At 71.7% G+C, this 51,387-nt stretch carries 49 protein-coding genes; 26 read left to right on the top strand and 23 right to left on the bottom strand.

Annotated features, from left to right (window positions below; all coding sequences use genetic code 11):
* The first annotated feature begins 346 nt into the window (after positions 1-346).
* The 3 genes from ACFV9H_RS29305 to ACFV9H_RS29315 are packed head-to-tail and all read left to right on the top strand — an operon-like array spanning position 347 to position 4,254.
* Positions 347-1,627: an amino acid deaminase gene (locus ACFV9H_RS29305; protein ID WP_385403952.1), complete on the top strand. Its 1,281-nt coding sequence runs from the start codon at positions 347-349 to the stop codon at positions 1,625-1,627.
* A complete protein-coding gene (locus ACFV9H_RS29310; RefSeq protein WP_385403955.1) occupies positions 1,628-3,229 on the top strand; it encodes an amidohydrolase family protein in 1,602 nt (533 codons plus the stop codon).
* A 17-nt stretch (positions 3,230-3,246) separates the two neighbouring features.
* Positions 3,247-4,254: a YdcF family protein gene (locus ACFV9H_RS29315; RefSeq protein WP_385403957.1), complete on the top strand. Its 1,008-nt coding sequence runs from the start codon at positions 3,247-3,249 to the stop codon at positions 4,252-4,254.
* 124 nt (positions 4,255-4,378) lie between these two features.
* Here ACFV9H_RS29315 and ACFV9H_RS29320 read toward each other — a convergent pair whose 3' ends face one another.
* On the bottom strand, positions 4,379-4,564 hold the full coding sequence (locus ACFV9H_RS29320) for a hypothetical protein (RefSeq protein WP_365171726.1): 186 nt from the start codon (positions 4,562-4,564) through the stop codon (positions 4,379-4,381).
* 157 nt (positions 4,565-4,721) lie between these two features.
* Between ACFV9H_RS29320 and ACFV9H_RS29325 the strand changes: the two genes are divergently transcribed.
* Together ACFV9H_RS29325 and ACFV9H_RS29330 are read left to right on the top strand one after the other, a co-directional pair.
* Positions 4,722-5,165: a nitroreductase/quinone reductase family protein gene (locus tag ACFV9H_RS29325; RefSeq protein WP_385403960.1), complete on the top strand. Its 444-nt coding sequence runs from the start codon at positions 4,722-4,724 to the stop codon at positions 5,163-5,165.
* A 121-nt stretch (positions 5,166-5,286) separates the two neighbouring features.
* On the top strand, positions 5,287-5,688 hold the full coding sequence (locus ACFV9H_RS29330) for a DUF6083 domain-containing protein (protein WP_385403962.1): 402 nt from the start codon (positions 5,287-5,289) through the stop codon (positions 5,686-5,688).
* Here the strand turns inward: ACFV9H_RS29330 and ACFV9H_RS29335 are convergent.
* On the bottom strand, positions 5,672-6,628 hold the full coding sequence (locus tag ACFV9H_RS29335) for a GlxA family transcriptional regulator (protein ID WP_385403965.1): 957 nt from the start codon (positions 6,626-6,628) through the stop codon (positions 5,672-5,674). The two genes, ACFV9H_RS29330 and ACFV9H_RS29335, sit on opposite strands and share 17 nt — an antisense overlap.
* A gap of 91 nt (positions 6,629-6,719) precedes the next feature.
* Between ACFV9H_RS29335 and ACFV9H_RS29340 the strand changes: the two genes are divergently transcribed.
* Positions 6,720-7,373: an MBL fold metallo-hydrolase gene (locus ACFV9H_RS29340; RefSeq protein WP_385403967.1), complete on the top strand. Its 654-nt coding sequence runs from the start codon at positions 6,720-6,722 to the stop codon at positions 7,371-7,373.
* A 34-nt stretch (positions 7,374-7,407) separates the two neighbouring features.
* Here the strand turns inward: ACFV9H_RS29340 and ACFV9H_RS29345 are convergent, their stop codons facing one another.
* On the bottom strand, positions 7,408-7,884 hold the full coding sequence (locus ACFV9H_RS29345; RefSeq protein ID WP_385403969.1) for a macro domain-containing protein: 477 nt from the start codon (positions 7,882-7,884) through the stop codon (positions 7,408-7,410).
* A gap of 47 nt (positions 7,885-7,931) precedes the next feature.
* Positions 7,932-8,534: an alpha/beta hydrolase gene (locus tag ACFV9H_RS29350; protein ID WP_385403972.1), complete on the bottom strand. Its 603-nt coding sequence runs from the start codon at positions 8,532-8,534 to the stop codon at positions 7,932-7,934.
* A gap of 137 nt (positions 8,535-8,671) precedes the next feature.
* Here ACFV9H_RS29350 and ACFV9H_RS29355 point away from each other — a divergent pair, with 137 nt between their 5' ends.
* A complete protein-coding gene (locus tag ACFV9H_RS29355) occupies positions 8,672-9,271 on the top strand; it encodes a TetR/AcrR family transcriptional regulator (RefSeq protein WP_385403975.1) in 600 nt (199 codons plus the stop codon).
* Positions 9,268-9,822, top strand: coding sequence for a dihydrofolate reductase family protein (locus ACFV9H_RS29360; protein ID WP_385403977.1), 555 nt, complete (start codon positions 9,268-9,270; stop codon positions 9,820-9,822). The genes ACFV9H_RS29355 and ACFV9H_RS29360 overlap by 4 nt, the downstream gene beginning before the upstream one ends.
* An 8-nt stretch (positions 9,823-9,830) precedes the next feature.
* Here the strand turns inward: ACFV9H_RS29360 and ACFV9H_RS29365 are convergent, their stop codons facing one another.
* Together ACFV9H_RS29365 and ACFV9H_RS29370 are read right to left on the bottom strand one after the other, a co-directional pair.
* A complete protein-coding gene (locus ACFV9H_RS29365; protein WP_385403979.1) occupies positions 9,831-10,043 on the bottom strand; it encodes a hypothetical protein in 213 nt (70 codons plus the stop codon).
* A gap of 34 nt (positions 10,044-10,077) precedes the next feature.
* Complete coding sequence (locus tag ACFV9H_RS29370) at positions 10,078-10,224, bottom strand: hypothetical protein (RefSeq protein WP_385403981.1); 147 nt, start codon at positions 10,222-10,224, stop codon at positions 10,078-10,080.
* A 291-nt stretch (positions 10,225-10,515) separates the two neighbouring features.
* On the opposite strand from ACFV9H_RS29370, the gene ACFV9H_RS29375 reads away from it, so the two are divergent.
* Positions 10,516-11,727: a pyridoxal phosphate-dependent aminotransferase gene (locus tag ACFV9H_RS29375; RefSeq protein WP_385403984.1), complete on the top strand. Its 1,212-nt coding sequence runs from the start codon at positions 10,516-10,518 to the stop codon at positions 11,725-11,727.
* A gap of 113 nt (positions 11,728-11,840) precedes the next feature.
* Complete coding sequence (locus ACFV9H_RS29380; RefSeq protein ID WP_385403986.1) at positions 11,841-12,242, top strand: hypothetical protein; 402 nt, start codon at positions 11,841-11,843, stop codon at positions 12,240-12,242.
* A gap of 78 nt (positions 12,243-12,320) precedes the next feature.
* Here the strand turns inward: ACFV9H_RS29380 and ACFV9H_RS29385 are convergent, their stop codons facing one another.
* Both ACFV9H_RS29385 and ACFV9H_RS29390 read right to left on the bottom strand, forming a co-directional pair.
* Complete coding sequence (locus tag ACFV9H_RS29385; RefSeq protein WP_385403989.1) at positions 12,321-13,415, bottom strand: MerR family transcriptional regulator; 1,095 nt, start codon at positions 13,413-13,415, stop codon at positions 12,321-12,323.
* Between the two features lie 139 nt (positions 13,416-13,554).
* On the bottom strand, positions 13,555-13,977 hold the full coding sequence (locus ACFV9H_RS29390) for a hypothetical protein (RefSeq protein ID WP_385403991.1): 423 nt from the start codon (positions 13,975-13,977) through the stop codon (positions 13,555-13,557).
* A 143-nt stretch (positions 13,978-14,120) separates the two neighbouring features.
* Here ACFV9H_RS29390 and ACFV9H_RS29395 point away from each other — a divergent pair, with 143 nt between their 5' ends.
* From ACFV9H_RS29395 to ACFV9H_RS29410, 4 genes are read left to right on the top strand one after another with little or no spacing between them, the layout of a single operon-like run.
* Positions 14,121-15,197 carry a hypothetical protein gene (locus tag ACFV9H_RS29395; RefSeq protein WP_385403994.1) on the top strand — a complete coding sequence of 359 codons (1,077 nt, stop codon included), beginning with the start codon at positions 14,121-14,123 and terminating at the stop codon, positions 15,195-15,197.
* Between the two features lie 14 nt (positions 15,198-15,211).
* Positions 15,212-16,399 carry a toxic anion resistance protein gene (locus ACFV9H_RS29400; RefSeq protein WP_385403997.1) on the top strand — a complete coding sequence of 396 codons (1,188 nt, stop codon included), beginning with the start codon at positions 15,212-15,214 and terminating at the stop codon, positions 16,397-16,399.
* A gap of 59 nt (positions 16,400-16,458) precedes the next feature.
* Entirely contained in the window at positions 16,459-18,012 is a 1,554-nt protein-coding gene (locus tag ACFV9H_RS29405; RefSeq protein ID WP_385404062.1) for a substrate-binding domain-containing protein, read from the top strand.
* Positions 17,999-18,613, top strand: a complete 615-nt coding sequence (locus ACFV9H_RS29410) for a hypothetical protein (protein WP_385403999.1) — start codon at positions 17,999-18,001, stop codon at positions 18,611-18,613. The genes ACFV9H_RS29405 and ACFV9H_RS29410 overlap by 14 nt, the downstream gene beginning before the upstream one ends.
* A gap of 113 nt (positions 18,614-18,726) precedes the next feature.
* Here ACFV9H_RS29410 and ACFV9H_RS29415 read toward each other — a convergent pair whose 3' ends face one another.
* Positions 18,727-20,556, bottom strand: a complete 1,830-nt coding sequence (locus ACFV9H_RS29415) for a phosphoenolpyruvate carboxykinase (GTP) (protein ID WP_385404002.1) — start codon at positions 20,554-20,556, stop codon at positions 18,727-18,729.
* A gap of 211 nt (positions 20,557-20,767) precedes the next feature.
* Between ACFV9H_RS29415 and ACFV9H_RS29420 the strand changes: the two genes are divergently transcribed.
* Positions 20,768-21,445, top strand: coding sequence for a hemolysin III family protein (locus tag ACFV9H_RS29420; protein ID WP_385404004.1), 678 nt, complete (start codon positions 20,768-20,770; stop codon positions 21,443-21,445).
* Positions 21,446-21,466: 21 nt separating this feature from the next.
* On the opposite strand, the gene ACFV9H_RS29425 is transcribed toward ACFV9H_RS29420, so the two are convergent.
* The 7 genes from ACFV9H_RS29425 to ACFV9H_RS29455 all read right to left on the bottom strand — a co-directional run bounded on the left by ACFV9H_RS29425 (position 21,467) and on the right by ACFV9H_RS29455 (position 32,356).
* On the bottom strand, positions 21,467-22,249 hold the full coding sequence (locus ACFV9H_RS29425; RefSeq protein WP_385404006.1) for a hypothetical protein: 783 nt from the start codon (positions 22,247-22,249) through the stop codon (positions 21,467-21,469).
* Positions 22,250-22,394: 145 nt separating this feature from the next.
* Entirely contained in the window at positions 22,395-24,812 is a 2,418-nt protein-coding gene (locus ACFV9H_RS29430) for a galactose oxidase-like domain-containing protein (protein ID WP_385404008.1), read from the bottom strand.
* A gap of 43 nt (positions 24,813-24,855) precedes the next feature.
* Positions 24,856-26,028, bottom strand: coding sequence for a glycosyltransferase (locus ACFV9H_RS29435; RefSeq protein WP_385404011.1), 1,173 nt, complete (start codon positions 26,026-26,028; stop codon positions 24,856-24,858).
* Positions 26,029-26,034: 6 nt separating this feature from the next.
* Positions 26,035-27,819: an ArnT family glycosyltransferase gene (locus ACFV9H_RS29440; protein ID WP_385404013.1), complete on the bottom strand. Its 1,785-nt coding sequence runs from the start codon at positions 27,817-27,819 to the stop codon at positions 26,035-26,037.
* Positions 27,816-29,219, bottom strand: a complete 1,404-nt coding sequence (locus ACFV9H_RS29445) for a glycosyltransferase (RefSeq protein WP_385404016.1) — start codon at positions 29,217-29,219, stop codon at positions 27,816-27,818. The genes ACFV9H_RS29440 and ACFV9H_RS29445 overlap by 4 nt, the downstream gene beginning before the upstream one ends.
* Positions 29,220-29,494: 275 nt before the next feature.
* A complete protein-coding gene (locus ACFV9H_RS29450; protein WP_385404019.1) occupies positions 29,495-31,549 on the bottom strand; it encodes a thioredoxin domain-containing protein in 2,055 nt (684 codons plus the stop codon).
* A 27-nt stretch (positions 31,550-31,576) separates the two neighbouring features.
* On the bottom strand, positions 31,577-32,356 hold the full coding sequence (locus ACFV9H_RS29455; RefSeq protein WP_385404021.1) for a DUF4344 domain-containing metallopeptidase: 780 nt from the start codon (positions 32,354-32,356) through the stop codon (positions 31,577-31,579).
* Between the two features lie 158 nt (positions 32,357-32,514).
* On the opposite strand from ACFV9H_RS29455, the gene ACFV9H_RS29460 reads away from it, so the two are divergent.
* From ACFV9H_RS29460 to ACFV9H_RS29480, 5 genes are all read left to right on the top strand, one after another.
* Positions 32,515-35,784: a tetratricopeptide repeat protein gene (locus tag ACFV9H_RS29460; RefSeq protein ID WP_385404023.1), complete on the top strand. Its 3,270-nt coding sequence runs from the start codon at positions 32,515-32,517 to the stop codon at positions 35,782-35,784.
* Between the two features lie 349 nt (positions 35,785-36,133).
* Positions 36,134-36,748, top strand: a complete 615-nt coding sequence (locus ACFV9H_RS29465; RefSeq protein ID WP_385404026.1) for a GNAT family N-acetyltransferase — start codon at positions 36,134-36,136, stop codon at positions 36,746-36,748.
* Positions 36,745-38,199 carry an argininosuccinate lyase gene (argH, locus tag ACFV9H_RS29470; protein WP_385404028.1) on the top strand — a complete coding sequence of 485 codons (1,455 nt, stop codon included), beginning with the start codon at positions 36,745-36,747 and terminating at the stop codon, positions 38,197-38,199. Before ACFV9H_RS29465 ends, argH begins: the two co-directional genes overlap by 4 nt.
* A 2-nt stretch (positions 38,200-38,201) precedes the next feature.
* The gene (locus ACFV9H_RS29475) at positions 38,202-39,401 is read left to right on the top strand and encodes an argininosuccinate synthase (protein ID WP_385404031.1); all 1,200 of its coding nucleotides are present in this window, start codon (positions 38,202-38,204) and stop codon (positions 39,399-39,401) included.
* A 6-nt stretch (positions 39,402-39,407) separates the two neighbouring features.
* The gene (locus tag ACFV9H_RS29480; protein WP_385404033.1) at positions 39,408-40,604 is read left to right on the top strand and encodes an MFS transporter; all 1,197 of its coding nucleotides are present in this window, start codon (positions 39,408-39,410) and stop codon (positions 40,602-40,604) included.
* 69 nt (positions 40,605-40,673) lie between these two features.
* On the opposite strand, the gene ACFV9H_RS29485 is transcribed toward ACFV9H_RS29480, so the two are convergent.
* Positions 40,674-40,901 carry a hypothetical protein gene (locus tag ACFV9H_RS29485; protein WP_385404035.1) on the bottom strand — a complete coding sequence of 76 codons (228 nt, stop codon included), beginning with the start codon at positions 40,899-40,901 and terminating at the stop codon, positions 40,674-40,676.
* 2 nt (positions 40,902-40,903) lie between these two features.
* A complete protein-coding gene (gene mca / locus ACFV9H_RS29490) occupies positions 40,904-41,785 on the bottom strand; it encodes a mycothiol conjugate amidase Mca (RefSeq protein ID WP_385404038.1) in 882 nt (293 codons plus the stop codon).
* 108 nt (positions 41,786-41,893) lie between these two features.
* Here mca and ACFV9H_RS29495 point away from each other — a divergent pair, with 108 nt between their 5' ends.
* Both ACFV9H_RS29495 and greA read left to right on the top strand, forming a co-directional pair.
* Positions 41,894-42,307, top strand: a complete 414-nt coding sequence (locus tag ACFV9H_RS29495; RefSeq protein WP_385404040.1) for a DUF4307 domain-containing protein — start codon at positions 41,894-41,896, stop codon at positions 42,305-42,307.
* 237 nt (positions 42,308-42,544) lie between these two features.
* Positions 42,545-43,042: a transcription elongation factor GreA gene (gene greA / locus ACFV9H_RS29500; RefSeq protein WP_365178271.1), complete on the top strand. Its 498-nt coding sequence runs from the start codon at positions 42,545-42,547 to the stop codon at positions 43,040-43,042.
* Positions 43,043-43,122: 80 nt separating this feature from the next.
* On the opposite strand, the gene ACFV9H_RS29505 is transcribed toward greA, so the two are convergent.
* From ACFV9H_RS29505 to ilvA, 3 genes are all read right to left on the bottom strand, one after another.
* Positions 43,123-43,992, bottom strand: coding sequence for an ABC transporter permease (locus tag ACFV9H_RS29505; RefSeq protein ID WP_385404064.1), 870 nt, complete (start codon positions 43,990-43,992; stop codon positions 43,123-43,125).
* 2 nt (positions 43,993-43,994) lie between these two features.
* Positions 43,995-45,053, bottom strand: coding sequence for an ATP-binding cassette domain-containing protein (locus tag ACFV9H_RS29510; protein WP_385404043.1), 1,059 nt, complete (start codon positions 45,051-45,053; stop codon positions 43,995-43,997).
* Between the two features lie 164 nt (positions 45,054-45,217).
* On the bottom strand, positions 45,218-46,450 hold the full coding sequence (gene ilvA / locus ACFV9H_RS29515; protein ID WP_385404045.1) for a threonine ammonia-lyase: 1,233 nt from the start codon (positions 46,448-46,450) through the stop codon (positions 45,218-45,220).
* A gap of 343 nt (positions 46,451-46,793) precedes the next feature.
* On the opposite strand from ilvA, the gene ACFV9H_RS29520 reads away from it, so the two are divergent.
* The 3 genes from ACFV9H_RS29520 (at position 46,794) to ACFV9H_RS29530 (ending at position 48,055) form a co-directional block, all read left to right on the top strand.
* Positions 46,794-47,315, top strand: coding sequence for a MarR family winged helix-turn-helix transcriptional regulator (locus ACFV9H_RS29520; RefSeq protein WP_385404048.1), 522 nt, complete (start codon positions 46,794-46,796; stop codon positions 47,313-47,315).
* A gap of 81 nt (positions 47,316-47,396) precedes the next feature.
* Positions 47,397-47,804 carry a sigma factor-like helix-turn-helix DNA-binding protein gene (locus ACFV9H_RS29525; RefSeq protein WP_385404050.1) on the top strand — a complete coding sequence of 136 codons (408 nt, stop codon included), beginning with the start codon at positions 47,397-47,399 and terminating at the stop codon, positions 47,802-47,804.
* Positions 47,801-48,055 carry a hypothetical protein gene (locus ACFV9H_RS29530; protein WP_385404052.1) on the top strand — a complete coding sequence of 85 codons (255 nt, stop codon included), beginning with the start codon at positions 47,801-47,803 and terminating at the stop codon, positions 48,053-48,055. The genes ACFV9H_RS29525 and ACFV9H_RS29530 overlap by 4 nt, the downstream gene beginning before the upstream one ends.
* A 15-nt stretch (positions 48,056-48,070) precedes the next feature.
* On the opposite strand, the gene ACFV9H_RS29535 is transcribed toward ACFV9H_RS29530, so the two are convergent.
* Together ACFV9H_RS29535 and ACFV9H_RS29540 are read right to left on the bottom strand one after the other, a co-directional pair.
* Positions 48,071-48,523, bottom strand: a complete 453-nt coding sequence (locus ACFV9H_RS29535) for a hypothetical protein (protein ID WP_385404055.1) — start codon at positions 48,521-48,523, stop codon at positions 48,071-48,073.
* Between the two features lie 187 nt (positions 48,524-48,710).
* Positions 48,711-49,868, bottom strand: coding sequence for a cystathionine gamma-synthase (locus ACFV9H_RS29540; RefSeq protein WP_385404057.1), 1,158 nt, complete (start codon positions 49,866-49,868; stop codon positions 48,711-48,713).
* Positions 49,869-49,943: 75 nt separating this feature from the next.
* On the opposite strand from ACFV9H_RS29540, the gene ACFV9H_RS29545 reads away from it, so the two are divergent.
* A complete protein-coding gene (locus ACFV9H_RS29545; protein WP_385404059.1) occupies positions 49,944-51,053 on the top strand; it encodes a hypothetical protein in 1,110 nt (369 codons plus the stop codon).
* The last annotated feature ends 334 nt before the right edge of the window (positions 51,054-51,387 follow it).

Raw genomic sequence — 51,387 nt, forward strand, 5'->3', positions numbered from 1 at the left:
GCCGCCGGAGGCAAACCCAGCCCCGCCGGCGTTTTGACGCGCCGCCGGAGGCAAACCCAGCCCCGCCGGCGTTTTGACGCGCCGCCGGAGGCAAATCCAACCTCGCCGGCGTTTTGACGCGCCGCCGGAGGCAAATCCAACCTCGCCGGCGTTTTGACGCGCCGCCGGAGGCAAATCCAGCCTCGCCGGCGTTTGAGGCGCGGGGTCCGGGGCGGCGCCCCGGCAGCGGCGCCGCGCCGGACGGCACGCGTTGACCCTTCGTCACCCGGGATGTTAGACAGCTCGCAGCGGAACACGCAACGACCGTTGCACCCAGCGCAACCCAGCAACCCCGGGAGGCACCCGCATGGCCAGCGACCCCGTCACCGCACTCGCCGACGAACCGGTCGACCACCGGTTCAAGGGCCTCCCCCCGGACGCCCAGACGGCCGGGCTCACCGTCGGGCAGCTCGCGCGGCAGCGGCGGGACCTGTACACCGGCGGGTTCACCACCCCCGTACTCACCCTCGACGCGGACGCGCTGGAGCACAACCTCGCCGCCCTCGGCGCCTACGCCGCCCGGCACGACCTCGCCTTCGCCCCGCACGGCAAGACCTGCATGGCCCCGCAGCTGTTCCGCCGCCAGCTGGCGCACGGCGCGTGGGGCATCACCGCCGCCGTCCCGCACCAGGCCCGCGTCTACCGCGCCTTCGGCATCCAGCGGATCTTCCTCGCCAACGAGCTCGTCGATCCCGCCGCCCTGCGCTGGGTCGCCGGCGAGCTCGCCAGCGACCCCGACTTCCGTTTCGTCTGCTACGTCGACTCCGTGCGCGGGGTGCACCTCATGGACCGGGCCCTGCGGGACTCGCCCGCCCGCCTCGACGTCGTCGTCGAGCTCGGCGCCGGCGAGGGCGCCCGCACGGGAGCCCGTAGCGACGAGGACTGCCGGGCCGTCGCCGACGCGGTCGCCGCCACCGCCACCCTGCGGCTCGTCGGGATCGCCGGCTACGAGGCCGAGGTGCCCGACGCCGACCCCGAGCGCGTGCACGCGTACCTGCGCCGACTCACCGGTCTCGCCGTCGAGTTCGACAAGGCCGGCCTTTTCGGCGCCGAAGTCGAGGAGATCGTCGTCAGCGCCGGCGGCTCCTCCTGGTTCGACGCCGTCGCCGACGTGTTCGCCGAGGTCCCGGAGCTCTCCCGCCCCGTGCTGAAGCTGCTCCGCTCCGGCGCGTACGTCTCCCACGACCACGGCTGGTACAAGGGCCTGACCCCCTTCAACCGGCACCCCGAAGAGGGCGGGCTGCGCCCCGCGTTCCGGCTGTGGACCCAGGTCGTCTCCCGGCCCTCCCCCACCCAGGCCTTCGTCAACGCCGGCAAGCGCGACATCGCGTACGATCTCGGGCTCCCGGAGGCCGAGTTGGTCCGGGACGAACTCACCGGCGAGGAGCGGCCCGCCACGGGCGTGCGGGTGGTCAAGCTGTCCGACCAGCACGCCTGGCTGGAGACCGATTCCCCCGACGACGTGCAGGTGGGCGACTGGGTGGCGCTGGGGATGTCCCACCCGTGCACCATCTTCGAGAAGTGGCCGCTGATCCCGGTGGTGGAGGCCGACGGCACCGTCACCGAGTTCGTGCGCACCTTCTTCTAGATGGAGCTGGTCATCCGCGGGGCCCGCGTCGTCGACGGCACGGGCGGGCCCTCGTACCAGGCCGACGTCGGCGTGCACGAGGGGCGGATCGTCGAGATCGGCCGGATCGCGGGCGGCGGCCGCCGCACCCTCGACGCGTACGGGCTCGCCCTCGCCCCCGGCTTCGTCGACATGCACGCCCACAGCGACCTCGCCCTGCTCCGCGACCCGGACCACAGCGCGAAGGCCGCCCAGGGCGTGACCCTGGAGGTCCTCGGCCAGGACGGCCTGTCGTACGCGCCCGTCGACGACCGCACGCTGGGCGAGGTGCGGGCCGCCATCTCGGGCTGGAACGGGCCGGGGGACGACGTCGACTTCGACTGGCGCACGGTCGGCGAGTACCTCGACCGGCTGGACGGGGCCCACGACGGTCAAGGCTGCGCCGTGAACGCCGCGTACCTCGTGCCGCAGGGCACCGTCCGGGCGTACGCCCTCGGCTGGGACGACCGCCCGGCGACCGCGGCCGCCTTGGACCGGATGCGGTCGCTCCTCGCCGACGGCCTCGCGCAGGGCGCCGTCGGCATGTCCTCCGGCCTCACCTACACCCCCGGCATGTACGCCTCCGGCGCCGAACTCACCGAGCTGTGCCGGGTGGTGGCGCGGTACGGCGGCTACTACTGCCCGCACCACCGCTCGTACGGCCGCGGCGCGCTCGCCGCCTATGCCGAGATGGTCGAGCTGACCCGGGAGGCCGGCTGCGCCCTCCACCTCGCGCACGCCACCATGAACTTCGGCGAGAACGAGGGCCGCGCCGGCCCACTGTTGGACCTGCTCGACGCGGCCCTGGCCGAGGGCGCCGACATCACCCTCGACAGCTATCCGTACACCCCCGGCTGCACCACTCTCGTGGCGCTGCTGCCCAGTTGGGCGAACGAGGGCGGCCCGGAGGCGGTCCTGGCCCGGCTGCGCGACGACGCGCAAGCCGAGCGGATCCGGTACGCGCTGGAGGTCGAGGGCGCGGACGGCTGCCACGGGGTGCCCGTCGACTGGTCGACCATCGAGGTCTCGGGAACCGCGGACCCGGACTTCGCCGCGTACGTCGGCACGCGCGTGGACGGCTGGGACACCGCCCGGCGGCTGCTGCTCGGCGACCGGCTCGCGCCGACGATCCTCCAGCACGTGGGGCACGAGGAGAACGTCCGGGCGATCATGCGCCACCCCGCCCACACCGGCGGCTCCGACGGCATCCTCCAGGGCGCGAAACCGCACCCTCGCGCCTACGGCACCTTCCCGCACTACCTCGGCCACTACGTCCGCGAGCTGGGCCTGCTCTCGCTGGAGGAGTGCGTGGCGCACCTCGCCGGCCGGCCCGCGGCGCGCCTGCGGCTGCCCGACCGGGGGTTGGTGCGGCTGGGCCACCGCGCCGACCTCGTGCTCTTCGACCCGGACACGGTCGCGGCCGGGTCCACGTACGAGAACCCGCGGGTGCTGCCGACGGGCATTCCGCACGTACTGATCGACGGGCGTTTCGTGATGCGCGACGGGCGCCGCACGGACGTCCTGGCGGGCCGCTCCGTGCGCCGTACAACTGCCCGCACGGCTCACACTCGTACTCAAATCTGACATTTACGATGGGCGGCATGGTCGCCTTCGCCCTCGCCGCCGTGTTTTTCCTCGCCTTCTGCCTCAGCGCGCGGGAAGACCGCCGCCGCTTCCGCAACGCCGTGCTGTTCGGACTGACCTTCATCACCCTCTCGTTCGCCCTGCTCCTCCAACTGGGCAAGCTGCCGAGCTGGTTGGCCTACCCCATCGTCCTGGCCGTCCTCGCCGTGCCCACGCTCGGCACTCTGGCGCTCGGCGTCTTCCTGATCGCCAACGGCGTGACCATGGTCCGCAAGGAGGGGAGCCGTCCGGCCAACCTGCTGTCGCTGCTCGCGGGGCTCGGGATCTTCGGGATGCTCGCGCTGCTGCTCGTGGTCCAGATGGCGGGCTCGCGCGTCCTCGACGGCATCGTGGGCACGCTCGCCGTGATCGTCGCGTACGTCTCCTTCCTCTTCCTCTGCTTCCTCGGGTACGCCTTCCTCTACGGACGGATCAAGGTGCGCGGCGACGTCGACCACGTGGTCATGCTCGGCTCCGGCCTGATCGGCGGGGACCGGGTGCCGCCGCTGCTGGCCTCGCGGCTGCGCAAGGGCCAGGACATCTACGAGGCCCAGCTGGCCCGGGGCGGCCGGCCGCCGGTGCTGCTGCCGTCGGGCGGCAAGGGCTCGGACGAGAAGATCGCCGAGGCGCGGGCGATGGCGGACTGGCTGATCGCGCGGGGCGTGCCGGCGGAGCACATCACGCTGGAGGACCGGTCCACGACGACCGAGGAGAACATGCGGTTCAGCCGCGAGATCATGACGGCGGACGACCCGGACTACCGGTGCGTGGTGGTCACCAACAACTTCCACGCCTTCCGGGCCGCGATGATGGCCCGCAAGACCGGGGTGAACGGGCAGGTACTGGGCTCGCCCACGGCGAAGTACTACTGGCCGAGCGCGACCATCCGCGAGTTCGTCGCGGTGTTCTGGGAGCACAGGGCCGTGAACCTGGGGATCTGCGGGCTGCTGACCGCCCTCGGCACGGCGGCCACGCTGACGGGCTGAGGCCGACGGACTGCGGCCGACGGACTGCGGCCGACGTGCCTCGGCCCCGTGCCGGGGGTCCGGGACGGGGCTGGGGACAGCGCGCGGCGCGTACCAGGCGCCACGAGCCACGAGCTACGAGCCGCTACGGCAGGTACCGCTCGATGACCTGCGGGCCCTCCTTCTCGATGAGCCGGCGCGCCATTTCGACCCGCTCCGGAGTCGGGTCGTGGCCGGTCGCCATCACGAGGTCTTCGGGGTCGTACGGCCGGTCCCCGCCCGTGTGGAGCCGGTCCGACCGTGTGGGCTGCTCGTCGGGTTCACTGACCATCGCGTACCTCCTACGGTTTCCCCTGGCCCCATACTCCGGCCAGGTCCCCATGAACGCACTTCGGGCAGGTCCCGCGGACGTGCGGTACGGGTCGACCGCATCCAGAATCGTTAATGCTCGTTAGCCGCCCGGGGGCCAAAACCCTAAGGACAGGTAAATGCACGCACTCGACGTCGACTGGGACCACCCCTCGGACCCGCCGCCCGGCCCGCGGCTCGACCACGTCCGCGCGTACGTGACCACGGCGGGCGCCGACGGGCACCTCTGGCACGGAGTCCACACCCTCCTGCTCACCACGCTCGACCGCGCCACCGGCCGCACCATCCGGACCCCGCTGATCTACGGCGAGGACGCGGACCGGCTGATCGTCCTGGCCGCGGGCTACGGATCGCAGGACCATCCCGCCTGGTACCGACGGCTCACCGCCCACCCGGAGGTGCGCCTCCAGGTGGGCGCCGCCCTCTTCACGGCCACGGCGCGCACGGCCACGCCGGTGGAGCGGGAGATGTACTGGGAGATGATGACCGGCCTGTGGCCCCCGTACGAGGAGGACCAGGAGCGGACGGCCCGCGAGATCCCGCTGGTGATCCTGGAGCGCTAGGGCCCTCCTCCTCGCGCCGCCCGCCCCGCCACGCGCCGCCACCCGTTCGGGTCATCTTTCGGCCGGCGGCCGGCACGGCCTGCCCTCGATCCGCCAACAACAGGGCGGTAAGGGGGGATGGTTGAACACGAACACCCGCAAGCAGGAGCGAGGCGACCACGGCCCGCTCCTCCTCGGACAGGTCCTGGCCGACGCCCTGGTGACCGTCGTCCGGCAGCCACAGGCAGCGCAGGAGCTGCGGCAGGCCGATGCGCGCGAGGGCCGGCCCGCCGTCTGCCGGCTGTGCGGCGAAGCCGCGTACTGGCACAGGACGGTCCGGGGCAAGTGGCTCCTCGTACAGCCGGGCGAGCGGCCCTGCCACCTCGTACCGGTCGGCAAGCGCCGGCGCATCGCGGGCGACGGCACCGCCGTGAACCTCGGCGCGGCCATGCCCGCCGACACCTGCCGGGTCAGCCACTTCGACGTGTGCACGGCACGCCGGGCGGGCGCGGCGACCGGGCCACCGGCTACGGGATGCGGGTGAAGGAGCGGCGGTAGGCCCGGGGCGGGACGCCCCGGCGGCGTACGAACTGCTCCCGCAGCACGGCCGCGCTGCCGAAGCCGACCCGGCGGGCGATCTCCTCGACCGGCAGCTCCGTGGTCTCCAGCAGCTCCTCGGCGCTGCCGAGGCGCAGGTTCAGCAGCCAGGCGTGCGGGGTGGTGCCGGTCGCGGCGGCGAAGCGGCGGGCGAAGGACCGCTTGCTCATCATGGCGCGCCGGGCCAGCTCCGCGACGGGCAGCGGCTCGGCGAGGTGCTCGCGGGTCCAGGCCAGCACCTCGGACAGCCGCTCGTCCTGGCAGTCCGCGGGGACGGGGGCCGCCAGGTACTGGGCCTGCCCGCCGTCGCGGTGCGAGGGCAGTACGAGGTCCCGCGCGATGGCGTTGGCCGTCGCGGCCCCGTGCTCCCGGCGCAGGAGGTGCAGGCACAGGTCGAAGCCCGCGGCGGCGCCCGCGCCGGTGGCGATCCGACCCTCGTCCACGTAGAGGGCGTCGGCCTCGACGGCGACGTCCGGGTGGCGGTCGGCCAGCAGCCCGGCGAAGCGCCAGTGGGTGGTGGCCCGCCGCCCGTCGAGCAGCCCGGCGGCGGCCAGCGCGAACGTCCCGACGCAGTGGGCGGCGACCAGCGCGCCGCGCGCGTGCGCGGCCGACAGCGCGTCGAGCACGGCGGGCGGGGGCGGGGTACGGAAGTCGGCCCACGGCAGCGCGATCACCAGCTCGGCGTCGGCCAGCCGCTCCAGCCCGTACTCGACGGCCACCGGCACCCCGACATCGGTGACCACGGCTCCCGGCCGCTCGGCACACAGGGCGAAGTCGAACCGCGGCAACCCCGCCCCGCGCACACCGAACACCTCGGCGACGATCCCAACGGCGAGCATGCCGACCCCGGGCGGAGCGTAGGCGGCGACGGTGGTGAAGGGGGCCATGCGGGGAAGCATGACAGCTTGGCACGATTCCCGCGATCACTGGCAGCAGTGCCACTCGTGAACGCGGTCTCCCGCAGCCAGGATTGAGCACATGACGAACACCCAGACGGCCACACTGACGAACACTCACACGGGCGTGCACACTGACACCCACACCGACGCACCGCTCGGCCGCACCGCCACCTACACGATCCTGACCACCGGCTACACCCTCTCCACCGGCCCCGGGGTCGCCGCCACCGTCTCCTACGTCTCCGACGGCGACCGGCACGTGATCGTCGACCCGGGCATGGTGGCGAGCCGCGACCGCATCCTGGGCCCGCTCGCGGAACTCGGCCTCGGCCCCGACGACATCACGGACGTCATCCTCAGCCACCACCACCCGGACAACACCATGAACGTGGGCCTCTTCGGGCAGGCCCGGGTCCACGACCACAAGGCCATCTACGAGGCCGACCAGTGGACCGACCGCGACGCGGAGGGGTACGAACTCACCCCCTCCCTGCGCCTGATCCGCACGCCGGGCCACAGCCCCGAGGACATCACCCTCCTCGCCGGGACACAGGAGGGCACCATCGCCTTCGTGGGCGACCTGTGGTGGCGGCCCAACGGCCCGGTCGACGACCCGGTCGCCCCGGACCACGACGTACTGCGCACCTCCCGCCTCCGGGTACTGGCCGCCACGGACGTGATCGTGCCCGGCCACGGCCCCGCCTTCCCGGCCGACGACACGGCGCCGCGCTAGTGCTGCGACCGGAAAGGTTCACCGGGTCACAGCACTAGGCGCGGTCGTAGACCGTCACCTCCACGTCGCGCGCGCACAACTGGTCGTTGATCAGCGACTCGATGCGCGGCCACTTGCCGCCGGAGAGCCCACACCCGATGCGCGGCATGTGCACGCTCGCCCCGAGCTCGACGGCGTGCCCGGCCAGCGTGGCGAGGCAGCGCTCCACGGCGTCGTAACGTATCGGCGGCCCGCCGCTGCCGGTCCGTATCCCGCGCTGGCCGACCATGTTGGCGACCCACACGTCGGGCTTGACCCGCACCAACTGCACGGCCCCCAACCCGAAGTCGTTCCCGCTGCGCCGTCGGTGCCACGCCCGGTACTCGGCCTCGGGCTCGGGCCACCGCTTCGAAACGGCGAGCACGAAGCCCTTCCCCCACCCCCCGATGTCGTTGCACACATGGGCGATGACCTTGGGTCCCTTGGCCTGCGGACTGGTCGCGTCCCCGTCGATGATCCTGAGCGGCTTCATCCCCCCACGGTATGCGCGACCACTGACAACGCCCGGGGAATTCGGGGCTACCCCACCGCCCCCACGAACGTGTCCAGTTCCGCCGTCACCCGCTGGAGCACCCCCGCCGACCGGACCGCGTCGCCCGGAATGAGCAGCGCGTGGTCCGCCGACGGGATCTCCAGGACCCGGTGCGGGAGTTCGTCCGCCACCCGCGCGTCCCAGAGGCTGTCGCCCGTGCCGCCGACGAGGAGGGTCGGGGCCTTGGTGCGGACGAGGGCGTCCGCGACGCGGGGGGAGGTGAGCAGTGGGGTGAGCCACGCCGCGGGAAGGTTCCGGTCGGCCGCGAAACCGGTGGCGAGGGAGCCCAGCGACTTGCCGACGAGCATGCGGCAGGCTCCACCCTCGGCGTCCACCGCCGCCGCGACCTGCGCCTCCACCCACTCCGACCGCTCCGCGGCGGTGAACCCGCGGAACTCACCCGGGATCCGCCACCACAGCTGCTGGACGGTCCAGCCGTGCTGCAGCAGCACCAGCCGGGCGTAGTCGAGCAGAGGGTGCGCCGGCGAGTAGCCGACGCCCGGGACGACGACCGCGACGCGGCCGGGATCACCCTCGAAGCGCGTACGGGCAGGCGTGGGCAAGGAGACGGAAGAGGAGGAGGCAGCCATGGGCGCAGGCTAATCGTGATCACGGAGGCTCGCGTGGGATTGCGGCGGATCGCCCGTCCGCGCTGGTACTTGCGCGCAGCGATCCGCTCGCGCTTTAATAAATGAACAGTCATTCATCAATGGGGAGGTGGGCCCGGATGGCCGGTCGTCCGCGCGGCATCGACGACGCCGCGATCCTTCATGCCGCCGTCGGCGTCATGGGCCGGACCGGGCCCGCGCGGCTGACGCTGGCCGCCGTGGCCAAGGAGGTCGGGCTGGTGCCGGCGACCTTGTCGCAGCGGTTCGGGTCCAAGCGCGGGATGCTGCTCGCCGTCGCGGAGCGGGGTGCCGAGGAGGTCGGGCGCCTCCACGCGCACGTCCGGGCGCAGCACCCCTCGCCGCTGGACGCGCTCGCCGCGCTGACGGCGGCGGTCTGGGGCGGGGTCGTGACGCCGGAGGAGTTCGCCAACCATCTGGCGTTCCTGTGCGCCGACCTCGCCGACCCGGAGTTCCACCGCCTCGCCCTCGCCTCCGAGCAGGCCCAGCAGGCCGCCGTACGCGCCTTGCTGGAGGAGGCGGTCGCGGCCGGGGAGCTGCGTCCGGACACCGACACCGCCCTGCTCACCCGTTCGGTCCAGCAGGCCACGACCGGGGCCGGGGTGCTGTGGGCGGTGGACCGGGAGGGCACCCTCACCGGGCGGCGGCTCGATGCCCTCGAAGTCACTCTGCACCCGTACCGACAGAAGGAGAGCCAGTGAGCAGCACGCCGACCCCGCAGGAGCGCGCCTTCCGTACGGCCGTCACCATCGGGGTCAGCCTCGACGGTTTCATCGCCCGCACCGACGGCGACATCGAGTGGCTGACCTCGTACGCCGAGGAGGAGGTCGGGGACACCGGCTACACGGAGTTCATGGCCGGGATCGACACCCTCGCCATGGGCCGCAACACCTACGAGAAGGTGCTGACCTTCGGCTTCTGGCCGTACGAGGGCAAGCGCGTGGCCGTCCTGAGCACCACGCTGAACAGCGACGACGAGCGGATCACCGTGTACCGCTCCCTCGACGAGCTGCTGGCCGGACTGACCACCGCCGGGGCGAAGAGCGTGTACGTGGACGGCGGGAAGATCGTGCAGACCTTCCTGCGGGAGGGGCTACTGGACGAGCTGACCGTCACCACCGCGCCGGTCCTCATCGGCTCCGGCATCCCGCTCTTCGGCGCGCTCGCCGGGCAGGACGTCCGGCTCGCCCTCCGGTCGACCAGGGCGCTGGGCGCCGGCTTCACGCAGGCCACGTACGCGATCCAGAGGTAGGCGAGAGGCTAGAGGTATTCGCGGGCGAACTCCACCGCCCACTCCACCGCGGCCACCGGGACGCCGCCCGACCGCGGATCGACCGTGAGGCGGGCGGCCTCCCAGCCCCGGTCGTGTTCGCGGTGGATCACGAAGCGCGCCTCCTCGGCGGCGCCGTGCGGGGTCACGAGGAACTCGATCGCCCGGTCGTCGCCGTCCCTGCCGACCGTGGTGATCGCCATGTCTCCGACCACGAATCGCATTGCCCCACGCCCTTCAGTGGCCGGCCTGCAGGACCAGCAGCAGGAGCGCGAAGAACATCGTCCCCGCCAACATGAGCCCCCCTGCCAGGGCCATGATCATCGTGCCGATCCGTTCGGCGCGCAGGCCGTGGTCCGCGGGCTTCCATTCGCGCTGATTCATGCCCCCAGCCTCTCCGCCGGCCCGGCCCGCCGCATGAGTGCGCGTACTCAGCCGCGCGCCCGGCCCCGTACTCAGCCGCCCGCCGGCGGCCCCCGGGGTGACGAGCGCAACACCCGCCGCCGCTCCCCCACCCGCCCGCACCCATTCCGCAGGCCGGGACGCGGGCCCGCCCCGGATTCCAAGGGTGGTCGGCGTCACCACCCACCCATCGCACGAAACGGGACATATCGCTCCCCGGCGTCCGGCGGAAATGCCCCAGCGGACAGCCCGGGAGACCCGTAAGCTCCCGTCATGCAGGTGATCCAGTCAACGAAACTCGCCAATGTCTGCTACGAGATCCGCGGACCCGTCCTCGAAGAGGCGATGCGGCTCGAAGCGGCAGGTCATCGCATCCTCAAGCTCAACACCGGCAACCCCGCGGCCTTCGGCTTCGAGTGCCCGCCGGAGATCCTTGAGGACATGCTCCGCAACCTGGGCACCGCCCACGGTTACGGGGACGCGAAGGGGCTGCTCTCCGCGCGCCGCGCGGTCATGCAGCACTACCAGACCAAGGGCATCGAGCTGGACGTCGAGGACATCTACCTCGGCAACGGGGTTTCCGAGCTGATCCAGATGTCGATGCAGGCACTGCTCGACGACGGCGACGAGGTGCTCGTCCCCGCCCCGGACTACCCGCTCTGGACCGCCTCCGTCGCGCTCGCCGGCGGCACGGCCGTGCACTACCGCTGCGACGAGCAGTCCGACTGGATGCCGGACCTCGCCGACATCGAGCGCAAGGTCACCGACCGCACCCGCGCGATCGTGATCATCAACCCGAACAACCCGACCGGCGCCGTCTACGACGACGAGATGCTGCGCGGGCTCACGGACATCGCCCGCCGCCACAACCTGGTCGTCTGCTCGGACGAGATCTACGACCGGATCCTCTACGACGGGACCACGCACACCAACACGGCCGCCATCGCGCCGGACCTGCTGTGCCTCACCTTCAACGGGCTCTCGAAGAACTACCGCGTCGCGGGCTACCGGTCCGGCTGGATGGCGGTCTGCGGCCCCAAGAAGAACGCCGCCTCGTACATCGAGGGCCTCACGATCCTGGCGAACATGCGCCTGTGCGCGAACATGCCCTCGCAGCACGCCATCGCCACCGCCCTCGGCGGCCGCCAGTCGATCGACGACCTGGTCCTGCCCGGCGGGCGGATCCTGGAGCAGCGCGACACGGCCTACGACCTGCTCACCCAGATCCCGGGCATCACCTGCGTGAAGCCGAAGGGCGCGCTCTACGCCTTCCCCAAGCTCGACCCGTCCGTCTACAAGATCAAGGACGACCGGCAGATGGTCCTGGACCTGCTGCGCGCCGAGAAGATCATGGTCGTGCACGGTACGGGCTTCAACTGGCCCGAGCCCGACCACTTCCGGATCGTGACCCTGCCGAACGCTAAGGACCTCGCCGACGCGGTGACCCGGATCGGGAAGTTCCTCGACGGCTACAGCCAGCCGTAGGAGCGACGCGGCGGATTCTCGACCGGACGCGCTCAAGCGATCAACAGGATTGAACTCAACTTTAGAACGGATCCAATGTAGGATGGTCTCCTGACCACGCAGGAGGCCACCTCATGTACGAGCCGATCCGCACGAAGTCGGTCGTCCACCGCATGGGCGCCGCCGCCGCGAGCCCGGACTATCCGCACCGCAGCCGCGCCGAGGCGCTGGACATCCAGCTCGCCGGGCACCTCTCGGCGCTGCTCGCCGTGACCGACGAGCTCGGGCTCGCCGAGGCCGCCGCCGAGATCGCCGACCAGGTCACGCGGCTGCGCGGTGCCGCGCCGGCGCGGGCTCCGCAGACCGGCGAATCCGGGGACTTCGCGGCCCTGCACCAGCGTGCGCACGACCTCGCCGCCCGCGCGCTCCTCGTCGCCGCGTCCCGCGCCGACACCACCGTCGCGATCCTCGCCGCCGAGCGCATGGACGCCCACGCCGCCGCCCTGGAGTCCCAGGACCTGGCCGGCGCCCACTGACGGCCCCGGTCCGGGGCCGCGGAGGCTCCGGACCGGGTGCCATTTCCCCCTGCGGGGAGCGCGGCACCGCCCCGGTCGTCAGTCCTCCAGACGCACGGGCATCAGGAGCGAAAAGGCGTCCTCGGTGTCGGTCCGGCGAATCACCACCGGCGCCGTAGGGGCACCGAACTCCAGGACCAGCCGGTCCCGAGCTCCGGCGGCCAGCGCCTCCAGCAGGAACTCACGGTTGACGGCGACGCGGTCCCGGCCGTCGTCGCCGTCCCCGCAGACCGTCACCACACCGTCGGCCGCCACGTCGAGCACGCTGAGGTCGCAGGAGACGCCGTCCTGCTCGCGGGCCTCGCTCGGGCGGACGGGGCCGGTCTCCAGCGCCTCCCGGAGGGCCGCGACATCGACGAGGGCACGGCGCCCCGCCGGCACGCTCACGAGGCGACGGTAGTCGGGGAAGTCGTGATCGAGGCACCGACCGGCCGCCTGACGGTCCCCCGCCTCCAAGACCACGCGGTCACCGTCCACGGTGAGGAGAACGGTCGCGTCGTCACCCAGCAGCGCCCGCATCGCGTCGACGAGCGGGGACGGCACGATGACCTGCACACGGGGCCCGCCGTGCCCGGTGGTACCGGCCTGCGCGACGGCCAACCGGTACCGGTCGGTGGCCACGACACGGAGCTCGTCCCCCTCGATGTCGAACAGGACACCGCCGAGCATCGGCAGCTCCGGGTCGGTACTGGCGGCGAACCGGACCCCGTCCAGCGCTGCGGCCAGTTCGGGTGCGGAGACGGTCGACCGGAGGGCCGTGGTGCGGAGCGAAGTCATGGGGTTCTCCCTGCGTTCGAGTAGCGCTCGGATCGTGGAGAACTCGCCGCGGGCATCGGACAGCCCCTGTTCGAGACGGCGCAGATGCGCCTGGAGCAGGTTCCGCACCAGATCGGTGTCCGAACCGGACCATCCGGCCAGCACCAGCCGAATGTCCGCCAGCGGCATACCGGCCCGGCGCAGCCGGGCCAACAGCCGGGCCTCCTCCAGCTGCTCGGGGCCGTACCAGCGGTAGCCGCTCACCGGATCCACCCAGGCCGGGGCCAGTACGCCCGCACCGTCGTAGAACCGCAGGGCGCTCACGCCCAGTCCACTGTCCCGGGCCATCTCGCCGATACCGCGCATCTCGCTCTCCACACCCAGGACTCTGGGCCCTCCACCAAGTCGAGGGTCAACCGCAGGCCGACTCGCATTCATGCCGATCAGCATGCGGGCAGGGAAGCCGGAGCGGTCGCCGGGGGTAGAGCCAGGGGCCGGGGGCCCGGCGGCGCGCGGGTTACGGCGCGGCCGTGAACTCCGCGGCGGCGACCCCGCACCACGGGGTGGTCCCCGCCGGCCAGACCGGGCCCAGGGCCTCCGCGTGCTCCGTCGCGCCCGGGGCCACGCCCGGCACGCGGACCAGTGCCTGGGCGGAGCGGCCCGCCGGGTCCGGGGTCGCCGAGTCGCGGAACTCCACCGTGACCACGTACGCGCCCCGCCCCTCGGCCCGGCCCGTCGCCTCCACCGCCGCCAGCACCCGCCGGCTCGCCGGATCGATTCGGCACCCCGTGACCCGTACGTCCTCCACCGCCGGCCGCGGCGCGGCCTCGGTCGGACCGCCACCGCTCGCCCACACGTACAGGCCGAGCGGGGCGAACACCAGCAGGGCCGCCAGCGTCACCAGACCCACCAGCCAGCCCTGCCACTTCAACGCGCTCACGCCCATGGCACGATCCTCCTCGGCGACCGCCCCGCCCACCAGCACCGGCGGGCCCACACAGCATTTCGAAGTGGGACCGCCTGGACACCTGACGTTCATTCAACTGCGCGCGGAATGTGGGTTTCCGCGAGCACGCTGCACCCGTGAGACGCATCCTGGGAATCATCCTGGGCCTCCTCCTGATCGGCGGCGTCGCAGCCGTCGTCCTTCTCAAGGGGCAGGACCCGGAATCCACGGCAACGAAGACCGTGCGTGGCGTCATCGGCTCGGAGAAGTCCGACTTCTTCCGCGACCCTGACGTCGTCAAGGCCCTGAAGGAAAGGGGCTACACCGTGAAGGCGGAGTCCTCGGGCTCCTGGGCGATGGACCAACTCGCCCTCAAGGAGTTCGACTTCGCCTTCCCCAGCAGCAGCGAGCCCGCCAAGGAGGTCGCGGCCGCCGCAGGGATCAAGGGAGCCCAGGAGGTCAAGCCCTTCTTCTCCCCGATCGTCGTCATCGCCCGACCGGGCGCCGCCAAGGTCCTCAGCGACGGCGGCCTCGTGAAGATGAACGGCAAGAACACCGGGACCCTGCTCATGGGCCCCTTCCTCAAGGCCGCCGAAGAGGACCGCAACTGGCAGCAGCTGCCCGGGTCCGCCGCCTACCCCGAACTGACCGGCAGGGTGTTCATCAAGACCACCGACCCGTCCACCTCCAACTCCGGTGCGCTCTTCCTCGCCCTCGCCTCCAACGTCGCCAACGGCAACACCGTCGTCGCCGACGACGCCGGGATCGAGCGCACCGCGCCCCTGATGCGCAAGCTGATCTCCGTACAGGGTTCCCTGGAGCCCAGCACCGACGGTCCGTTCCGCGCGTTCATCAGCGGCAGCGGGGAACCGCTGATCCTGGCGTACGAGTCCCAGGTGGCCTCCATGCTGCTCCAGCACCAGGACCCGGGCGAGATGGTCGTGCTCTACCCGGACACCACCGTCAACACGGCGCACACCTTCGTCCCGCTGAACGAGAAGGCCGGTGACCTCGGCATTCTCCTCGGCACCGACCCCAGGCTGCGTGACCTGATCATGCAGCGCGGGTTCCGCCCGCAGGAGGGCGTGGCCCAGTTCACGGCCGTCACCGCGCCGCACGCCGCCTACCTCAACCCGGGCCTGACCGGCATCCGCCAGGTCGGCACGCCCACCGTCAAGATCCTGATGGCGCTGGCCCAGCGCGCCAAGGGCTAGGGGGACCGAACACGATGACACTGACACCTCCGGAGGACGGCACCTTCGTCCTCAGCGCTCCCGAGCCCGTCGCCCCCGTCCGCCGCGAGCAGGCGTCCGGCCTGGTCCCGCTCCAGGACGGCGTGCGCGAGGAGATGGCCCGCCGCGCCGACGAATACGTCGGCCGGCTCGCCGGGATCGACACCCGCTCCCCCGAGTTCGCGACGAAGATCGGCGAGATCGCCGGCCTCGGCGCGGCCGACATCCGCAGCGCCGCCCAGCAGTCCAACCGGATGCTGGAGCGAGCCGTGCGTTCCCTCGGCTCGGACGGCGGCGCGGACGCGCAGGCCCGGGTCGCCGGCTCGCTCGTCGAACTGCGGCGCACCGTCGAGGACCTCGATCCGCGGGACGCGCCCGCCAAGGGGCTCGGCAAGCTGCTCTCGAAGCTGCCCGGCGGCAACAGGTTCCGCGACCGCGTGGCGAAGTACGCCTCCTCGCAGGCCACCCTCAACAAGATCGTCGGCGCGCTGCGCGGCGGCCAGGACGAGCTGCGCCGCGACAACGCGGCGCTGCACACCGAGCGGGCCCGGCTGTGGGAGACGATGGGCAAGCTCCAGGAGTACGCGGTCCTCACCGAGGCCCTGGACACGGCCGTCGAGCAGCGGATCGCGGAGGTGGCTCCGGTCGATCCGCAGGCCGCGGACGCGATGCGGGCGGACGTGCTGTTCCCGGTGCGGCAGAAGCACCAGGACCTGCTGACGCAGCTCGCGGTGTGCGCGCAGGGCTACCTGGCGATGGACGTGGTCCGGCGCAACAACGACGAGTTGATCAAGGGCGTGGACCGGGCCGCGACGACGACGGTGTCGGCGCTGCGGATCGCGGTGATGCTGGCCTCGGCCCTCGACAACCAGAAGAAGGTGATCGAGCAGGTCAACGCGCTCAAGGGGACCACCGAGGAGCTGATCCGGGGGAATGCGGAGATGCTGTCCTCGCAGAGCGGGGAGATCCAGCGGATCGCCGCCGATCCGGCGGTGGGGGCGGAGACCCTGCGGGTGGCTTTCGCGCAGATCTACAAGACGCTCGACGCGATCGACACGTTCAAGGTGCAGGCGACGGAGAGCATGGCCGCCACGGTGGAGTCGCTTACGGATGAACTGCGTTCGGCGTCGGAGTACTTGGCCCGGACGCGGACGGCGAATGCGCTTGAGGGGGGTGCGCAGTGAGCGGGGCCGAGCGGCGCCGGCCGCGCCGCGGCTGGGTGGCCGCGCTGGCGCTGGTCGGGATGATGGCCGCGAGTGGGTGCAGCTCCGACAAGCCGGCCAAGCCCGAGCCCTCCGTCTACAAGGACGGCACCCTGCGGGTGTTGGCCTCCAGTGAGCTCGCCGACATGAAGCCCGTACTGGAGCAGGCCAAGAAGGCCACCGGCGTCGCGGTGAACCTCACCTGGACCGGAACGCTCGATGCCGTGGAGCAGGTCGCCTCCGGGAAGGCCGACGGGAAGTACGACGCGATCTGGCTGTCCTCCAACGACTACCTGCGGCTGCGCCCCGAGGCCGCCGGGAAGCTCGCCAACGAGACCCCGGTGATGTCCTCGCCGGTCGCCCTCGGCGTGAAGCCCGAGGCGCTGGTCCGGCTCGGCTGGCAGCCGGAGACGGTGACCTGGTCGAAGGTCCACGAAGCCGTCGCCGCCGGGAGGCTGACGTACGGGATGACCGACCCGGTGCGCTCCAACTCCGGTTTCTCCGCCCTGATCTCGGTGGCCTCGGCGCTGTCCGGCGCGCAGGCCGCGCTGACCGACGCGGACGTGAAGGCGGCGCAGCCCAAGCTGAAGGAGTTCTTCTCCGGGCAGAAGCTGACCTCCGGCTCCTCGGGCTGGCTGGCCTCCGCCTATGCCAAGCGCGGGGACGTGGACGCGCTCGTCAACTACGAGTCCGTGCTGCTCGCCATGAACCGGGACTCGAAGACGAACCTTCAGGTGATCCGGCCGCTGGACGGCGTGGTCACCGCGCACTACCCGCTGACCCTGCTGACCTCGGCCCCGGCAGGGGCCCGCGACTCGGGTCGGGCGCTGACCGACTACCTGCGCGGCGCGGAGGCGCAGAAGGCGATCACCGAGCAGACTTTCCGCCGTCCGGTCGCCTCCGGGGTGGCCCCGGCCGCCGGGCTGGGCGCGGACAAGCGGCGCGAGCTGCCGTTCCCGGGCTCGCGGCCGGTCGCCGACGGGCTGCTGGCCTCGTACGAGAACGAGCTGCGCCGGCCCTCGCGGACGGTGTACGTGCTCGACACGTCGGGCTCGATGGCCGAGGAGGACCGGATCGGGCGGCTGAAGGCGGCGCTCACCGATCTGACGGGCACGGGGACCTCGGAGACCGGACACCGGTTCCGGGACCGCGAGGAGGTCACGCTGCTGTCCTTCGGGTCGAAGGTGAAGTCGATCCACCCGTACGTGGTCGAGCCGGGCAAGCAGGCGGCCGCCCTGGACGCCATCCGCGCGGACATCAAAGGTCTGCGGCCGGAGGGGGGTACGGCGATCTACAGCAGTCTGGAGGCGGCGTACCAGCACATCGGCAAGGGCGGCGGGGACGCCTTCACCTCGATCGTGCTGATGACGGACGGGGCGAACACCGAGGGGGTCAATGCCAAGCACTTCGACTCCTTCTACGCCGGGCTGCCCGAGGCGCAGAAGGGCACGCCGGTGTTCGCGGTGCTGTTCGGGGACTCGGACCGCAAGGAGCTCACCCACATCACCGAACTGACCGGCGGGCGGCTCTTCGACGCCACCGAGGGCAACGGTTCGCTGGACGGAGCGTTCGAGGAGATCCGTGGCTACCAGTAGCGGGGTGGGGGGCCTGCTGGGCTTCCTGGAGTCGAAGAAGAACCTGGCCGGCTGCGCCTGTGGCGTGGCCGGTGTGGGCCTCGCCCTCACCGGGGCGGCCAGCGCGTGGTGGCCGGTGGTGGTCGCCGGGCTGTACGGGGCGGGCGCGCTGATCGCCCCGCCGGAGCGGGCGGCGGCGCCGGTCTTCGACCCGAACGCGGAACTCGACGTACTGCGGGCGGACTTCGGGCTGCTGCGCGAGTACCTGGCCGGGGTGGACCTGCCGTCGGCCGCCGGGGACCGGCTCACCGAGCTGATGGGCTTCTACGAGGCCCTGCTCGATCCGGGGTGGGTGGCGGAGGTCCTGGTCGCCGATCCGGAGTCGGTGTACGCGGTGTCGCGTGCGGTGCGCCAGGACGTGCCGGAGTGCGTGGACACCTACAACCGGACGCGCTGGTGGGCGCGGCTGACGCCGGGCGGCGAGTCTCCCGAGCGGCAGCTGGAGCGTCAGTTGGACCTCCTGTTCGAGGAGGCGGAACGACTGACGGCCGACCTCCGCGAGGCGGAGGCCGGCCGTCAGCAGTCGCACACGAACTATCTTCAGGAGCGCGGACGCTCCTGAAGACAGGCCGGTGCTGCGGTGGGCGCCGCTTGGTCGGGGGCTCCCACAGCGGTGGGCGCCGCTTGGTCGGGGGCTCCCACGTTCATTGGCCCGGTGCTACCGGGATCGGGCTCTCAGCCCAGGCGCTCGACGAGCGCGTGGTACTGGTCCCACAGCTCCTTCGGCGTGTGGTCGCCGTAGGTGTTCAGGTGCTCGGGGACCAGGGCGGCCTCCTCGCGCCAGACCTCCTTGTCGACCGTGAGGAGGAAGTCCAGGTCCTCGGCCGGGAGGTCCAGGCCGTCGAGGTCGAGGGAGTCCTTGGTCGGCAGGATGCCGATGGGGGTCTCGACGCCCTCGGCGGTGCCGTCGAGGCGGCCGACGATCCACTTCAGGACGCGGCTGTTCTCGCCGAAGCCGGGCCACACGAACTTGCCCGCGTCGTTCTTGCGGAACCAGTTCACGTAGTAGATCTTCGGGAGCTTGGCCTGGTCCTTGTCCGCGGCCACCTTGACCCAGTGGGCCATGTAGTCGCCCATGTTGTAGCCGCAGAACGGCAGCATGGCGAAGGGGTCGCGGCGCAGCTCGCCGACCTTGCCCTCGGCGGCGGCGGTCTTCTCGGAGGCGATGTTCGAGCCGATGAAGACGCCGTGGTTCCAGTCGAAGGACTCGGTGACCAGCGGCACGGCGGAGGCGCGGCGGCCGCCGAAGAGGATCGCGGAGATCGGGACGCCCTTGGGGTCCTCCCACTCGGGGGCGATCGTCGGGCACTGCGAGGCCGGGACGGCGAAGCGGGCGTTGGGGTGGGCGGCCGGGGTCTCGGACTCCGGGGTCCAGTCGTTGCCCTTCCAGTCGATGAGGTGCTTGGGCGCCTCTTCGGTCATGCCCTCCCACCACACGTCGCCGTCGTCGGTGAGCGCGACGTTGGTGAAGACGGTGTTCGCGTACATCGTCTTCATGGCGTTGGCGTTGGTGTGCTCGCCGGTGCCGGGGGCGACACCGAAGAAGCCGGCCTCGGGGTTGATCGCGTACAGGCGACCGTCCTCGCCGAAGCGCATCCAGGCGATGTCGTCGCCGATGGTCTCGACCGTCCAGCCCTGGATGGTCGGCTCCAGCATGGCCAGGTTGGTCTTGCCGCAGGCGCTCGGGAACGCGGCGGCGACGTACTTGGCCTCACCCTGCGGCGGGGTGAGCTTGAGGATCAGCATGTGCTCGGCGAGCCAGCCCTCGTCGCGGGCCATGACGGACGCGATGCGCAGGGCGTAGCACTTCTTGCCGAGCAGGGCGTTGCCGCCGTAGCCGGATCCGTAGGACCAGATCTCGCGGGTCTCGGGGAAGTGCGAGATGTACTTGGTGGTGTTGCACGGCCACGGGACGTCCGCCTGGCCCTCTTCCAGGGGGGCGCCGAGGGTGTGCACGGCCTTGACGAAGAAGCCGTCGGTGCCGAGCTCGTCGAGGACGGGCTTGCCCATGCGGGTCATGGTGCGCATGGCGACCGCGACGTAGGCGGAGTCGGTGATCTCGACGCCGATCGCGGAGAGCTCGGAGCCGAGCGGGCCCATGCAGAAGGGCACGACGTACATCGTGCGGCCCTTCATGGAGCCGCGGAAGATCCCGCCCTCCTCGCCCTTGCCGGCGAAGATCTCCTTCATCTCGGAAGGAGCCTTCCAGTGGTTCGTGGGGCCCGCGTCCTCTTCCTTCTCGGAGCAGATGAAGGTCCGGTCCTCGACGCGCGCGACGTCGGACGGGTCGGAGGCGGCGTAGTACGAGTTCGGGCGCTTCGTCTCGTCGAGCTTCTTGAACGTTCCCTTGGCGACGAGTTCCTCGCAGAGGCGCTCGTACTCGCCCTCGGAGCCGTCGCACCAGACGACGCGGTCCGGCTGGGTGAGGGCTGCGATCTCGTCCACCCAGGAGATCAGCTCCTGGTGGGTCGTCGGGATGGTGGGAGCCGCGTTGTCGCGCGCCACGATTGCTCCTTGTTGAGGGGTTTGTTTGGTGTAGGCCCCGTGGGGGCTGCGACCCGGACGCTTCGCGCTCCGCTCATCCGGTGTCGACCGCACTCATCTGATCATCCGGTGGATGTGCGCATATGTCCAGAGGGCCTCTCACGTGAGCATCGCCACGTCCGTCAATCTTCCGTAAAGAGGACTAACGGAAACCTACGGACCCGTAGGTAGCATGTGCGCCATGACTTCTGACGCCGCCGCCGCAACGGCAGAGCCGGAGGCCAAGCCGCTGATGCGCGGCTGGCTGCACACCGGAATGTTCCCCGCAGTGGTGATCGCGGGCCTGGTGTTGATGGCCTTCACCAACTCGACGCGGGCACGGGTGGCCTGCGGTGTCTACATCCTCACCGCCTGCCTGCTCTTCGGCGTCAGCGCGGTCTACCACCGCGGTACGTGGGGTCCGCGCGGCGAGGCCATCCTGCGGCGGCTCGACCACGCGAACATCTTCCTGATCATCGCGGGCACGTACACCCCGCTCACCGTCCTGCTGCTCCCGCCCTCCACCGGGCGCACCCTGCTGTGGGCGGTCTGGCTCGCGGCCGCCGCCGGCATCGCCTTCCGCGTCTTCTGGGTCGGCGCCCCGCGCTGGCTCTACACCCCCTGCTACATCGCCATGGGCTGGGCGGCCGTCTTCTTCCTGCCCGACTTCATGCGCACCGGCGGCATCGCCGTCCTGGTCCTGGTGATCGTCGGCGGGCTGCTCTACAGCGTCGGCGGGGTCATCTACGGGATGAAGCGGCCCAACCCCTCCCCCCGTTTCTTCGGCTTCCACGAGGTCTTCCACTCACTGACCCTCGCGGCCTTCGTCGCCCACTACGTCGGCATCTCGCTCGCCGCGTACTCGCACTGAGCGGCGGCGGGGCCGAGGCGGTCAACGCAGCAGATCACGGGCGAGGGCCCTCAGCACGGCCCGGGTCTTGGTCTCACCGGACAGCGGCGCGGTGAGACCGCGCGCCCGCAGCGCCTCCGCGAGCAGGTCCTGGACCCGGGGCGCCTCGCCGAGGTCCGCGCGCACCGACACCTCCAGGAACCGCAGCTCGTTTCCGGTGGTCCACTCCTCGATCGCCACGGATCCGGGCAGGCCGTCCCACTCCTGCCTCCACTTGACGGCGCGGATGGGACCGAGCGCCGCCAGCCCGTCGAGGTCGTCCACCGCCGCCCCGGCCGCCTCCAGCAGTTCCAGTTGGGGCTCGATGATCACGCGGTCGAGCGGGCCGCCTTCCGCTTCGAGCGCCGCCTCGAACTTCCGCTCCGCTTCCAGTGAGGCCGACAGGACGGGGGTGAAAGCGGGCCCGGCGCGGTCCTCCTCGATCCTGAACTCCCAGTCCTCCCCCTGGTCCTCCTCCTCACGCACCCGCTGCCAGGGCGACGTAAGCAGGGGGCACGGACGCAGTTTGACGGTCAGGTCCGCCTTCCGCTTGGAGCCGGTGGCCTCCTCGTCCCGGCGCAGCCGCAGGATGACCCCCTGATCCAGCAGGGGCAGCGAGACTCCGGCGCCGTCCCCGGCCTCCTTCTCCGGCCGGTCCCAGAAGTGGACGACACGGGAACGCCCCTCCGCCCGGTCGAGCCCCAGGGCGTCGAGGGCCGCCCCGGCCTCCCCGGCGGCAAAGCTGATCTTGATCTCTGCGGCCGTGGCCGTCGGGGACTGCCTCATGATGCCGTTATCGCACGGCGGGCCGGGCCCCGCATTCCGGTGGGCCGACCCGGCGGAACGCGGGTCGACCGGGCCGGGCCCTGTCGTCACCGTGGGCAGGGGCCCGGCCGCCGTGCGCGGCCGGGCCCCTTTCCGTACCGGCCGGCTAACAGGTGTAGCCGTCCCGGTCCGGGTCCAGGCGCAGCGGGTCGCTGCCGTTGACCTTCATGCGCTTCGGGTACTGGTGGGAGGCCAGCCAGTCACAGCGGGCCTTCGTCGTCTCCTTCACCTCGGCCGGGAAGCGGGTCGGCACGCACAGGTTGACCGTGCCGTAGTGGCGGTCGCAGCCCGCCACGGTGGGCGCGACCGGGACGGAGTCCCGCTTGGCCGGGTTCTGCTTCGGGGCCGCCAGTTCGCTCGCGAAGGTGTGCTCGTGCGCGGACGGCTGCTCGGCGGTGGCCGCGAGCGCCGACGGTCCGCCCAGGTGCACCCACTGCGCGATGGACGGGACGCCGTTCGCGTCGACCGCGAAGAGCATGTACCAGCCGGGCGGCGCCAGGTTCGGGTTGCTGGTGACGTTGAGGTCGATGGTGGTGCCGTTGACGACCGTCATCGGCAGGTCCACGAACCGCTGGTTGGGGTCCGAGGAGTGGGTGACCGCCGCCGGGCGGATCAGCTCCGCCTTGGCGACCGCCCGGTTCACGGTGATCCGCTGCGTGTCCCCGTACACCCACTCCTTGTCGATCACCGAAGTGATCTGCGGGCGCGCGCCCTTGAAGAGGTACGGCGGGGTGTAGATCGACACGTTGTGGTTGTACGTGCCGTTGCCCGGGTTGTCGCCCACCGACATGACCCGGCCGTCCGGCAGCAGGAACGACCCGGAGTGGTAGGTGCGCGGGATCGGGTCGGTCGCCAGGCCCGACTGGTAGGTGTTGGTCGTCGGGTCGAAGAACGAGGCCTCGTAGACCGGGTCGGCCCGGTCGTGCAGCCCGCCGCCCGTCTCCAGCACCTTGCCGTCCGGGAGCAGCACCGCGGACACGAACATCTTGCCCTCGGCGCCGGTCTGCGGCCGCTTGCCCTGGCCCTGGTCGACCAGGCCCTGCGGCAGGTCGGGGCCGGCCGTGTAGGCGGGGCTCGGCTGCTTCAGGTCGATGATGTCGGTGAGCCGGTTCGCGGCCGGGTTGCGCTCGTTGTTGCCGCCGCCGATGGTCAGGACCCGCTGGTCCTGCGCGGGCGGCAGCAGCACGCTCGCCGACTCGTCGCGCTCGTCCTTGTTCCGCAGGCCCGGCACGTCGGTGATGGTGTTGGCGTCGTAGTCGTAGACGGAGGCGCCGGTGCCGGGGGTGCCGTTGCCGAAGGTGTGGCTGCCCGAGTAGAAGAGCCGCCCGTCCTGCATGAGGATCATCGACGGGTACAGGCCCCAGTACGACCAGGTCTGGTTGACCTCGTTCATCGGCAGCCACTTGTTCTGCGCCGCCGAGAACTTCTCGGCGGTCACGTTGCCCGTGGAGTCCTCCTTCAGACCGCCGAAGGAGATCACGTCACCGTTGCCGAGGATCGTCGCCGACGGGTACCAGTGCCCGCCGTTCATGTCGTTCGTCTTCGTGTACGTCTCGGTCGTCGGGTCGAAGGTGTACGAGTCCTTCAGCCCCTGGTAGCCGATCTTGCCGTCGGCGGACGGGTACCCCTTGTTGCCGCTCATCACCAGCACCCGACCGTCGGACAGCTGCACGTGGCCCGAGCAGAACATGTCCACCGGCGTCGGGATCGTCTTGACCGTCCCGTTCACCGGGTCGTAGACGGCGGAGGTGAAGGTGCCCGCGTTGAACTGGGCGATGTCGTTGCCGGAACCGGCGATCAGCAGCACCTTGCCGTTCTTGAGGACGACGGCGTGCATCGAGCGCACGGGGTTCTTGGTGGCCATCACCTCCCACTTGCCCTTGGCGCACTCCTCCGCCGTGCCCGAGCAGGTCGGCTGCGGCGGGACCGCGCCCACCTCCTCCACCACGTAGTCGTCGGTGGTGAGCGTGCCCACCCCGTAGACCGAAAGGCCCCACGCGATCTTGTCGGTGTTCGGCGGGACGGCCGGCGTACGGACCTCCGTACGCGCCCACGCGGCGCTGACCGGCGGATTCTGCAGGTCGGTCCAGTACTGCCAGCCCGCCGTCGTGTCGTGACGGAACACGGTCACCGACACGTCCGGGGTGTTCGACTTGTACCAGGCGGCCAGGTCGTACTGCTTGCCCGGCACGACCGTCGGCGCACACGTGGCGTTCTCGGTGACCAGCGCCTTGCGGTCGCCGGACACGCGGCGGGTCAGCGAGACCTTCATCGCCTTGGTGCCGGTGTGCGCGTCGGCGACGGTGGCGAAGGTGAAGTCGTTGTCGCCCCAACCGGATTTGGACCAGCAGGACGGCATGTCGGAGCCGGGCGCGCCGGCCGTCTCGAAACCGGGATTGGAGAGCAGATTGGGCGCTCCGGCCGTGGCCTGCTGCGGTGCGGTGAGCAGCAGGCCCGCGGTCATCGCCCCGACGGCCAGCAGGGCGGCCCGCCGCCCTGCCCTCCGCCGGATCTTCAGAAGCATGGGAAGTTTCCCTTCTGTGCGGCTCGACTCGGCTCGACTCGTGTCAGCTCGTGGTGGCGCGCCCCTTGCGCGGCAGGTAGACGAGGGCCTCCGTCGCCACGAACCGCAGCACGAAGGTGGTGACCAGCGCGAGGGCCGTGGCCGGCAGCACCGCCATCCCCCACTTGGCGACGAACACCGCGATCAGCGGGATGCGCAGCAGCAGATCGGCGTTGGCGAGCAGCGCGAACCGGCCGACCCGGTCCGCCCAGTGCCGGTGCCGGCGGCGGTCACGGAACAGCAGGACCTCGATGAGGACGAAGTTCCACAGCACCCCGGCCTGGTTGGCGACGATCTCGGCCGGGAGGTAGTGCATCCCGGCGTGCGTGAGCAGCCACAGCGCGGCCAGGTTGGGGACGAAGCCGGTGAGCCCGATCAGGCCGAAGCCGATCATCCGGGCCAGCGGGGTCGCCGAGCGCAGCGAGGCCAGGTGGGCCAGGAAGCGCATGCCCTCGCGGGCGGTGGACTTGGACTCGCCGGAATAGCGGTCCTGGAAGACGAACGGCACCTCGGCGACCTTGCCCGGCCGGCAGCGCACCGCCAGCTCCAGCAGGATCTTGTAGCCGAGCGGCTTCAGGGCGTCCGCGGTGACCACCGAGCGGCGCATCGCGAAGAAACCGCTCATCGGATCGCTGATCCCGCGCAGCGCGCGCGGGAAGAGGCCCTTGGTCAGCCAGGTCGCGCCCCGCGAGACGGCGATCCGGTAGCTCCCGGCGAGCCCGGCCCGGCTGCCGCCGCTGATGTAGCGAGAGGCCACGACCAGGTCGGCGCCGGTGCGCACCCCCTCGCCGACCAGTTCGGGCACCAGGTGGGGCGGGTGCTGGAGGTCGGCGTCCATGACGACGATCCAGTCGGTGTCCGCCCGCCGGATGCCCTCGACGACCGCGCCGCCGAGGCCGCCCTCGGCCACCTCGCGGTGCAGGACGGAGACCCGGAAGGGGTGGTCGGCGGCCGCCTTCTCGATGGCGGCCGGGGTGTCGTCCGTGGAGTCGTCCACGAACAGCACCTCGCAGGGCAGGTCTTCGGGCAGCGCGTCACCGAGCCGGCGCAGCAACTCCGCGACGTTCCCCGACTCGTTGAAGGTCGGGATGATGAGGGTGACGCTGTCGGTCAGGGCCCCCGGAGCGGCAAGCTCCGCTTCGACCGGGGCATGGAGGGACCACAGGTCCTCGGTCATGGTCGATCAGCTCCCGGTGGGGCGGTCGGCGGGGGTGGCGGGGACAGCGGCGTTGGCCGGGGTGGCGGAGGCGGCCGCGTTGGCGGGCGCGACACCTTCGGCGCGGTCGGTCCGGCGGATCTCGATGCGGTCCTCCCCCTCGCCGAAGACGGCCACGGCGGTCGAGTGCTCCAGCGCGGCCCTCACGTTCGGCAGGTCCACCGCGTCCCGGCGCACGGTCGGCGTGGACACCACGTAGTCGATGTCCCGCCAGCCCCGCGGCAGCGTCTTGGTGACCGCGGGGTCGAGGTCGGCCTTGTAGAACCAGATGGCCCCGAGCCCCGGCTCGAAGCCGTGGTGCACGGCGTCCAGCCAGAGCGCGTCGTCGAGCAGCACCCGGGTGTGCTCGGGGTCGTCCACCTCGCGGCCGAGCCAGGCCGCGGCCTGCCGGTACGGGGCGTTCGCGTCGACGGTGAGCGCGGTGCGGTTCCCGTCGTACCAGCGCGGCAGCACGTACACCGCGGCGGAGGCGGCCAGCACCCCGACCAACGCCCAGCGCGCCCACAGCAGTTGACGCCGCTCCCCCGGTGCCCGACGGCGGCGCAGGACGGCGTGCGTGACGCTGGCCGCGCCCCCGGCGAGGACGAGGGCGAGGAAGGGCATCGCCTGGATGACGTACATCGCGGGGAGGTAGCCGGTGGGCCGCATCGCGACGAGGGCCAGGATGACGCAGGCCAGCGCGGGCCCGGCGAGCGCGCGGGCCGTCACCGACCAGCGGATGGTGGCGAGCAGCAGCACGGCGCCGGCGAGTCCGCCGAGCGGCAGGACGGTGTCGTAGTAGAGCCAGGAGCGGAACACGCCGTTCGAACCGGAGCCGGGGGTGAGGATGAAGCCGGAGCCCGGACGGCTCATCTGGTAGGTGATGCCGTCGATGAGCGAGACGTGGCCGGCGCCGGGCAACAGCTCGCTGTTGAGGAGGGCGTACAGCGGGTACGACAGGCCGATCAGCGCGCAGGCGGTGATGGCGCCGGTCACGGCGAACTTGCGGGTGTCGCGGTGGCTGTGGCGCCACATCGTCACCAGCAGCGCCGGCAGCACCACCAGCATCGTCTCCTTGGTCAGCACGCCGGTGGCGGCCGCCAGCCCGGAACCGAAGTGGTGCCACAGGTGCCGGCTGGGGGACGCGGCCAGGCAGAACGCCAGCAGCATCCACATCACGGCGATGTTGTCGAGGAAGATCTCCCGCTGCAGCACGACCGAGAGCGGCGAGAGCCCGAAGAGCGCCATCGCGAGCCCGGCCGCCCAGCGCGGCAGCCACAGCCGGCGCGCGAGCACGTAGATCAGTACGGAACTGGCGGCGGACACCGCGAGCATCGAGAACCGCATCGGCGCGACGGTCATCCAGTCGGGCACGAAGAGCGACGGCAGGTACGTCAGCCCCGCGAGCTGGATCCAGCCGAGCGGCGGATGGTCGTACCAGTACGTGTAGTGGGCGAGCCCGTCGCCCTGCTGGACGGCCCACGCCTGGGCGAGGTAGGTGCCCTCGTCGTCGCTCAGGGTCGGGAAGTTGGTGATGTTCCAGCCCTGTACGAGGACGATCACCAGCAACAGGGCCCCGCACAGCAGCAGATCGGGGCGGGAGGAACGGAAGCGCACGAGCGGCCGGACGGGAGCGGGCCGGCGGCCGAGGCCGCCCGTACCGCTGCGCTGGGCCGGACCGGTGGCGGAGGAGGCGGCTACGGTGGCCTCGGACGGGGCCGTGGAGGCCACGCCGGGCTGGGGATCAGTGGCCGTGGGCAGGGTGGCGGTCACTGGGTGCTGTCCTCTCGGATCGCGATGGAAACGGCGGGCGTGCTGGAGGCGGAACCGGAGACCGTGGCGGAAGCGGCGGCCGCGGAGGCGGCGGACGCGCTGCTCCCGGGGCTCGTGCCGCGCGGGGCGGGCACGGCACCGGCACCCTCCGACGCAACCGCCCCCGCGAGGTGGGCGCCGGTGTGGCTGGTCAGTTCCCATTCGTTGCGGCCGCGCTGCTCGCGCCAGACCGCGCGGATCGCGGCGCCCGCGAGCATCACCTGGTAGAACGGGCCGCCGACCACCAGCTTCACGTAGTGGACGAACCGCACGCGCAGCCCGTACTGGCGGCCGAAGTCGTGCAGCCCGACGATCTCGAAGACGAAGGTCACCAGCGCCGTGAGCATCGGGAGGAAGGTGATGATCGCGATCCCGACCGGTACGTCGAGGAACACCGCCACGGCGAAGTTGATCGGGATGATCACCCCGGACGCGGCCTGCATGAACGGGGTCATCAGCGTGTAGCGGGCCAGCCAGCGCTGACCGCGGCCCGGCAGCTGCCGCCAGTCCTTCTTCCTGTACACCTGGAGGAAGCCCTGGTTCCAGCGGGTGCGCTGCTTGAGCAGGCTCATCAGCGAGCCGGGCGTCTCCTCGCGGGTCACCATGTCGGAGTCGTACGCGACGACCACCTTCTTGCCGACGGACGACAGCCGCACGCCCAGGTCACAGTCCTCGGCGAGGCAGTTCGGGTCCCAGCCGTCGGCCTCGCGCAGCACCTCGGTGCGCACGAAGACGGTGTTGCCGCCGAGCGGGATGAAGCCCTTCTCGGCGTGCAGGTGCAGCCGGGAGCGGAACCAGAAGAAGTACTCCAGGCAGTTGCGCAGGCTGTACCAGCTGGAGTGGAAGTTGATGAGCTGGACCCCGCCCTGGACCACGTCGGCGCCGGTGGAGCGGAAGGCGTGGTCCACGTGTGCGAGCAGCTCGGGGTGGACCTGGTCCTCGGCGTCGAAGACCCCGACGATGTCGCCCCGGCAGTGCGGGAGGGCGGTGTTGAGGGCCTTGGGCTTGTTCTTGGTCTCGTGGTGGTCGACGACGACCCGTACCCGGTCGGGCGCACGACCCGCGGCGCGTTCGGCGACCGCCGCCGTCTCCGGGTCGTCGTGCCCGACGATCACGATGATCTCGTAGTCGGTGTGGCTCGATTCCAGCAGCCGGTCGATGGTGTGCTCCAGGACCGCCTGCTCGTGGCGGGCCGGCAGCAGCAGGGAAAACGCCAGGTGGCCGCCCCCGTCGGGGCGGTCGAAGCGGGTCGAGGCGAGCACCTCGGGGGTCCGCCACGCGTGCATCTGCCACCAGAGCGTGAACGCGGCTATCCCGAAGAGCGCAAGCGAAATGACCGTAATGAACACAGCGGTGTACACAGCATCCCCCCACAGGCACGCCGCAACCCCAAGCGGCGATCGTCAAGCCCACCGGAAGCTCACGGCGGGCCCCCCGGCCCACCGCCCCCAGCTTCCGCTTCCCCCTCGTGCGCGCACCCCCCAGTGCGCGGTCGCGGTGACCTTCCGGCCACTCTCCGACAACTCTCGAAGACACGAGATTAGACAGTGAACATGACACTCAGGTGCTCTATCGATAAAAACCCGGTTTCCGAACTCCCTCATAACCAAACGGAATTGACGGCACTCCAGTCCCTTCAGGGACGAACCGTACCCAACTGCTCACCCAGCTCGACCGGATCCGTCGTAGGCCGCGCGCAGACGAAATGTCGACACACATACGCCGTCGGGAGGTCGTGCACGAGTACACGCTCGGCCAACAGGGGGAACTCGCCCCCGCTGCCGTCCGCCGCCCGCGGCAGCCCGACCGCCACCACCGCCCCGGGAGCCGTCCCCAGCAACGCCGTCCGGTGCAGCACCGCACGGGCCGGGTCCTCCGGATGGCCGACGACCGCCACCTCGCGCGGCCCGTCGAGCAACGCCTCCGCGACCGCCAGCCCGTGCCCGATGAACCGCGGCGCCCGCGGCCCGAGCGCGTGCACCACCCCGAGCGCCCGCTCGGCCGCCGTACGGTGGGCCTCCGACCCGGTGTGGGCGGCGTAGGAGAGCAACGCGCCGGCGGCGGCGGTCCAGCCGGACGGTGCGGCGGTATCGGTGGGGTCCTGCGGCCTACGGATCAGCTTCTCGGCGTCGTGCGCGGTGTCGTACAGCGACCCGTCCTCGGCGGTGAACCGGTCCAGGACCAGGTCGACGAGGAACCCCGCGAACTCCAGCCAGACCCCCTCGCCGGTCACCGCCGCCAGGGCGAGGAACCCGTCGGCGACATCGCCGTAGTCCTCCAACACCCCGGCGTTGGCGCCCACGTGCCCATCCTTGCTGGTCCGCGCCAGCCGGGCCTTGCCATCCATGTGCACCCGCACCAGCAGATCGGCGGCCTCGGTGGCCCGCTCGACCAGGTCGGGCCGCTCGAAGTACGCCCCGCACTCGGCGAGGGCCGCGATGGCCAGCCCGTTCCAGGCGGCGACGACCTTGTCGTCCCGCCCGGGCGCGGGCCGCGCACCCCGCGCGGCGAGCAGCCGCGCCCTGACACCGGCGATCCTGTCGGCGTCCGCCGTCGGCCCGTCCTGGGGCAGCTGCAGCACGGACTTCCCGTGCTCGAACGTCCCCTCCTCCGTCACCCCGAAGTACGCGACGGCCAGATCCCCGTCCGCCTCACCCAACACCTCGCGCAGCTGCGCGGGGGTCCAGGCGTAGTAGGCCCCTTCGACGTGCTTCCCGCTGACCGGGTCCTCACTGTCGGCGTCGAGCGCGGAGGCGAACCCGCCCTGCTCGGTGCGCAGTTCCCGGACCATGAAGTCGGCGGTCTCCAGGGCGACCCGGCGGGCGAGATCGGACCCGGTGGTCCGCCACAGGTGCGCATAGACCCGACAAAGCAGCGCATTGTCATACAACATCTTCTCGAAGTGCGGGACGACCCACTCCCGGTCCACGGAGTACCGCGCGAACCCGCCGCCGAGCTGGTCGTAGATCCCCCCCCGCGCCATGGCCTCGCAGGTGTCGGCGGCCATCTGCAGGGCCCCCTCGGACCCGGTCCGCGCGTGGTGCCGCAGCAGGAACTCCAGCACCATGGACGGCGGGAACTTCGGCGCCCCGCCGAACCCGCCGCGCGCGGCGTCGTACTCCCGCGTCAGCCCGAGCAGCGCCTGCGCGAGCTCTTCGGGCCCGGGCGTCCCGGCCTTCCCGTAGTCCAACTGCCGCCCGGCCAGGTCCCGTACGATCTTCCCCGCGACCTCGGCCACCTCCTCGCGTCGCCCCACCCAGGCGGTCCGCACGCCTTCGAGGACCTGCATGAAGGAGGGCATCCCGTGCCGGGGCTCGGGCGGGAAGTAGGTCCCGAAGTAGAAGGGCTCGGCGTCGGCGGTGAGGAACACGGTCATGGGCCACCCGCCCTGCCCGGTGGCGGCCTGCACGGCCTCCATGTAGACGGCGTCGACGTCGGGGCGCTCTTCGCGGTCGACCTTGATGTTGACGAAGTGTTCGTTCATGTAGGCCGCGGCGGGCTCGTCCTCGAAGGATTCGCCGGCCATGACGTGACACCAATGGCACGAGCTATACCCAACGCTTAGCAGAACGGGTACACCGCGCTCACGCGCCTCCGCGAAGGCCTCCGGCGACCAGGGCCACCAGTCGACGGGGTTGTCGGCGTGCTGGAGCAGGTAGGGGGAGGTCTCGTTCGCGAGGCGGTTCGGCATGGGGCCATCCTGCCGCACGGGATCGGATCAACGACGAAGGAGCGGGGTCAGGTCGCGGGTCCAGGCGTCGCGGGCGGCGGTCCAGGTGGCGGTGCAGTGGGTGCGGGCCGGGGTGGCGAGCTCCGGGTGGCGGGACGGGGCATGGCCGTGGACCGCGCAGCGGTGGGATTCGGCGCGGGTGGCCGGTGGGGCGTGTTCGTCGGCGGGGTCCGGGGTGGGGTCGGCCGCGGCGGCGAGGTCGTAGGCGCGGGCGGCGGTCAGGAGGGTGTCCTCGCCCTCCGGGTGGCCGCGCAGGAGCATCAGCTGGGCGAAGCGGTCGGCGGCGTCCTCCTCGGCGCGGTCGTCCTCTTCCGGGAGGTCGAGCGCGTCCCGGAGGGCGTGTCCCGCCTCGTGGTGGAGGGTTTCGCGGACGACCTCGGCGAGGTCCTCGTCCGGGTGCGGGGACTCGGCGTGTTCGAACGCTTCGCGTTCCTCGGCGAGGTCGTCGTAGCAGAGGTCGATCTGGCGTTCGGCCTGGTCGTAGGCGGTGCCTTCGCCGGAGCAGGAGCGGGCGACGACGGTGACCCGGTAGGGGAGGTCGACGTACGCGTTGAGGTCGGCGAGGGTGGACTCGGGGAGTCCCCGGTCCTGCAGGAAGCGGCGCTCTTCACGGTCGGCCGCCGCGGGCTTCTCGTAGCGCAGGACGAAGCCCTTGTCGGGGAGCTCCTGCTCGAAGCCGGTCGTCGCCCACACCAGGAGCGCCCCCGCCACGCAGCCGGCCAGGACAGCGAGCCCTCGCCACACCGCGCGGATCTCTCGTACCGTCACCAGGCCCCCGTTCCCGTTGCTTCGAACAACGGGGGATGACGGCAGGTTGGTTCCGGGAATGGCCAACTCCCTCTGATCTAGCTCAGATTGCCTCGCGCGATGGCCCGTACCGGCGGACACTTGTGACACGTTGCCGGAGCTCTCTGAGGGGGATGCCGATGCGGGACAGCCATCGCGGTGAGGCCGAGCGGCTGTTGGGGCGGGCCGTCGACGAGGAGGTTCGGCGGGGCGCCGGCACGGGCGGGGTGGCCGGCGCGGCCGTCGTCGCCGTCGATGGGGCGGCCCTGCTGGCGCGCGGCAAGGAGGCGCTGGACGCGCTCGCCGCGAGTGCGGCGCCGGAGTACGAGGCGTACGTGCGGGCCCTGGACGAGGCGGCGGCCGGGGACGCCTCGCTCGGGGAGGCCTTCCGGCGGGGCAACACGTCAACGGCGGTGGTGGTGACGGCGGTTGCCGCCGCCACCGCCGTCGGGACGGACCTCGCGCTCGGGGTCGCGGCCGGTACGGCGCTGACCGTGGGGGCCGTCGTGGGCATCGCCGGGGCGGTGGCGACGGTGGCGAAGGCGACCGCCCTGCACCTGCCGGCCGCGAACCGGCGGGCCGGTGAGCTGGGACGGCCGGGCGGGCCGGAGCAGCTACGGCTGCAGTGGCTGTCGGCGCTGGAGGTGCGCGGCATTCGGCCCTTCCTGGAGCAGCAGCGGAAGGTCGCCGCGGCGGCCCGGGCGCCGCGGCCCGTGACGGCCAGGCCCGCGCCGCAGCTTCGCGGGACGGACCGCAGCGCGGAGGCCCGGCGGCGCAGTGCGCTGGAGCAGTCGTTCGGGCAACTCCCGCAGCCGGCCGGGCTGTTCGCGGGCCGGCGGGCGGAGTTGACCCGGATCGCGCAGTGGGTGCAGGCGGCGCGGGCCAGTACGGAGACGCGGCCGGTGGTCGTGGTGCTGCACGGCGAGCCGGGTGTGGGCCGCACGGCCCTGGCGTTGCGGGCGGCGCACGGGCTGCGGGACCAGTTCAAGGGCGCGTGCGTGGTGGACCTGCGGGGCGGGTCGCCCGGGGCGGAGGCGCCGTTGTCGACGCGGGAGGCGCTGCTGCACCTGCTGAACCGGCTGGGCGCTCCCCGTGAGCAGCTGCTGTTCCGCGAGGGGGCTTCGGCGGAGCAGCAGGTGCGGCGCCTCGGCGAGCTGTACCACCAGCACTTGCAGGGGCTCCCGGTGACGGTGGTCCTGGACGACGCGGTGGACGCGGCGCAGGTGCGGATGCTGGTGCCGGAGCGTTCGGAGAGCCTGGTGCTGGTGACGGCGCGGGAGCCGCTGGAGCTGCCCGAGGATCTGGCGGCCTGGGTGTACCAGCTGCCGGTGGAGCGGCTGGAGCGGGCGGACGCGGCGGAGCTGGTCCGGGACGCCCGTCCGGAGGAGGGGGCGCGGGAGGCGGACCCGGATGCCGTCGCGGCCGCCGTGGGGCTGAGCGGCGGGCTGCCCCTCGCGGTGCGGATGCTGGCGCCGCTGGCCCGTGCGGGCGCGGTCCCCGAGGCGGGGGGTTCGCATCCGGTGGAGGCCGCGCTGGCCGCGGCCGATGCCCGACTGGCCGAGCCGGCGCGGCAGCTGCTGCGGCGGCTGCCGCTGGCCGGGCGGGCGTCGCTCGGCGGTGCGGCGGCGGCCGCGCTGGCCGACGTACCGGAGACGGCGGCGCTGCGGATGCTGGAGGAGCTGTGGGAGGCGGGGCTGATCGAGCGGGTGCGCGGTCAGCGGTTCCGGATGCACGACGCGGTGCGGGCGTACGCGGCGGCGCGGCTCGCGGCGGACGAGGACCGGGAGCGCGCGGTGGCGGCGCACGAGCGGCTGATCCGCGTGTACGCGCAGCTCGCGGACTCGGTGATCCGGATGGTCGACGGGAAGATGTCGACGCGGGCCAATCAGTTCGGCGTGCACGGTTTCACCTCGCTGGACGCGGCGCTGCGCTGGCTGGACGACGAGTCGAGCTTCATCACGGCGGCGCTGCGGCATTCCGAGGGGGTGGACCAGCAGACGGTGTTGGACCTGCTGGGCGCGCTGTGCGACTTCTGTCTGCTGCGCGGGGACCTGTACCGGCTGGGTGAGATCGACGAGCTCACGCAGGCGGTGGCGGCCGGCCGGGCCGGGGACGGCGGCGGGGACGGGGAGGCCGGGGACCGGCAGGGGCGGCTGGTGCGCTCGGTGCAGTGGCGTACGGGCATCGCGGCGCGCCAGCTGGGTGAGCTGGACAAGGCCCGCACCACGCTGACCTCGGTGGTGGACCAGTACATGGAGGCGCACCAGGAGGCGGGGGCGGCGATGGCGCTGGTCTCGCTCGGCATCACCCTGCACCACCAGGGCAATCTCCCCGAGGCGGCGGCCCGTATCCGGGAGGCCCTGGTGTTGCAGGAGCCGGCGGAGCTGGCGGGTGACCGGGCGTGGGGCCTGCACGCGCTGGCGGCCGTCGAGCGGGACCTGGGCCGGCTGGCGGAGGCCGCGTCCCTGCTGGAGCGGTCCTTGGCCCTGCACCGGGAGAGCGAGAGCGTGCACGGGGAGGCGTGGGCGCACTTCCAGCTGGGCCAGGTGCACCTGCGGTACGGCGACGTGGAGCGGGCGGAGTCGGAGCTGCGGCTGGCCCTGGATCTGTACGGGCGCACCCGCGACGACCGCGGTGAGGCGTGGGCGCTGACGCAGTTGGGCCGGGCCCGGGTGGTGGACGGGGATTCGGGGGCGGCGCTGGAGCGGCTGCGCGACGCGCTGGCCCGGCACCGGGAGGCGGAGGACGCGCGCGGGGAGGCGTGGACGCTGTACCACCTCGGGCAGGCGTTGGAGGAGGCCGGGGAGCGCGATCGGGCGGTACGGGAGCTGGAGCGGGCGCGCACGATGTTCTCGCGGATGCGGGACGTGTACGGGTTGGCGCACGCCCGGCACCACTCGGGCCGGGTGACGCGTGACCAGCGGGCGGCGCAGACGGGCAACCTGCGCAACTCCGGCTTCGCCCGGCAGTTGCTGGTGGACGCGCGGGCGGACTTCCGGCGGATCGGGCTGGCCCACGGCGAGGCGTGGACGTGCGTGGAGCTGGCGGTGGTGGACGCGGGCAACGGCCGGGTCGCGCAGGCGCTGGGCCAGTGCGAGGAGGCGGTGCGGCTGTTCATCTCGTACGGAGACCGGCGCGGGGAGGACTGGGCCCGCTTCCTGCGCTGCACGATGCTGCCGTACGCGGTGCCGTCGGCGCCGGAGGAGGCGCGGGCGGAGCTGGCCCGGCTGGCGGCGGCGCCGCATCCGGCGAGGGACGGGCGGCTGGAGGACTGCCTGGAGACGTACGGGGTGATCCTGGGCCGGGGCGTGGACCCGACGGAGGGTTGGCAGGCGTGGCGTCTGGGCCTGGTCCCGAACCTCCAGGCGCGGGAGATCATCGGCGTGCCGTTGCCCTCCGGGCCGGCGTAGCGGGCGGGGCGGGGCCGGGCGCGGACCGGACGCGAGCAGGGCGCGGGCGGACGGCCGACTGCCCGCCCGCGCCCGGCGGCGATCGTCCCGTAATTCAACGGGCGGCCTTCCGTTTCGGCCATTTCATGTCGGGAATGCGACACTCCGCTACTTCCCGGCAAGGAAACGTACAGGTCACCGCCACGAATGCGAGCAGCAAGCCGCAGGCAATGTCCGATGCAAGAGACATCGTTGACAGGAGCGTCGGCGACACGTGATGCTCGCTTCGCACCTTCACGGAACCTGCACATATTTCAGGCCACTCCGGCATGCCCGCGTACCCGCGGACCGGAGGTTATGGAGAATCACATTGCCCACCCAGCCAATGCTGGTCAGAGAGGCCGGAACGGCCGCCGACCCGCAGACTCGGGAAGTGGAATTACAGCGGCGCCCACTCACCCGGCCCGAAGCAGCCGAAGTAATGGCTCAAATTCGCCGCTCACCGAAGATCACGGGGTACAGCACGGCCGAGTGGACGGGGCGCCGGGACACCTTCGTCCTGGTGGACCTCACCTCCGGCGAGCTGCTCGGTGCGCTGCTCACGCACCACCTGGCCGGCAACTGGTGTGAGATCGCGGTGGTGTTCGTACTGGAAGCCCACCGCGGGCGCGGCTACGGCCGGCTGCTGCTGGGCGGGGCGCTGCGCACACTGGCTCCCTCGAGGAAGCGGCAGCTCCTCTTCTTCTCCGCGGAGGGGGCGATGGAGACCATGGTCCGCTCGGCGGGTTTCGAGGTCTTTCCCGACGAAGATTCTTTCGTGCGCGGCAGGCCGGGCCGCTCGATCTACCTGAGATCGATCTACAAGGCGCAATGGTTGTCGAATATTTACCGGATACGGGAAATGCGTCGCAAGCGACGGGAGCTCGACTGCTCCTTCACCTTCAAAGTGGCCCTCCTCGAAACGAAAAAGGAACCGAGTAAATGAGCGACACCGGCGCGCCCGAATCGGCGCTGTGGGGTGGTTGGCTTACCGGCGGCGACTCGCTGCTGGAAGAAGTGAACGCATCCGTCCGTTTCGACCGGCGGCTCGCTTTCCAGGACATCGACGGATCGGTCGCGCACGCGTTGATGCTCGGCGAAACCGGCGTGATTTCCCCCGCTGACGCCGAAACCATCAGCGGCGGCCTGGAAAAGGTCCGTGCCGAGATCGCCGCGGGCACCTTCGTCTTCGATCCGGCGCTCGAGGACGTCCACATGAACATCGAGTCCCGGCTGCGCGAGCTGATCGGGCCCGTGGCCGGCCATCTGCACACCGGCCGCTCCCGCAACGACCAGGTCGCCGTGGACACCAGGCTGTGGGTGCGCGACGCGATCGACCGCCTCGACGGACTGCTGGGCGCGGCGATCGACGTCCTCGCCGAGCGCGCCGAGACCCACCACGCCGACGTGATGCCCGGCTTCACGCACCTGCAGTGTGCTCAGCCGGTGACGATCGGCCATCACCTCCTGGCCTACGGCGAGATGTTCCTGCGCGACCGCGACCGGCTGCGGGACGCCCGCCGCCGGCTGGCCGAATCGCCCCTGGGCGCCGCCGCCCTCGCCGGCACCGGCTACCCCATCGACCCGGTCTCGACCGCTCGCCGTCTCGGCTTCGACACCATCACCCGCAACTCCCTGGACGCGGTGTCCGACCGCGACTTCATCCTGGACTACCTCTCCGCCGGAGCCACGCTGGCCGTGCACGTCTCCCGCCTCGGCGAGGAACTCGTGCTGTGGAGCACCCCCCAGTTCGGGTTCATCACGCTGCCCGAGGACCTGTGCGCCGGGTCCTCGATCATGCCGCAGAAGCGCAACCCGGACCTGCCGGAGCTGATGCGCGCCAAGTCCGGCCGCATCTTCGGCAATCTGATGGCGCTGCTGACGGTGATGAAGGGCCTGCCGCTCGCCTACAGCCGGGACATGCAGGAGGACAAGGAGGCCCTCTTCGACTCCGCCGACCAGCTGGAGCTGATCGTGCGCAGCGCGGCAGCCATGCTGCGCGGCATCACCTTCGTACCGGAGCGCACCCGGTTCGCGGCCGAACTGGGCAACGCGGTCGCCACCGATCTCGCCGACTGGCTGGTCACCGACCGGGGGCTGCCGTTCCGCGAGTCGCACAGCGTCGTGGGTGGTCTGGTCAAGTGGCTCCAGGTGCAGGGCAAGGAGCTGCGGCACGCCACCGCCGAGGAGCTCGCCTCGTACGACGCCCGGCTGGCGGGGATGCCCGCCGAAGTGCTCACCGTCGACCATGCCGTCCGCCGCCGTCGCTCCCCGGGCGGGACGGCTCCCGAGCTGGTCCGCGCGGCCGCCGCCGAGCTGCGCCGGCGCAACGCCGCGCTGCTGCCCTCCGCTCCCTCCGCTTCCCCGCTGTCGTCCCGTCCCGACCAAGGAGTCTGATCATGGCCTCGGCCAAGCGTGTCGTGCTCGCCTACTCCGGCGGGGTCGACACCACCGCGTGCATCCCCTACCTGCGCCACGAGATGGGCTGCGAGTTCATCGTCGCGATGGCCGCCGACCTCGGCCAGGGCGACGAACTGGAGCCCATCCGCGAGAAGGCCCTCCTGGCCGGCGCGGACGTCAGTGTGGTCGTCGACGCCAAGGAGCGGTTCGTCCGCGAGTACGGCTTCCCCGCGGTGAAGGCGAACGCCCTGTACGACGGCCAGTACCCGCTCTCCTCCGCACTGGGCCGCCCGCTCATCGGCGACCTGCTGGTGGAGGCCGCGCACACCTACGACTGCGGCGCCGTGGCCCACGGCTGCACGGGCAAGGGCAACGACCAGGTGCGCCTGGACCTGACGGTGGCCCTGCTGGACTCCGGGCTGAAGATCCTGGCCCCGGCCCGGGAATGGGGCTTCAGCCGCGCCGACACCATCGCGTACTCCGAGAAGTTCGGCATCGCCCCGCACGTCAGCAAGGAGAAGCCCTGGGCGATCGACCTCAACATCCTCGGCCGCAATGTCGAGGCCGGGCTGATCGAGGACCTGTCCTGGGAGCCCACGGAAGAGGTCTGGAGCCTCACCCGGCCCGCCGAGCAGGCCCCGGAGAGCGCCGAGTACGTCACCGTCGGCTTCGAGGCCGGCGTTCCGGTCGCGCTGAACGGCGTACGGCTCGCCCCGCTGGAGCTGATGGAGCAGCTCAACGCGGTGGGCGGCCGACACGGCATCGGCCGGATCGACATGCTGGAGAACCGTGTCGTGGGCGTGAAGTCCCGCGAGCTGTACGAGGCCCCGGGCATGCTGCTGCTCATCCGGGCGCACCGCGAGCTGGAGCAGCTGGTGCTGCCGGCCGACGTGCTCGCGCACAAGCTGCCGCTGGAGGCCTCGTACGCCAAGACGGTCTACGACGGCCTGTGGCACGGCCCGCTGCGGGCGGCCCTGGACGCCTTCGTCGAGTCGACGCAGCGGTACGTGACGGGGGAGATCCGCCTCAAGCTCTACAAGGGGAGCGCGAGCGTCGCCGCGCGCTCCGCCGAACGGTCGCTGTACCGGCACGAGCTGGTCACCTACGGCCGGGACTGCACCTTCGACCAGTCCAGCGCCGAAGGGTTCATCGACATATTCGGCCTGCCCAGCCGGGTGTGGAACACCGTGAACGGCTGATCGCCGATGTCGGACCAACTCGCGGGACCGCTCCAGGGGCACCGCACGGACGCTCCCCGCGGGCGCGCCCAGGCCATCGGCCCGATCGTGGTCATCGGGGTGTTCGGGGTGACCCTCGGCATCACCTATCCGCTGTTCGCGCTGATGCTGGAGCGGCAGGGGGCCTCCGGGTCGCTGGTGGGCCTCAACGGTGCGATGACCCCGCTGGGCATGGTGCTGTCCGCCGTACTGATCCCGGCCGCGGTACGCCGCTGGGGGGCCTGGGCGGCGATGTCGGCCGCCTCGGTGGGGGCCTCGGCGACCCTGGGGGCGCTGGCGTTCACCGACAGCCTGTGGCTGTGGTTCGGCTTGCGGTTCCTGCTGGGGACGTGCGCGGTCGCCATGTTCATCCTCAGCGAGACGTGGATCAGCGAGATCGCCGACGCGGCGGGGCGCGGCCGCCTGCTGACGGCGTACACCTCGGTGCTCGCGCTGGGTTTCTGCGTGGGCCCCTCGGTGCTCACCCTGACGGGCAACTCGCAGGGCGCGGCGCTGACGGTGGCGGTGATCAGCCCGCTGGTCGCGCTGTGGCCGCTGTGGTCGAGCAGGCACCGCATCCCGGCGATGGCCGCCGAGGGCAAGGTGCCGGTGCGGGCGTTGGTGCGGCTGCTGTCCGTGCTGCTGGTGGCGGTGCTGGCGGTGTCGGTGTTCGACGCGGTCACGTTGCAGTTCATCCCGCTCTACGGGGAGCGCGCGGGCCTGAGCCCGGGGCACGCGGCGTTCACCCTGACGGTGCTGCTGATCGGCCAGATGCTGTTCCAGTACCCGGTGGGCTGGCTGGCCGACCGGGTGGGCGCGCGATCCGCGCTGATGCTGACCCTGGTCGTCGGCACGGCGGGGGCACTGCTGCTGCCGGTGTTCGTGGGCAGCGGCCTGTGGCTGTGGCCGATGGTGGCGCTGTGGGGCGGTGTCGCCTTCGCCGGGTATCCGATCGTGCTGACCCTGCTCGGGGAGGGCCTGCGCGGCAGCAGCCTGCTGCTGGGCAATACGGCCTTCGCGATCGTGTGGGGCATCGGCGGGGTGATCGGCCCGCCGTACGCGGGGGCCGCCGCGGACTGGCTGGGCGAGAGCGGCATGCCGTACGCGCTGGCGGCGCTGTGGCTCGTCGCGCTGGCGGTGACCGCGGTGGGCTTCGCGTCGGGCCGTACCCGCGCCGGCGACTGAGCCCGGCCGGGCGCGCGGGATCCGCCGTCCACCCGGCTTTCCGGGTGGGCGGCGGTGCTCGACGCGGTGTTACTTCGCCCGCTCCGGCGAGGGTGCGGCGGCGGGGCCCGGCTCCGGGGCCTCCTCGAAGTTGACCTTGCCCATGTGCCGGTTCATCGACTTCATCAGCGCCCACACGCCGACGGCGAGGGCCGCGAACACGATGAAGCCCAGGATTCCGGGGGTCACCTTGTTCTTGTCGAAGGTGTCGGCCGCCAGCGGAAGGAACTGGGTGATTGCTGCCTGCGTAGCGCTCATGACTACGCATTCTCCCGGATGCCCGCGAAGAGGTCGGACTCGGGGAGGGAAGTGTTGACGAGCGACTTCGCCAGCTCGTACTCCTCCGTCGGCCAGACCTCCTTCTGGACGTCCATCGGGACGCGGAACCAGCCGCCGTCCGGGTCGATCTGCGTGGCGTGCGCGATGAGCGCCTTGTCACGGATCTCGAAGAAGTCGGCGCACGGCACGTGGGTGGTCAGGGTCCGCTCCTTGCGCTCGAACTCCTTCCACCGCTCCAGCCACTCCCCGTACGGGGACTCCATGCCGCGCGAGAGCAGCGCCTCGTGCAGGGCGATGGTGCGCGGCTTGTTGAAGCCCTGGTTGTAGTAGAGCTTCTGCGGCTGGTACGCCGGGCCGAACTCGGCCTCCGGGTACTTCCGGGTGTCGGCCGCGCCGTCGAAGGCCACCATGGAGATCTTGTGGGTCATGATGTGGTCGGGGTGCGGGTAGCCGCCGTTCTCGTCGTACGTGGTGACGACCTGCGGCTTGAACGCGCGGATCTTCTTGACCAGCTCGCCGGCGGCCTCGTCGACGTCCGCGAGCGCGAAGCAGCCCTCGGGCAGCGGCGGCAACGGGTCGCCCTCCGGCAGCCCGGAGTCCACGTATCCGAGCCACTCCTGCTCGATGCCGAGGATCTCGCGGGCCTCGTCCATCTCCCGGGCGCGGACCTCGTGGATGTTCTCCTCGATGTACTTGTCGCCCTGGAGCTTGGGATTCAGGACGGACCCGCGCTCGCCACCGGTGCAGGTGACGACCAGCACCGGGATCCCCTCGGACACGTACTTGGCCATGGTGGCCGCGCCCTTGCTCGACTCGTCGTCGGGGTGGGCATGGACGGCCATCAGTCGAAGCTGCTCGGTCAAGACAGGATCCTCTGTGTTTCGGCGCGACGGTCGACTCTTATAGTGACCGAACCGGGGGGCGGAAAATTCCGGGGGTGCCTCACCCTTCCCCAGCGAGAGGAAACGATCATGAGTGCGGTGCGCGAGGGGCTGCCCGAGGGCCGGTACGGCCGGTCGGCGGACGAGCGTGCGGACCGGAAGCTCAAGATCGTCGGGGCGGCGCTGGGCGTCGTGCTGCTCGGTGTGATCGGCTGGATCGGCTGGGACTACATGGCCGGGCAGAGCGTCAGCGCCGAGGTGATCAAGTTCCAGGTGGTCTCCGACACCGAGGTGAAGGTGCACCTGGAGGTGCGCAAGGAGGCCTCGGCCACCGGGGTGTGCACCGTCACCTCGCAGGACAAGGAGCACGGCGAGGTGGGCCGTGCCGACTTCACGTTCGCGCAGTCCGAGGCGCGGGTGGACGAGGTCGTGTCGCTGAAGACCACCGCGCGGGCCGCGATGATCGAGCTGGTCGGCTGCCAGCCGGCGACCTTCGGGCGCTGACGGATACGTCCGCCGCGCCCGGCCGGTCCGGCCTGTAGGGGCCGGAGCCGTTCGACTCCGCTTCGTGACGAGCGCGGCCCTGTACGCGCCCGGGGACGGGGTCGGCGAGGCGATCGGGGGCGTTCCGGATGCCAAGGATGCGCTTGGGTCCTCCCCCTTTTCTTCCCGAATTGTTAGGCTCGTGGTTTCGCCCGCCGCTGGCGGCTATGTAGTCCCCTGTACCGACGAGGAGCACCCGTGACCCAGACGAGCGAGAGCGTCACCTGGCTGACCCAGGCGGCGTACGACCAGCTGAAGGCGGAGCTGGACTACCTCTCTGGTCCCGCACGCACGGAGATCGCCACGAAGATCGCAGCCGCCCGCGAGGAGGGCGACCTGCGCGAGAACGGCGGTTACCACGCGGCCAAGGAGGAGCAGGGCAAGCAGGAGCTGCGCGTCCGCCAGCTCACTCAGCTGCTGGAGAACGCCAAGGTCGGGACGGCACCCGCGTCCGACGGCGTGGTGGCACCCGGCACTCTCGTCAAGATCGCCTTCGACGGCGACGAGGACGACACCATGGAGTTCCTGCTGGCCTCCCGTGAGTACGCGTCCGCGGACTTCGAGACGTACTCCCCGCAGTCCCCTCTGGGCAGCGGTGTCATGGGCAAGGCGATCGGCGAGGACGCCGAGTACGAGCTGCCGAACGGCAAGAAGGCCTCGGTCAAGATCCTTGACGTCAAGCCCTTCACCGGCTGATCACCCTCCCTTTCGCAATACGCCGATGCCCGGCCGGATGATTCCGGCCGGGCATCGGCGCGTGGCGCGCGCGTACGGTTCTACGCGGTCGCCGAGCGGTACTTGCGGACCGCCAGGGTCCGGAAGACCGTGATGATCAGCACGGACCAGAGGATCGAGGCGATCACCGGGTGCTGCATCGGCCAGGCCTCCGGGACCGGGTACCCCTCGGGGAGGTTGCCGAAGAGCTCTCGGGCGGCCTGGACGGTGGCGCTGAAGGGGTTCCACTCCGCGATGTGCCGCAGGAAGGCCGGCATGTTCTCGGAGGGCACGAAGGCGTTCGAGATGAACGTCAGCGGGAAGAGCCAGATCAGCCCGCCCGAGGTGGCCGCCTCCGGGGTGCGCACCGACAGGCCGATCAGCGCGCCGATCCAGGAGAAGGCGTAGCCGAGCAGGAGCAGCAGGGCGAAGCCCGCGAGGACCTCGCCGATGTTGGTGTGGGTGCGCCAGCCGACGATCAGCGCGACCACGGCCAGGACGACCAGGGTGAGCGTGGTCTGGACGAGGTCGGCGAGGGTGCGGCCGGTCAGGACCGCGCCGCGGGCCATGGGCAGGGAGCGGAAGCGGTCGATGAGGCCCTTGTGCATGTCGTCCGCGATGCCCGCGCCGGCGCCGGCCGTGGCGAAGGTGACGGTCTGGGCGAAGATGCCGGCCATCAGGAACTCGCGGTAGGCCTCGGGCGAGGTGCTGCCGCCGACGGCGATCGAGCCGCCGAAGACGTAGCTGAAGAGCACGACGAACATGACCGGCTGGATCACGCCGAAGATGATCATCTCGGGGATCCGGGACATCCGGATCAGGTTCCGCTTGGCGATGACCAGGGAGTCGTTGACGCCCTGGACGATGCCGCCGCGCGGGCGCGGTGCGGTCAGCTCCGGGTTCGGGTTCGGGTTCGGGTTCGGGGAGGTGATGGTCACTTGGCCGTCTCCTTCCGCGCCGCCGCCTTGCGGCCCTTGGCCGCGGCCGCGGGGCCGTCGCCGCTCTCGTGCCCGTCGCCGTTCTCGCCGTTCTCGTCGTTCTCGTCCGCTTCGCGTTCGGCGGCGTGGCCGGTCAGGGATATGAACACGTCGTCGAGGGTGGGGCGGCGCAGGCCGATGTCGTCGATCTCGATGCCCCGGCCGTCCAGTTCGCGGATGACCTCGGCGAGCAGCTTGGCGCCGCCGGAGACCGGCACGGTCAGCTTGCGGGTGTGCTCCTCGACCGTGGTCTCGCCCTTGCCGAAGCCGGCGAGGACCTCGCGGGCGGTGGTGATGTGCTCGCGTTCGTGGACGACGACCTCCACGCGCTCGCCGCCGGTGCGGGCCTTGAGCTGGTCGGAAGTGCCGCGGGCGATGACCTTGCCGTGGTCGACCACGCAGATGTCGTGCGCGAGGTGGTCGGCCTCCTCCAGGTACTGGGTGGTGAGCAGCAGGGTGGTGCCGCCCGCGACCAGTTCCTTGATGATCGCCCACAGCCGCTGGCGGTTGCGGGGGTCGAGGCCGGTGGTCGGCTCGTCCATGAACATCACGGGCGGACTGACAACGAGGGCGGCGGCGAGGTCGAGGCGCCTGCGCATGCCGCCCGAGTAGGTCTTGGCGGTGCGGTCGGCCGCGTCGGCGAGGCTGAAGCGTTCGAGCAGCTCGTCGGCCCGGGCCTTCGCCGCCTTGGCCTTCATCTGGTAGAGCCGGCCGACCATTTGGAGGTTCTCGCGGCCGGTGAGGTATTCGTCGACGGCGGCGAACTGGCCGGAGAGGCCGATGGCCCGGCGGACCTCGTTGGGGTGTTTGAGTACGTCGATCCCGGCGACGACGGCGTTGCCGCTGTCGGGCCGGAGGAGGGTGGTCAGGACGCGTACGGTCGTGGTCTTGCCCGCGCCGTTCGGGCCGAGCAGACCCAGGACGGTGCCTTCGGGAACATCGAGGTCCACGCCGTCCAGAGCCCGTACATCACCGAAGGTCTTGACCAGACCTTCGGCGTAAATGGCGCCTGGCATACGGATTCTCCCAGTGCGAATCGGGCCAGCAGAATCGGTGCATTCGGTCTATTCGGTGCATTCCTAGGCAGATCATATGGGCGCCGGGTATCCATCGCCCGGCCGAACGGGGGATCCCCCGCTCACCCGGGCGCACGCTATCGCGTTATGTCGCGTACCGCCGGCTAACTCATCACCTTGTATCCGGCGCTGTGCAGCGAGCGCGCGACCTCCGCGCAGTGCTCCGGGCCCTTCGTCTCCAGGTGCAGCTCCACCTCCACCTCCGTGAGCCCCAACCGCGGGTCGGTCCGCACGTGGCTCACGTCCAACACGTTCGCATCCACCACTGACAACACCCCCAGGAGACCGGCCAGGGCCCCCGGCCGGTCGGCCACGCGCAGCCGCAGCGACAGGTACCGGCCCGCCGCGGCCATACCGTGCCGCAGGATCCGCTGGAGCAGCAGCGGGTCGACGTTCCCGCCGGACAGGACGGCCACCACCGGCCCGCCGTCGTACAGTTCGGGCTCGCTCAGCAGCGCGGCCACCGGGCTGCACCCGGCCGGCTCGACCACCAGCTTCGCCCGCTCCAGGCAGAGCAGCAGGGCGCTGGAGAGCGCGTCCTCCGAGACCGTACGCACGTCGTCGAGCAGCTCGCCAATGATTTTGAACGGGACGTCACCGGGGCGGCCCACCCTGATGCCGTCCGCCATCGTCGTCGGGTTGTCGATGGACACCGGGTGCCCGACCAGCAGCGAGGGCGGGTACGCGGCCGCGCCCGCCGCCTGCACGCCGATGACCTTCACGTCGGGCCGCAGCGCCTTCACCGCCACCGCGACGCCCGCCGCGAGGCCGCCGCCGCCGATGCCGACGAGGATGGTCCGCACCTCGGGGCACTGCTCCAGGATCTCCAGGCCCACCGTGCCCTGGCCCGCGATGATGTCGCGGTGGTCGAAGGGGTGGATGAACACCGCCCCCGTGCGGTCCGCGTAGTCCTGGGCGGCCGCGAGGGTCTCGTCGACGACCTGCCCGTGCATGCGCACCTCGGCGCCGTACTCCTGGGTCGCCGCCACCTTCGGCAGCGGCGCCCCGACCGGCATGAACACCGTGGAACGCACCCCCAGCAGGGAGGAGGCCAGCGCCACGCCCTGCGCGTGGTTGCCCGCGCTGGCCGCCACCACACCGGCGGCCCGCTGCTCGGGGCGCAGGCCCGCGATGCGCACGTACGCGCCGCGCAGCTTGAAGGAGCCGGTGCGCTGGAGGTTCTCGCACTTGAGGTGGACCGGGGACAACGTGAGGGACGAGAGGTACCGGCTGCCCTCCATCGGGGTGACCCGGGAGACGCCCGACAGCATCTTCTGGGCTCCGCGGATGTCGTCGAGGATGACCTGAGGAACGGGCTGGGGCACTCGGTAGTTCATGCCGCCAGTCTCGCCGGTCCGCGGCGCGGCGCGCGACAGGGCCGGGCCCATCCAGCCTCGCCGGCATGTGAGGCGCGGGTCCGGGCGGAGCCGGGGTTCCCCGGGGCTCCCGCCCCGGACCCTCCCCCCGTCCGGGGGGACCCCACGCCTCAAACGCCGGCGAGGGCTGAAACAGCCGGGCCCGGGCAGAGCCCGGCAGGGCGAAATCCGGCCAACCCGGGCGGGCCCTCGACCTCGCTCCCCACCCGCCGTACCAGTTGTCAAACAGGGCGTACGAGCCGCCGCACGGCCGCGTACTCTGTCCCCCATCCTTGTCGGACCCACGCGAAGAGAGCCCACGGCCATGCCTTCCTCCCCGGCCAATTCCGACCTGCCCGCGGCGCCCGACGCGCCCGTCGGAGCGGGTCTCCTCGACGCGCTCCAGCACCAGGTCGCCGTCTTCGCGCGCCGCGCCGAGCAGACCCGCTTGGGCGGCGTCGGCCAGGCCCGCAACTCCATGGACCGGGCCGCGTACCTGCTGCTCAACCGGCTCGACCTGGAGGGCCCGATGGGTGTCAAGGCGCTCGCCGGCGGCATGGGCATCGACTCCTCCACGGTCACCCGGCAGGTCGCGCCGCTCGTCGACAGCGGCCTGGTCAAGCGGACTTCGCACCCCGAGGACGGGCGGGCCGTGGTCCTCGCGCTGTCCCCGCGGGGGTTGACCCGGCTGGAGGAGGTCCGTTCCTCGCGACGCGAGCTGATGGCGCGGGTGACGGAGGGGTGGAGCGAGGAGGAGCGCGAATCCTTCACGGCGCTGCTGACGCGCTTCAACCTGTCGCTGTCCGAGCTGATGGCGGCCGTGGCCGACGCCGGCCCGGCCTCTTGAAACGGCGCGTGATCCGGCGCGTGATCCGGCGGCGTCAGAACCCTTGACCGGGACGGTCCCGCTGCCCGCACTATGTGAACCATGCGGGCGGTGGACCAACGGACGGGCCCCTACATGGAGTTCGAGGGCTTCGTCGCGGGCGCGGCGGGGCGGCTCCTGCACGTCGCGATCCTGCTGACCGGCGAACCGGAGGCGGCCCGGCGGCTGCTGGCGGGGGCGCTGGCCCGGACGTACGCGAACTGGCAGCGCGTGCGCGGGGACGACCCGTACGACTTCACCCGCCAGGAACTGTGCGCGGCGTTCGCCCGTACCGGCCGGCGCCACCACCGGGGCACCGGGGTGCTGGCCCGGCTGAGCCCGCTGGAGCGGCTCGTACTCGTCCTGCGGATCTACGAAGGGGTCGCGGAGGAGGTCACGGCGGCTCAGCTGGGCCTGCCGCCCGAACGGGTCCGGGTGCTGTGCAACCGGGCCGTGGCGGAGCTGCGGTGAGCGGGCTCCCGGACCGGAAGGAAGCCCAGGTGCGGCGCCTGCTGGAGGGCCCGTACCCGGTGGTCCCACCGGGCCTGGCCGCGGGCGCGGCGGCCCGCGGCGACCGCCTGCTGCGCCGGCGGCGCGCGCTCCGCCGGTTCGGCTGGGCCGTTCTCTTCGCGGCGGCGGTCGCCTTCACGGTCTGGGCGACCCTGACCCGCCCCTGGGCCACCCCACCGAGCGGCATCTCCCCACCCCTGGAGGGCTGGTAGCCCCGGGGGGTGCGACTACTCCGCGACGAGCGCGACCTGCAGCGCGGCCGGGGTCTTGGTCACCATCACGTTGACGTTCGCCTTGACGGCGTGGACGACCGACGGGGAACGGTCCAGCTCGTATCCGGCGGATTCGAGGGCGGTGGCGTAGGCCGCGAGCGCGGAGGTCGCGTCGGAGGTGGTGTAGGTGAGTACGTAGGTGCCGGTGGTGCCGGTGACCGAGGTCAGCTCACCCTGGGGCAGGGGGAGGCCGGCGGGAAGGTCGGCCGGCTTCTGCTTGCCGTTGACCACGACGCTCGGCGTGGCGCTGGGGGTGGGCTGGGCGCCGGCCGCGGGGGTGCTCGCCGCGGCTGCCGGCGAACTCGGCTTGGCTTCCGGGGTGTCGGAATTCGTCTGCGAGCAGGCGGTGAGACCTGATCCGGCGATGATCACGGCGGTGAGCAGGCGTACGGCGTGCTTCTTCGGCATGGGTGCGGCCAATCTCATGAAGGGTTTACGAGCGAAGTGAGATTGACATATGAACACCGGCTTTGAGGGCGGAATCCGGATCTTCAGCGTCGAGGCCGCGGACGACACACGACGAGGCCGCAGCCCGGGGAGCTGCGGCCTCGTCACTCAGGGGCGGTCTACCGCCGCCCGACGCCCAACCAGGTGCCTAGCCCAGCGCCTGGGTCAGGTCCGCCAGGAGGTCGTCCGCGTTCTCGATGCCCACCGACAGGCGCACCAGGTCCGCCGGGACCTCGAGCGCCGAGCCGGCCACCGACGCGTGCGTCATCCGCCCCGGGTGCTCGATCAGCGACTCGACGCCGCCCAGCGACTCCCCGAGCGTGAACAGCTTCGCCCGGTTGCAGACCTCGACCGCCGCCTCCTCGCCGCCGAGGACGCAGAAGGACACCATGCCGCCGAAGTTGCGCATCTGCTTGGCCGCCACCTCGTGCCCCGCGTGGTCCGGCAGGCCCGGGTAGAGGACCTTGTGCACCTTCGGGTGCCGGGTCAGCAGATCGACGACCTTCGCCGCGTTCTCCGCGTGCCGGTCCATGCGCACGGCCAGCGTCTTGATGCCGCGCAGCACGATCCACGAGTCGAAGGGCCCGGCCACGGCGCCCATCGCGTTCTGGTGGTAGGCGAGTTCCTCGCCCAGCGCCGCGTCCGCGGTCACCAGCGCGCCGCCGACCACGTCCGAGTGCCCGCCCATGTACTTCGTCAGCGAGTGCACGACAACGTCCGCACCCAGCGACAGCGGCTGCTGGAGGTAGGGCGACGCGAAGGTGTTGTCAACGACCAGCTTGGCGCCGGCCGTCCGCGCGATGTCGGCGACGACGGCGATGTCGGTGATGCCGAGCAGCGGGTTGGAGGGGGTCTCGACCCAGATGACCTTGGTCTTCGGGGTGAGGGCGGCCCGCACAGAGTCCGCGTCGGAGGTGTCGGCCACCGACCACTCCACGCCCCAACGGGAGACGACCTTCGCGAAGAGGCGGAAGGTGCCGCCGTACGCGTCGTTCGGGATGACCACGTGGTCGCCCGGGGAGAGCAGTGTGCGCAGCAGGCAGTCCTCGGCGGCGAGCCCGGACGCGAAGGCCAGCCCGCGCCGGCCTCCCTCCAGTGCCGCGAGGTTCTCCTCCAGCGCGGTGCGGGTCGGGTTGGCGCTGCGGCTGTACTCGTAGCCGCCGCGCAGCCCGCCGACGCCGTCCTGCTTGTACGTGGAGACCTGGTAGATCGGGGGTACGACCGCGCCGGTCAGCGGGTCCGCCGTGTTGCCCGCGTGGATCGCGCGGGTCTCGAAGCTCTGGTGCTCGTGGCTGTCGTCGCTCATGGTCCGATGCTATGCCCCGCCTGGGGTCGGCCCCCCTATTGGCCTGCGGCCCCCTCGGTCTGGTTCGCTTGAGCCATGGAGATTGTGTGGTTGCTGTTCTCGATCGCCTGGATCGCGGTCATCGTCGCCGTGTTCGTACGGCGCAAGCGCGGCGGTGGTCTGCGCCTGGTCTCGCCGAGCAGCCCTGACGCGGCCGACCCGGCCGACTACGGGTTCGACCGGCAGGAGGACCTGGACATCCGGATCCCCGGGCCCGACCAGGACCTGATGGACGCCCTCGACAACGTGCAGCGCACCGGCCAGTGGCAGGCGGCGTCCCAGCTGCTCGCCGGGACCCCGGCCGAGGGCGAGCAGCGCTGGCAGCGCGTTCAGGCCTTCGGCGGGTCCGCGGCGCTGGAGCTCGTACAGCAGCCGGGTGTGGGCGCGCAGTGGCTGAAGGCGTGGCGGCTGGAGGCGGAGAAGGACGCGGGCGGCGCGCAGGTGCACGCGGAGCTGCTGGTGCAGCAGGCGTGGCGGGCCTCGGGCGGGGTCGGTACCACCGATCACCGGATCATCCTGGAGGAGGCCCGCGAGGCGTGCCGCAAGGCCTCGCTGCTCGCGCCGGGGGACCCGGTCCCGTACATCACGGAGCTGGCGATCGCGCGCGGTCTGGCGTACTCGGAAGCGGAGTTCGACGTGCTCTGGGCGAAGGTCATCGACCGGGCTCCGGCGCACATGGGCGCGCATCTGGCGGCCCTGCACTACTGGTGCGAGAAGTGGCACGGCTCGCGGGAGAAGGCGGACGCCTTCGCGCACGCTGCCGCGGCGCGCGCCCCGCAGGGCTCGCTGCTGGCGGCGCTGCCGCTGTTCTCGGTGTACGAGAACCTGCCGGACGTGGTCCTGACCGGCAGCTTCTACCAGAGCGCGGTGGTGACGCGGGCGGTGGAGGGCGCGCTGTACGCGGTGCACACGGCGCGGCCGGACGACCCGATGCTCGCGCACGTACGGCACCTGCTGCTGTCGTTCCTGGTGAACATGAAGCGCTGGGCGGAGGCGATGGAGCAGGTCCGGCACGTGGACGGCTACGTGGGCGCCCTCCCGTGGTCGGCCTCGCCGGACCCGGCGGAGCACTACGCGGTGTTCCGGGCGCTGGCGGTGGCGGGCTACGAGGCGAACGGCGGCTCCCCGGCCACGCTTCCCCACTAGGGGTCCGGTGCGCCGCCGCTCCGGGGTCTCGGCCGCCGCGCCTCAATCGCCGGCGAGGCCGGGATGGCCCCCCGGGCGGGGTCTCGGCCCGGCTGGTGGGGCTCCGCCCCACACCCCGCGCCTCAAACGCCGGCGAGGCTGGGGTGGTGTCCCCGGGCGGGATCTCGACCCTCGGGTCCACCCCGCGCCTCAATCGCCGGCGGGGCTGGGTATGTCCCCCCGGGCGGGTCTTGATTGTCCGGGTTGGTCCGCGGTGTCCCTCCGGGGCGTCTCCTCGTCCTCGCGCACTGAGGGTCATCCCGGCTGCTGAGCCATGGTTGCGCGCTCGTCCTGC

Origin of the sequence: Streptomyces sp. NPDC059874, assembly GCF_042731135.1 — a bacterium.
Lineage (GTDB): Bacteria > Actinomycetota > Actinomycetes > Streptomycetales > Streptomycetaceae > Streptomyces.

Excerpts from the sequence above, each read along its gene's own strand:
- ACFV9H_RS29305 (WP_385403952.1), top strand. The coding sequence starts at position 347 with ATGGCCAGCGACCCCGTCACCGCACTCGCCGACGAACCGGTCGACCAC.
- ACFV9H_RS29310 (WP_385403955.1), top strand. The coding sequence starts at position 1,628 with ATGGAGCTGGTCATCCGCGGGGCCCGCGTCGTCGACGGCACGGGCGGG.
- ACFV9H_RS29315 (WP_385403957.1), top strand. The coding sequence starts at position 3,247 with ATGGTCGCCTTCGCCCTCGCCGCCGTGTTTTTCCTCGCCTTCTGCCTC.
- ACFV9H_RS29320 (WP_365171726.1), bottom strand. The coding sequence starts at position 4,564 with ATGGTCAGTGAACCCGACGAGCAGCCCACACGGTCGGACCGGCTCCAC.
- ACFV9H_RS29325 (WP_385403960.1), top strand. The coding sequence starts at position 4,722 with ATGCACGCACTCGACGTCGACTGGGACCACCCCTCGGACCCGCCGCCC.
- ACFV9H_RS29335 (WP_385403965.1), bottom strand. The coding sequence starts at position 6,628 with ATGGCCCCCTTCACCACCGTCGCCGCCTACGCTCCGCCCGGGGTCGGC.
- ACFV9H_RS29340 (WP_385403967.1), top strand. The coding sequence starts at position 6,720 with ATGACGAACACCCAGACGGCCACACTGACGAACACTCACACGGGCGTG.
- ACFV9H_RS29345 (WP_385403969.1), bottom strand. The coding sequence starts at position 7,884 with ATGAAGCCGCTCAGGATCATCGACGGGGACGCGACCAGTCCGCAGGCC.
- ACFV9H_RS29350 (WP_385403972.1), bottom strand. The coding sequence starts at position 8,534 with ATGGCTGCCTCCTCCTCTTCCGTCTCCTTGCCCACGCCTGCCCGTACG.
- ACFV9H_RS29355 (WP_385403975.1), top strand. The coding sequence starts at position 8,672 with ATGGCCGGTCGTCCGCGCGGCATCGACGACGCCGCGATCCTTCATGCC.
- ACFV9H_RS29365 (WP_385403979.1), bottom strand. The coding sequence starts at position 10,043 with ATGGCGATCACCACGGTCGGCAGGGACGGCGACGACCGGGCGATCGAG.
- ACFV9H_RS29370 (WP_385403981.1), bottom strand. The coding sequence starts at position 10,224 with ATGAATCAGCGCGAATGGAAGCCCGCGGACCACGGCCTGCGCGCCGAA.
- ACFV9H_RS29375 (WP_385403984.1), top strand. The coding sequence starts at position 10,516 with ATGCAGGTGATCCAGTCAACGAAACTCGCCAATGTCTGCTACGAGATC.
- ACFV9H_RS29380 (WP_385403986.1), top strand. The coding sequence starts at position 11,841 with ATGTACGAGCCGATCCGCACGAAGTCGGTCGTCCACCGCATGGGCGCC.
- ACFV9H_RS29400 (WP_385403997.1), top strand. The coding sequence starts at position 15,212 with ATGACACTGACACCTCCGGAGGACGGCACCTTCGTCCTCAGCGCTCCC.
- ACFV9H_RS29405 (WP_385404062.1), top strand. The coding sequence starts at position 16,459 with ATGATGGCCGCGAGTGGGTGCAGCTCCGACAAGCCGGCCAAGCCCGAG.
- ACFV9H_RS29420 (WP_385404004.1), top strand. The coding sequence starts at position 20,768 with ATGTGCGCCATGACTTCTGACGCCGCCGCCGCAACGGCAGAGCCGGAG.
- ACFV9H_RS29425 (WP_385404006.1), bottom strand. The coding sequence starts at position 22,249 with ATGAGGCAGTCCCCGACGGCCACGGCCGCAGAGATCAAGATCAGCTTT.
- ACFV9H_RS29430 (WP_385404008.1), bottom strand. The coding sequence starts at position 24,812 with ATGCTTCTGAAGATCCGGCGGAGGGCAGGGCGGCGGGCCGCCCTGCTG.
- ACFV9H_RS29435 (WP_385404011.1), bottom strand. The coding sequence starts at position 26,028 with ATGACCGAGGACCTGTGGTCCCTCCATGCCCCGGTCGAAGCGGAGCTT.
- ACFV9H_RS29450 (WP_385404019.1), bottom strand. The coding sequence starts at position 31,549 with ATGCCGAACCGCCTCGCGAACGAGACCTCCCCCTACCTGCTCCAGCAC.
- ACFV9H_RS29460 (WP_385404023.1), top strand. The coding sequence starts at position 32,515 with ATGCGGGACAGCCATCGCGGTGAGGCCGAGCGGCTGTTGGGGCGGGCC.
- argH (WP_385404028.1), top strand. The coding sequence starts at position 36,745 with ATGAGCGACACCGGCGCGCCCGAATCGGCGCTGTGGGGTGGTTGGCTT.
- ACFV9H_RS29475 (WP_385404031.1), top strand. The coding sequence starts at position 38,202 with ATGGCCTCGGCCAAGCGTGTCGTGCTCGCCTACTCCGGCGGGGTCGAC.
- ACFV9H_RS29480 (WP_385404033.1), top strand. The coding sequence starts at position 39,408 with ATGTCGGACCAACTCGCGGGACCGCTCCAGGGGCACCGCACGGACGCT.
- ACFV9H_RS29485 (WP_385404035.1), bottom strand. The coding sequence starts at position 40,901 with ATGAGCGCTACGCAGGCAGCAATCACCCAGTTCCTTCCGCTGGCGGCC.
- ACFV9H_RS29495 (WP_385404040.1), top strand. The coding sequence starts at position 41,894 with ATGAGTGCGGTGCGCGAGGGGCTGCCCGAGGGCCGGTACGGCCGGTCG.
- ACFV9H_RS29510 (WP_385404043.1), bottom strand. The coding sequence starts at position 45,053 with ATGCCAGGCGCCATTTACGCCGAAGGTCTGGTCAAGACCTTCGGTGAT.
- ilvA (WP_385404045.1), bottom strand. The coding sequence starts at position 46,450 with ATGAACTACCGAGTGCCCCAGCCCGTTCCTCAGGTCATCCTCGACGAC.
- ACFV9H_RS29520 (WP_385404048.1), top strand. The coding sequence starts at position 46,794 with ATGCCTTCCTCCCCGGCCAATTCCGACCTGCCCGCGGCGCCCGACGCG.
- ACFV9H_RS29525 (WP_385404050.1), top strand. The coding sequence starts at position 47,397 with ATGCGGGCGGTGGACCAACGGACGGGCCCCTACATGGAGTTCGAGGGC.
- ACFV9H_RS29535 (WP_385404055.1), bottom strand. The coding sequence starts at position 48,523 with ATGCCGAAGAAGCACGCCGTACGCCTGCTCACCGCCGTGATCATCGCC.
- ACFV9H_RS29540 (WP_385404057.1), bottom strand. The coding sequence starts at position 49,868 with ATGAGCGACGACAGCCACGAGCACCAGAGCTTCGAGACCCGCGCGATC.
- ACFV9H_RS29545 (WP_385404059.1), top strand. The coding sequence starts at position 49,944 with ATGGAGATTGTGTGGTTGCTGTTCTCGATCGCCTGGATCGCGGTCATC.